Source organism: Siminovitchia fortis (genome assembly GCF_007681465.1).
Taxonomy (GTDB): Bacteria; Bacillota; Bacilli; order Bacillales; family Bacillaceae_C; genus Siminovitchia; species Siminovitchia fortis.
Window position 1 is genome coordinate 1 of record NZ_VEKZ01000016.1, and the last position, 57671, is coordinate 57671.

The following is a 57671-nucleotide window of genomic DNA, read 5'->3' on the forward strand; positions in this document are numbered from 1 at the left end:
TATGGGCGGAAAGTGTTCATTTCTATCGAGCAAAAACTGTTCAATTTAGCTTAGCAGTTACAACGCTTACGAACGAAGCTTATGCAATCTGTTTTAGCTTTCAAAATTTGAATACAGAATGGTTAGGTTTTCCCTTTCATTAATCATATATTTGTTCTTTGACAAAGAAAGCACGGAAGATTACGCCGTGCAGTATAAGCAAAAAATCAGATACGTTCTACTGATGATGAGCCACTTGATTCATACGCCATGACTTTCGTTAGAAACGAGCGATAATCTATGAATCTAATGTAATCGTGGTGGATTGCTGGCGATAACCCATCAGTTAGGATAATGATACTCCCCTATCGTCATGGTTCGAGCGTTTGAACCGTCGCAAGCTATGAGTAGGGCTGGAAGAAATACTTGCAGGGGTGAAATTCCCGTGGAGCTGCACCAGCAGCCGTCTGATTTTTGATATTCAATTTAGCAAGATAGGTTAAAGTAACCATCACTATCAAGTTATGACATTAAATCCTTTTTATTTTAGTGCAAGAGCCAAATTCACGCAACGTATTAGAATTAGTTTTATAGACGCGATATAATAATAGACAGATATCAAATAGCATATCCTAGTCTATGGAAAGGAGTTTATATGGTCACAGTCACTAAAAAAGACTTGATAGCACTAGGTTATGGTCCTTCTTATTCAGCTGATATCATTAGAGAATGCAAAAAACTAATGATTTCAAAGGGCCACACGTATTATCAATCTAAAAAGTTAGATCGTGTTCCTAAAGAAGCTGTAGAGGAAGTATTAGGGATAACTTTAGACGTGTGATTTGTACTTCTTGTACTAATTGCGTAAGGAGTGAAATCATGACTAAAGATATCATCAAAAAGGCAAAGAACGGAACTTATTATTTTAGGGCAAATTTAGGCTATCATCCCATCACTGGTAAGCAAATCCAGAAGTACCGCAGTGGTTTTAAGACTAAAAAAGAAGCAAGGGAAGAATATTCTAAGTTACTACTAACAAAGTCAGACTCCTTAGAAGAAAAACAAGAGGACATTCTATTTCGACAGTTTATTGAAGATATTTTCTTACCTTGGTATAAAACACAAGTAAAAGGAAGAACGTACGATAATCGATTACCGACTGTAAGAAAACATTTCACTTTTTTTGATAACTTAATCACATCAGAAATTACCCCAATTCATGTTCAAAAATGGCAATTAGCATTATCTAAAAAGAAGTATCGTTCTTCTTATATTAGAAATGTTCAAGGGTTGTTTTCCATGGCAATGGATCGAGCGGTTGTTTTAGGTTTAACCGAAAGTAATCCATCGAAAATTGTTGGAAATGTAAAAAAGACAAAGACAAAAATAGATTTTTGGACAAAAGAAGAATTTGAAAAAGTCATCTCCCTTTTTTATAAGGAAGACTACTATCAACATTTTTTATTTATTTCATTGTGGTTTTTGTTTATGACAGGCATGCGAATTGGAGAAGCCACTGCGATTCAATGGGAAGATATTGACTTTGACAAAGGTTTGTTATCAATCGATAAAACACTTTACTATAAGAATTTAGATAACTATTCTTTTCTAGAACCAAAAACAAAAGCTAGTGTTCGTCATATTGCATTAGATGAGGATACATTAATGTTACTCCACGAATGGAAGGAAAAGCAGCAATCTATCGTCCAAACCAATTTTGTGATGAGCTATAATGGTATCCCTACACAAAAGCATACGTTAGCAAATGCCATTACACGTTATTCAAAAAAAGCTGGGGTTCATCGAATTAGATTACATGCTTTAAGACATTCTCACGCTTCTCTGCTTATTAGTATGGGAGAAAACCCATTAATTATTAAAGATCGCCTAGGACATGAAGATATTGAAACGACACTCGGCACCTATGGACATTTGTATCCAAACAGTAATTTTGAGGTCGCTCATAAACTAAAAGGTATATTGTCTTATCAAACTGCAACTGAAAATAAAGATACTTCTCCCAAAAATCAATTCACAGTTCAATATTTGCGTAAGGACTTAGAAACAAATAATGCAATAACAATGCAATGAAAATAGAGTAAAGAGCCGAAACCCTTGTAAACAAAGGGGTTTCAGCTCTCCTTCTACTACTCCCACTCAATCGTAGCAGGCGGTTTACTTGTGATATCGTAGACCACTCTGTTGACGTGCTCCACCTCATTAACGATCCTGCTGGAAATGACCTCAAGTACTTCCCAAGGGATACGGGCCCAATCGGAAGTCATTCCGTCAATGGAAGTGACAGCCCTGATTCCAACAGTATGATCATATGTGCGGGCGTCACCCATGACACCGACGCTTCGAATATCCGGCAACACTGTGAAGTATTGCCAGATTTCTTTATCAAGACCGGCCTTTTTAATCTCTTCACGCAAAATATAATCGGATTCACGAACGATTTCGAGCTTCTCTTCCGTAATTTCTCCGAGAACCCTGATTCCAAGACCCGGTCCCGGAAATGGCTGGCGCCAAACAATTTCATCAGGGATTCCCAGCTCAGTACCAAGCGCTCTTACTTCATCTTTAAATAATGTATTTAATGGTTCAATTAATTTGAATTCCATATCTTCCGGCAATCCGCCGACATTATGGTGAGATTTAATTGTTTGTGCCGTCGCTGTCCCACTTTCAATAATATCCGTATAAAGCGTTCCTTGAGCAAGGAATTCAATGCCTTCCAGTTTTGCCGCTTCATCGTCAAACACATAAATAAATTCGTTTCCGATGATTTTTCGTTTTTTCTCCGGATCAGCCACACCTTTTAATTTAGATAAAAAGCGGTCTTTCGCATCCACTTTGATTACATTCATGTGGAAGCCTTCACGGAAAGTTTTCATGACACTTTCGGCTTCACCTTTTCTGAGCAAGCCATGATCGACAAAAATACAGGTCAACTGGTCACCGATCGCTTTGTGAATAAGGACCGCTACAACGGAGGAGTCCACACCGCCGCTGAGTGCACATAAAACTTTCTTATCTCCGACTTCCTGACGGATTTTTTCCATTTCAACATCAATGAAGCTTTCCATTGTCCACTCGCCTTTGCAGCCGCATACGTAAAAAACGAAGTTTTTCAACAGTTCATTGCCGTACTCAGAGTGACGGACTTCCGGATGGAATTGAACACCGTAAAACTTTTTCTCTTCATTGCTGATCGCTGCGATCGGGCAGGAAGGATTAACACCGTCCACGACAAAACCTTCAGGTGCTTTTTTTACTAAATCGCCATGGCTCATCCACACTTTTTGCTCCACAGGAAGGCCTTTAAAAAGGGCAGCCCCTTCTCTTACTTCAATAGAAGCTTTTCCGTATTCCCTTCCTTTCGCTCTTTCGACAATGCCTCCAAAATGCATCGTCATTAATTGCATCCCATAGCAGATTCCGAGAACAGGAATCCCCAATTCAAAAATTTTTTCATCGCATCGAAAAGCATTTTCTCCATATACACTGTTCGGTCCACCGGATAAAATAATCCCCGCCGGGTTAATGGCTTCAATCTCTTCAATTGTGATCGTATGCGGATGAAGCTCACTGTAAACGCCGAATTCGCGTATTCTTCGGGTAATCAATTGGTTATATTGACTTCCGAAGTCCAATACCATAATCATTTCCTGATCTTGCAGTTCTGTTTTTCCTGGCATCTAGGCACCCTCCATATCTCAAAACTCCACCGTGTAAACGTTCAGCGGAGGTACTTGTACACATATCATATCATGATTTCTTATCGCAGTGTTCCCACCAAGACTGGTTCATATGTTTGTCAATTTTTTTCATTTTATACTCGTTTTCACCCATGGTCAATATGTTGCCTTTATGATTAAATTTTCCATTAAATCACTTGGAGTTCATTCAAAAAAGCCTGCAGAGAAGAGGAGTCTGCTCTGCAAGCCGCATCGATATTATTTTATCCCGCATTAACGGGCAGTAAGACTCCCACCACAAAACTTTAGATGAATCGGGTAGTTTAGGTGGGAGGTCAACTGCCCGTAAAAGCCCGATTCGTTCAACTAACAATCAGTGGGAGATGAAGAAAACCCCCACTGATTGAAGTTCACTTTATAAATATGAAGTAAAGCACGAAGATCACGAAGAAGAAATACATAATCGGATGAATTTCTTTCGCTTTTCCTTTAACAATCATTGTAATCGGATAAAAGATAAAGCCTATTCCGATACCGGTAGCGATTGAGTACGTCAACGGCATGGCGACAATAGTAAAAAATGCCGGAACAGCAATTTCAAATCTCTTCCAGTCAATTCCTCCAATTCCGGACACCATCAGTACCCCGACGATGATCAGTGCCGGTGCAGTGACAGAGGAGGTGATGACACCGAGCAATGGATAGAAAAACAGGGATAATAAGAATAAAACTGCTGTAACGATGTTGGCAAACCCGGTTCTTGCACCTGCCGCCACTCCGGCAGTTGATTCGACATAAGAGGTTGTCGTTGAAGTTCCTAAAATGGCGCCTACCACGGTTGCTGCAGAGTCAGCAAATAAAGCTTTGCCGGCACGCGGCAGCGTGTCGCCTTTCATTAGCCCGGCCTGCTGGGCAACGGCTACCAATGTCCCTGCTGTATCAAAAAAATCAACAAATAGGAATGTCAATACAACAACAAGCATCTGAAGGGTAAATACTTCAGCCGGCGAATTGAAAATCGGCTCAATCGCTACCCCGAAAGTAGGGGCAATGCTTGGTACGGAACCAACGATCCCATCTGGTTTAGGAACAACCCCTGCAATCATCCCGATGATGCCGGTTATTAGTATTCCGAAGAAAATACCGCCTCTGACACCACGCGTCATTAAAATTACTGTAATGACAATTCCAACAACAGCCAAGATGACATTTCCATCTCTTAAATTGCCAAGGCCGACAAGAACGGCGTCGTCATTCACAATAATGCCTGCATTTTGAAATCCGACAAATGTGATGAAAAGTCCAATCCCCGACCCGACTGCAATCTTTAGTTCAGGAGGGATCGAATTGATCAGCATTTCCCGAATACCTGTAAGCGTTAGGCATATAAAAATAATTCCTGAAAAAAGCACCCCGGTTAAAGCCGTTTGCCATGGAATTCCCATTGTTAAAATAACCGTATAGGCAAAGAACGCATTTAGTCCCATTCCCGGAGCCAGCGCAATCGGATACCTTGCAATAAGACCCATCAGCAGCGTACCAAGAGCGGCAGCCAAAGCAGTTGCGACAAACACAGCCCCATGGTCCATTCTTAAGGCATCAGGAAGGTCTTTTACAGTTTCAAGGGAAAGTGTGATCGGATTTAAAATAAGAATATAAGCCATGGATAAAAACGTCGTTAATCCGCCGATAATCTCCCTGCGGTAGTTGGTGCCTAATTCATCAAACTTAAAGTAATTCCTCAATTGTCTTTCCTCCAAAATGAGGTCTGGATGCCAAACCTGCATGATATCATCTTTCTCTTTACCTTAGATTTTTATTACAATCCCTCGAGAGCTCAAGCAGGCTCGAAAAATTTTTTCAAATACGCGCACCTCCTCCTCAAGAAAACAGAAAAACGCCTTAAGCAACTAAGGCTTAAGGCGCTGACTGCGATTTAAACAATAATAGAGGATTACATCACAATAAAGTAATCCCCGTTTTCATCTCGTAGTCAAGCTATTTACGGCAGCCTGGTAGAAACTTGCGGGCCATATCCCCGCGATTATACGATATAAAACGACATATTTCTGTTTATTTCTACTTTATCAATATTGTTACTGCCCGTCAATATTTTATTTTGCAGCATTTATGTCTTCAGTCCAAGTCTTCCGTACAATGGCACAAACCAAAGACAAAGTTTTTGAGCAATTGGGTACCGTACTCCGTTTGTTCCGCTTCCGGATGGAACTGGATGCCATAAAATTTACTATCCGTATTGCTGATCGCAGCAACCGGTGCCTTTTCGCTTTCCGCATCAACGACAAACCCTGCAGGCATTTCCTCAATTGTATCGCCTAAGCTCATCCAAACGTTCAGCTTTTCAGGAATCCCTTTGAATAGTTCAGGGCCGCCGCCCTTAATTTGAATGGCAGCTTGTTCATATGTCCGTTCTTCTTTTCTTTGGACTCGTCCGCCGAATCTAATCGCCATCAACTGCATGCCATAGCAAATTCCCAGAACCGGGATTCCAAGGTTGAATATTTCTTTATCAACCATTAGGGCATTATCCGAATCGACATGATTGGGGCCGCCTGATAAAATAATCCCTTTCGGATTTAATTTCCTGATCTCTTCTGCGGTCACCGTGTGCGGATACAGCTTACTGGAGACCCCCAATTCCTGTATTCTTTGCTTGATGAGCGGGTTGGATCGATCGCCGAAACCGAGAACAGCAATCATTTCTTTATTGTCCAATTCAGAATTTTCCAGCATTCCGGAACCTCCGTCAAAAATTTTACAAAGCCTCTAATCTACTTTTACAGTCAATCCATTGTCCTCTTCATTAAACTTTCCCATACCTCTTTGGTATATTCCCAATTTGCGGCATCCCCATCTCCGCCATAGACAAGCTTCTCATACCGCTCCGTCAAATGGCTCATGTCTGCTGTGTCAAAATGACTGTCAACATAAGCCGCATAACTGCGAAGCGTCTGTCCGGGTTCTCTTCTTAACCCTGCCCTTTCAAGCCGTTTAAGTAATGCTGCGTATGCCGAGGCAAATATCTCATCTTCTTGTTTGTTTTTGTATTTCCATATTAGAAGGCGTGGGATCCAGCGGTTTCTGCTTAGCAGCAATCCAGCAGCGGCAATACCGATAACAATTGCCCCAAGACCAATTGTGACCCAATATTTGTTGAAAAGTTTGCCCGACTTTGTTTCTTTATCCCTCGTGTTGGCGGAAGATTCTTTTTTCTTTTCCTTCTTTTGAGGCTGACTTTCGGAAGGGTCCCCGGAATCCTGATTGGCAACTGGTGTTGCGGATGAATCATTTTTTTCATCATTCATGATGTTGACGGGGTTGTTAAACCCTTTTGTCGGTTCAAATGGAACCCATCCCAATGAGGGAAAAAATACTTCGACCCATGAGTGCGCCTCGTTGTTTGTTATTTCATAAATTCGATTATCATCGTCAGCGGTCCCTTTGTACTGGCCGGGAGCATACCCTTTCGCCCATCTTGCCGGGATATCCAATGACCGCAGCATGACAACCATTGATGTGGAAAAATTATCACAGTACCCTCTTTTTGTATCAAAAAGGAATTGATCAACATAATCCTCATCTTCTGCCGGAACCGCCACCCGGGTTTGATCGTACGAAAATTCTCCTGTCCGAAAATGCTTTTCAATTGCCAAAGCCTTATCATACCAGTTATCATGCTCGGCAGTCAGCTCAACAGCCAAATTGCGGACACGCTCCGGAAGAGTCTCCGGCAATTGGGTATACTGTTTTCGCAATGCGGAAAGGCCGGCTCCTCCCTGGATGCCTTTTGTTCCCCGCAATTCCAACAAACTATAAGATGCAGGCGTGTATTTGATTGTATACTTAGGTAAACGCACTTCTTTCAAACCTTCGGAGTAAGGGATGAGCTTATCCAAACGCGGATCATAACGAAGGAAGCCTGTGCCTTCGCCTTCCATGGATAAAAATCCATAAGGCCTGACTACATGCGGATAAACGATATCAAAATCGAATGTTGCTTCCCGCACCGGGGTGTCGCTTAATGAAATGGCATCGATCCGATGTTCCTCGCCATATTGAATTTCCATCATCCCTTCGCTTGCCTGATCCGAAGCAATCCATCCTTTTCCTGTATATACATCTTTCGTCTCAATCTTCCAATATTGCCTTGTCGGAGTCGCCACGGTAAAAACAACCCGGTCATCATTGATGAAAGGCCCGCCCAATTGGGTATCGTCCATTCCGTATCCGATTTTTGAAACCCCGGCTCCCCTCATATTTTCAGCCTTCGACTCAATGAAAGGGACGGGATCGGGCCAAACCGGTGCGGCTTTAGGCGACAGATAGCCGATCGCCACTCCAAAGCAAATCATGAAAATCAGCGGGATCATCCAACGTCCCAGCAGCAATTGCTGTCCTTCCATTTTCTCTTTTTCTAGCATTCTTTTGAAAAACAGCAAGCTCAAAAGGATGAAGCCGATAATGACAATGCGGACAATGGCCCGGTCCCCATGATATTCCGTAAAAGTATCCAGCGATGCAATATAAAATACGGTCATGAAGTAAAACGCAAATATTTTCCTTTTTACCGTCAGCCAATACCTGAGCAAATAGGTGATTTGCCAAAGAAGGAAAAAAAAGAGCAGGCTTCTAAAGGATGAAGAGAGATTGAGCCAGTCCCTTGAAAGAACAAGGGCAGTATCGGCCTTGATTGCCGCAAGCATTTCGAAAATCCACGGAAGAAATCCAAGGTCGTTGGAAAATATAGCATAAAGGGAATAAAGGATAAAAGCTCCCTTTACAGGCCATGTAATATACCAAGGGAAATGAAAGAAATTAAGGAGCAAAGAAAAGATAACAAAGATGATAAAATAATGGACTTCACTCGTCTTTGTAATTTGCTCAAGCGGCAAAAGCCATTCCCAGAGCAGCATGAAACCGAGAGCATAAAGGACGAATGAGAATAATTTGCCACTGTTCACCGTGTTTGTTCCACCCCCGCAAAAGCCATTCGGAAATTATGGCCGGCAACCGTATGGACATACATTCCTTTTCCGGCCGCCATGGCTTTCAATACCGTCTCCTCCGCAGTCGATATCTCTTCATTGCCCTTCATAAGGAAAATGAATACTCTTCTATTCTTACCGGGCAGTTTCCCTGCTCCGTCAACCATCTGTTTCGAGAGCCTGGATGTAATAATAACGAAAACAGCAGATTGTCCGGCCAATGCCTGATCTCCAAGGTCATGTTCCAGTTCATGCGAGCCATCTTCGGACACTTTTGCCAGCTGGTAAAATATCGCTGCCTCCTGGCCTGCATCGCTCCGGGGCGGAAGCAGCACCTTCTCTTTACCACCTATCAACATTCCGGCTTTCCCGCCGTTCCTGATGACAGTCCTTGAAGCCGATGCAGCAAACTTCACCAGTGTCTCGAAGTTATTTGCTGGCGCCGTATCCAGTATGATCAAAAAATCATTGGACTCCCTCGTTTCAAATTCCTTTGTCATCATTTGATTCGATTTTGCGGAAGCTTTCCAGTCTATCCAAGAAAAGCGGTCTCCCGGTTCATATTCCCGAATCCCTGCGACCAGGGAAGTATCATGGCGCGATGAGGAAAGTGATAAGACTCCTCCCTGATCAAGCATACTGCGAAATGATTTGTAGAAAATATCTTCATATGGAGGGTAGACAAGGATGGCTTGTTTGCAAAGTATCCGCTTTTCTTTTTCGAGAAGTCCGAGTGCATCACCCGTTTTAAGCCTGATGCAATGAAGGTGATGCTCGCCGCGGGAAGCATTCCTGATTGTATAGGCCATTTTCAAATTCCTTTTAAATCCCGGGAAAAACACCCGCTTCATTTTTTCATGATTCAGCGAGTCCGGCATGACATCTTCTATCAAAAGAAATAGAAGCGGAAACGGAAGCTTTCTTTTCAAAGTCAAATTCACTTCAATATCATCGCCGGCATTATACGTTTGCGGGAAAACGGTTCGTTCCGCCTGGAAGTTTACCGGATAAAAGAAGAGGAGAATGGAATACAATGCAAAAGGCAAAAAACTGTAAAATAAAAACCAGCTGACGAACCCGCCTTGAAACATCGCGTAGGAGAAAGCAAAGGCAGGCAAAATGAAAACAGCGGATACTTTCATCAGCTTGGACATTGCCGCCGGCATTTTATTTCACTGCCCTTTTCACTGGTACATGTACACTTGAAAGCAAATTCTCCATTATTTCACCTGCTGTGATTCCGTTATATTTCGCTTCCGACTTTAAAATAAGCCGGTGGCAAAAAACAAAAGGAGCCAAGTATTGTACGTCGTCCGGAAGAACGAAGTCGCGGCCTGATATGAACGCCAATGCCTGGGATGCTTTCAGCAAGGCGATGGATGCCCGCGGACTTACGCCAAGCTGCACATGCGGATGCAACCGTGTTTTATTCGCCAGCTCGACAATGTACTGCTTTATTGCCTCTTCGACGAAAACATCTTTCACGTGGTCCTGAAGGCTCCTTAAATCATCCAGGGAAATAACCGGCTGCAGTTCATCAATCGGAGATGTCTTTTGGCTCCGCGTCAACATTTCGACCTCTTCATTCTCACTTGGATAACCCATTTCAAGCTTTAACAAAAAACGGTCCAGTTGGGCTTCAGGAAGCGGATACGTCCCTTCGTACTCAATCGGGTTTTGGGTGGCCATTACAAAAAAAGGCTTCTCCATGTCCAAAGTGACTCCGTCTATCGTTACGCTGTGCTCTTCCATCGCCTCCAACAGGGCAGACTGGGTCTTTGGAGAAGTCCTGTTAATTTCATCGGCTAATATGATATTTCCCATAATAGGGCCGGGACGGAAAGTGAATTCCATTTCTTTAGGGTTATAGATGGAGACGCCGACAACATCCGATGGCAAAAGATCCGGAGTGAATTGAATCCGCTTGAATTCGGCATTTACAGACCTGGACAAGGCTTTGACCATCATCGTCTTCCCCACGCCCGGGACATCTTCAAGAAGCACATGCCCTTCCGCCAAAAAGGCGACTAGGCAAAGCCTGGACACTTCGTTCTTTCCGACCATGACCTTTTCGATATTTTGGATAATTTTTTTGATCTGCTGCTGAGTGATTTCGACCGTCACATTGTTCACCTGCCGCTCATATTTTCTCATTCAATCTCTGAAACTATCGAAATTATTTTTCAATTCAAGATAGCCAAGAGAAAGTGAACAAGAATCATCCATCCCTGTTCACTTTCAATTTCATTTCCAAAAATCGTCGAACACGTTTACCGGCAAGTGCCGCTTGTGCTCCGATTTCCGGTATAAAGCTTCGATTGTATTCTTTGCTGTTTCCGAAACCTGCTTTCCTTCCAGATAGTCGTCTATATCGTCATAAGTGACACCCAGAGCCACTTCGTCCGGGAGCATCGGGCGGTCTTCCTCCAGGTCTGCCGTCGGAACTTTTGTATATAAATGTTCCGGACATCCAAGTTCTTGAAGCAGCATTCTTCCCTGTCTCTTGTTTAGCCTGAAAATCGGCACTGCATCGGAAGCACCGTCACCGTATTTGGTGAAAAAACCGGTCAGGGCTTCAGCAGCCTGGTCCGTCCCCAATACAACGCACCCGTTCGTGGCGGCAATGCTGTACTGTGCTTTCATCCGTTCGCGGGCTTTTTCGTTTCCTTTTGTAAAATCAGAGATTTTGACTCCCGCTTTTTCAAGGGAAGCCACACTGGCATCAACAGCCGGCTTGATATTCACTTCATAAGTGACGGAAGGCTTGATGAATTCCAGTGCATCATCCACATCTTTCGCATCGCTTTGCATCCCGTACGGAAGCCTGACTGCGATGAACTTATATTTGTTCGTACCGTGTGTCTCGTTCAATTCATCGACGGCCATTTGAGCAAGCCTGCCTACAAGCGTGGAGTCCTGCCCGCCCGAGATGCCGAGCACATAACCGTTAAAAAAATCGTGCGCTTCCATATATTCCTTGAGAAAGTCCACACTTATGCGGATTTCCTCCTTCGGATCGATCACCGGCTTCACTTTCAGTGCGCCAATGATTTTCTGCTGCATATCCATGATGGGATTTCCTCCTTCATGAGCCTATATCTACTTTTTCAACTGATCGGTCTTTTCTTTGACCGCCTCTATATTTTTCATTTTATTATCCCAGCACTTCTGGCTGAGGTCGACCGGATATTCTTCCGGATTAAGCATACGTCGGTATTCGTCCCATAAAACATTGAGGCTTTCAGACGTATAAGCTTTTATTTGTTCGAGCTCGGGAAGCTTATAAACCAATTCGCCGTCCACAAATATGTCATGAAGAAGATTTTTCGCTTCGAAATTCGTAACGAACTTGCTGATGAATGTATGGACAGGGTGAAACATTTTCAGTCTTTTTTCTTCCTCCGGATTTTCATCCCATAGTGTTATATAGTCACCCTCTGATTTATGATTTAACCTATTAATGATCCTGTAAACCTTTTTACGGCCCGGTGTTGTAACTTTTTCTGCATTTCCGGAAATCTTGATCGTATCCTGCCATTCGCCGTGTTCGTCCTGAATGGCAACAATTTTATATACAGCTCCAAGGGCCGGCTGGTCATAGGCAGTAATCAGCTTTGTTCCGACACCCCAGGAGTCAATCTTTGCCCCCTGTGCCTTCAGGTGAAAAATGGTGTACTCGTCCAGATCGCTTGATGCCACGATTTTCGTGTCATGGAAACCTGCTTCATCCAGCATCTTTCTTGCCTCTTTGGATAAAAATGCCATATCCCCGCTGTCAAGCCTGATGCCTGCAAAATTGATCCGGTCACCCATTTCTTTCGCCACCTTAATGGCAGCCGGCACGCCGGACCTGAGCGTGTCGTATGTATCGACAAGAAAAACGCAATTATAATGGCTTTCCGCATATTTCTTGAATGCCGTGTAATCATCTTTATAAGCCTGCACAAGTGAATGGGCATGTGTCCCGGCAACCGGCATTCCGAACAGTTTTCCCGCCCTGACATTGCTCGTTGCATCAAAGCCCCCGATATAGGCAGCGCGCGTTCCCCATAAAGCAGCGTCCATTTCCTGCGCCCGCCTTGTACCGAATTCAAGTGCGGCCCCGTCTCCGACAACCTCCCTGATGCGGGATGCTTTCGTCGCTATCAAAGTCTGGTAATTGACTATGTTCAATAGCGCTGTTTCTATAAGCTGGGCTTCGGCAAGCGGGGCTTCTATCTGCATAATCGGTTCATTGCCGAAAACAATTTCGCCTTCACGCATCGAACGGACCGTTCCGGTAAATCGCATATTTGCCAAGTAGTCTATAAATCCGTTGTCATATTCCAGTTCCTCACGCAAATATGTAAGGTCACTGTCCGTGAACCGGAAGCCGCTTAAATAATGGATGGCCTTTTCAAGCCCTGCAAATATAGCATAGCCGTTTTTGAACGGAAGCTTCCTGAAATACAAGTCGAACACCGTTTTTCGGTCATGTATTCCGTCCTGCCAATATGTTTTGGCCATGTTGATTTGATATAAATCGGTATGAAGCATCAAGCTGTCATCCGGATGATGATATTTCATTTGTTGTCCACTCCTCCACTAAACGACCTCTGCACCAAGCGTGTCTGCAAAATGGGACAATGCCCATTCATGGCCCGCTTCATTAAAGCTTGCCACCGCATCTCTATGAATCACGATTTTAAAGCCCTTATTATAGGCATCCACCGCTGTGTGCAGCACACAGATATCTGTGCAGACGCCGCATATATGCACCTCTTCTATTCCCCGTTCACGCAATTTGATTTCCAGATCCGTCCCCGCAAAAGCGCTGTACCTCGTTTTATCCATATAATGTACATTCGCATCATCTTTATGACGCTCATATAAATCTTTCAGGGACCCATAAAAATCGCGCCCCGATGTCCCCTCTATGTTATGCGGGGGAAAGAGCTTTGTTTCCGGATGGAGCTTGTCGCCCTCAATGTGCTTGTCTACAGCAAACACAACAAAGCCGCCATCTTCCAAAAATTGTTTCGTCAATCCGACAATCGCCTGCTCAATATCCTGCCCAGGCTTCCCGCAGGTGAGCTTTCCGTCTTCCGCTACAAAATCATATGTATAATCGACATTCAGCAAGGCTTTTTTCATAAAGCTAATACCTCCCATTAATCCATAATTTTCAGTCCAATGGCACCTGCAATAATGAATGACAGAAAGAGCATGCGCTTCCAACCGGCTGATTCTTTAAAAAACAAAATGCCCATCAAAACAGCTCCCGCGGCCCCGAGCCCCGTCCAAATGGCGTATGCCGTCCCAAGCTGTATCTCTCTCATGGCCAATGATAAAAAATAAAAACCCAGCCCGAAGGTCATGATCATGGCAAGAAGCCAGAATAACGACTTTCTTTCATTGTAGATATTAATTGTCATAACGCCAAAAATTTCTCCGAAACTGGCAATCACAAGGAATAACCAAGCCATTTTATCCGCCCTCCGCCTTTTCAGCCTGACTGTCCGTTGTTAATTTGATTCCAACTACACCCACGATGATAAGCGCAATAAAAAACACTTTGGTTAAAGAAAAATCAGCCCCGAAAAATAAAAAATCTATGAGGACGATCACGGCCGCACCGGAGCCCGTAAATACGGCATACACTGTGCCTGAAGGCAATTTTTCACACGCCTTGATAATACAATAAAAACTTAATATGATTGCAACGACAGTTCCAAGCCACTCCCAGAATGTCTCGGAGTACCGCAAACCGATTACCCAGAACACTTCTACGATTGCCGCACAAAGCACATATGTCCAGGCCATTTTCTTCCCCTTTCATGATTTGCTCCTGATTATATATTATCACAGAAGACGCGGCTGTGTTATGTTACGGGAATAGTATATTGGAGATTGAATGGAGAATTGGAGGAACTTCTGATGCGGTGCAGGAACGGACGAAAGTCCATTTGTTTACCGGAAGCTTGAAACCGTGCTCGATGCCCATAAAGATACAATCGATATATTGCATGTCCTGAAACCCATCGGCGTCTGCATGGCAGGGGCGAATGAGTTTGATCCTTATAAGGATTGATTGAAGATGTGGGGCAGGAAGTAAAATGCCACGGCTGGCGCGCTGAACCGTTGACCTCTTTCCAAGAAATAACCCTAGACAGGGATCTTAAAAAGAGCGCAAGCCAAATGCGCTCTTTTTTTACTTTATAAACTCGAATTTATCCTCTTCATCCGCCCGGTTTTTCCGTAACAATTTCACCCATTCACTCACCATTTCACGGCAATGGCGCATGGCGTGTGATAAAGAGGGCTTTACAATCGGTTCGACTTTCTCAAGAAATTCCGGGTCTTCCCTTAAAATCCAGTCCTTTTCTTCCTTCACCCAGCTTTGCAAAATGGTCTCGTTGACTTCCGGATGAAACTGAAAGCCATAGATATTGTCCTTAATGCGAAAAGCTTGATTAATACAATGATTTCCCGATGCCAAGAGGGTTGCTTCATCAGGCAGCTCAAAATAATCCTCATGCCATTCCATGAATGAAAAGGTGTCCGGCAATTTATTAAACAGCGGATCAGCCTTTCCCTCAGCAGTCTTTTCCAATTCCGTCATTCCAAATTCCGACTTGGCCATTTTTCCGACCTTTTTATTGAAAGAATTTGCAATTAACTGTGCGCCAAGGCAGACACCTAAAACCGGTTTATTGCTCTTATGGAATATTTGGATAGCCTTTTTCACCTCGGTCAGAAATGGAAAATCCTCATCATCATTGGCTCCCATTGTTCCTCCTAGTATGATGAGCCCATTAAAATGAGCAAAGTCATTTGGAAACCGGTCATTTTCCTCCATTCGATAAATCTCATAGGGCTCCCCGGCTGATTCCAGTGCCGCAACAATTTCCCCAGGCGGAGCGAGATTAACCGGCTGAACGATCATAACACTCACTATACTCCCCCCTGCTCACTATATATATCTATATCATTATATGAAATTTCATCTAAAATCGATCCGAGAATACATTCAGCTCCCAATCACTGATATATTGCGAGAATTTCATGGATTCAGTCCTTTTGACTTTTATGAACTCCTCCCAAATCTCTCTCCCGATCGATTCTGCCAGAATCGTATCTTCCTCCAATGCATCCATGGCTTCGTCCAGTGAGCGGGGAATCCAGGCAACTCCCTTCTCCTGCAGTTCTATTTCATTTAGAAGGCTGACATCCAGTTCCATCGGCTCTCCAGGATTTATCTTGTTTTTAATGCCGTCCAGCCCAGCTGCCAATAAGCATGTGGTAAGCAAATATGGATTGCAGGTTCCGTCGGCACCTCTGAACTCAAATCGCCTTTCCCTTCGTTTCTCTGGAATCCGCACCAGAACCGAGCGGTTTGCCGATCCGTAACAAATATGGGCCGGCGCCCATGATCCGGGCTGCATGCGCTTATAGGAGTTGGCGCTTGGAGCTCCGACAGCGATCAGTGAGCGTGCGTGTTTTAATAATCCGCCAATGAAATAATATGCTTCTTCCGAAAGATCGAATCCTTTTTGATCCGTGATATCCTTGAACAAATTGTCGCCTTCTTCATTGTAAAGGCTGATATGAACATGCAGCCCACTTCCTGCAAGATTGGAAATTGGTTTTGGCATTAAGGTCCCTATTAAATTTTGGCTGCGTGCAATCTGTTTAAAAACATGCATGAATGTTACCTGGTCGTCCGTCGCCTTGAGTGACGGAGCATATTTCAGATTAACCTCCACTTGCCCGGGCCCATACTCACTTGAAATCTGCTCCGTCTCCACTCCCATTGCTTCCATGGAGTAAACAAAAGACTGGATAAATTCCTCTTGAATGTCAATTCCATCGGAAGAGAAGCAATGGCTGTTGTCGGCAGGCACCCTTTTTCCGTTCTCTTCTTTTAACAAGTACGCTTCTTGTTCATAAGCCATGTAGAGCTTTCCGCCCAAGGCGGCTTCAAGTTCTTTTAACAGCCTTTTCAAAGCCCCCCTTGGGCAGCCAGGCCACGGCGAACCATCCACATCAACCAGGTCACACAGCATTCTGGCTGTATTTTTCCGGTAAGGCAGAATTGCAAACGTTTCCGGGTCCGGCACTGCAAAAAAATCACCGTCATTCGCTCCATACATCGGGTTGGGAATATATTCATCGAATACGTCAAAGCTCATAATGGCTGTACTGAAATTTACTCCTCTTTCCATTGCGGACCTGAGCTTGTTTTTCCGGATTGTCCTTCCCCGTGTCACACCCGCATAATCCAAAAATTCAATTCTGATAAACTCAATATTATTTTCTTCCACTTGTCTTAATACTTCTTCCACTTTGGGATTTTTATCTGCTGTAATATTCATTTGCGGTCTCCTTTTCATCTGATAAAAACGTACTCGGTCAAAATTTTCGCCCCTATTGGAATCACCTTTTCGTTAAAATGGAACTTTGAATGATGCAAGTCGTAAGCTTCCTTGTGTTCCTCCCGAATACCCAAACGAAAATAACAGCTGGAAACTTTTTCTGCAAAAAAGCCGAAATCGTCGGCGCCCATGGAAACACTGCTCAGTTCATTGATATTTCCGGCTCCGATTATTGTCCCGGCCGCCTCTCTTACCCTTTCGACTGCAACGGTATCATTCAGGATTGGCGGAATGCCGTCATCATAATCGATATCAGCTTCTCCTCCATACCGTTTTGCGACTTCAGAAACAAAAGGGATGAATTTCTCTTTTATCCCCAGCCTTGTTTCCGGCCAAACAGACCGTATGGTGCCTTCCAGTCTGACTTTGTCCGCTATGACATTCCTGGCATTTCCTCCTTCAACTTTTCCTACATGAATGACAAGCGGGTCTGCCGGATCCTTCCATTTTGCTGTAAAATATTGAAGGGAGCTTATTATTTCAGCCCCGATTGAAATCGCATCAATTCCCTCATGCGGCCTGGCGGCATGGCCGCTCTTCCCTTTGATTGTGATATCAAAATCGTCGCATGCCGCTGTAACCGGTCCTGTTTTTATTCCGATTGATCCAAGGGGCAGCTTTGGCCAAAGATGCAGGGCCACAACCTCTTCAATTTCGGGATTCTGAAGCACACCTTGGTCAATCAGGAGCTTTGCCGCACCGTCAGCCTCTTCTCCCGGCTGGAAAATACATCTGACCATCCCCTTTAAACTGTGCCTGTATTTCCATATATGGTAGACTGCCCCCAATAAAATCGTTGTGTGGCCATCGTGTCCGCACGCATGCATGACACCTTCCCGTTTTGAGGAAAAAGCAAGCCCGCTCTCCTCATGGATAGGCAAAGCATCAATATCCGCCCTCAGTGCAATATTGGGACCGTCTCCGCCTTCCCCGAATATGTCAACAACAACGCCGGTATCAGCCATCACTTTAAAAGGTATGCCCCAGTTATCCAGGAGCGATTGGATATATTTGCTTGTTTCATATTCTTGGAACGATAATTCCGGATACTGATGAAGATGTTTTCGGATCTCAAATAGTTCCTCGTCAAATGTATGATCCCATTCCCATGATGTCATTTCTTTCACTTTTTTCATCCTTCCTGCAAATTCCCTATATCCATTAACATTTAAATATAGTCACTGTATACCCGTTCAAAGTTTTTATACATCATGTGTTCAGCGATTTCGACCGCCATATCCTTATCCATATATCCTTTATTGATCCAGTCTGCAAGCACTCTTTCAAAGCATTCCTTGAACAACAGGACACCAAGCCAGTTCATTTCCGGCACTGTAAAAGCATCAGAGCCGTACATCACCTTATCGAATGGAGCCAACTCGTACACCTGCGATATGATTCGTTCCACGCCATGTCCGACAAACGGATTCTGCAAAGAGATATCGAGATAAACATTTGGTAAAATGCTCGTGATAAACGCAGCCTCCTCCATCCATGGGTATCCCCCGTGAACTAGGTGCACTTTAGTGTCGGCATATTTTTCCGAACGGAGCAAATCAATCAAAAACGACGGGCTTGCTTTTGGAAGTACGACTTCCCCATCACCAAAACCTGTATGAATATGTAAAACTTTATCGGAATTTGTGCATTCCTCCATCGCTATATGAAAACAATAATCTCTGAATTCTTTCACTCTGGGACGGTCGTTCAATCGAAATTCTTCATATTGGTCTTTTGCCAGCTGCTCATTTTTCTCACCGATTTCCAATCCGCTCCGGTAGGCGATGATTGTTTTTAAACCTACGATATGCCTTTGTTTTAAAGCTTCTTTTAAATCTTCACGATAGGCTTCGACAAAGGCCCCGAACGTTTCATGGCTTTCCCGGAGCCTGACCATGACGGGTTCGATTCGATACACCTCCCAAATAGGCACGCCTGTCAATTCTTGATAATCATCTTTTGACAGCGGTGGAGTCGGATACCCGAAGTCAACAACCATGCCTTCCAGCTTTACATCCTTGAACAGTTTTTGGGTAAAGACCGAAAAATCTTTTGCCTCTTCATTTCTTTTGGCAACCACGTCCCGAAGGTCGGGTTTGCACCCAAAATACTTGGCGAGCCTTTGTATGGTGATTTGCATATACATGTTCATGCCTGGAAAAATTTTTTCGGTTGAACCTTCTCGGGATTTCTTGAACATATTCGGCATTACAGACAGAGAAAGCTTGCGCAAATACTCCTCCGGAGAGTATGGTTCCTCATTCGCCACATATGGATGGCAGTGTACGTCAACCGCTTTTATAGAAGCCAAATCAATTTTCCCCATGATGTTCCTCCTCCTTCTTGTATATCAGTGCTCCCCTGCCGGTCAGCTACCAGCCGGCATATTGGCGGACCTTGTCCATATCCACACGTCCCTGTTCAACATCGGTGATCGCCTGGTCAAGGATGGCAACAGCCATGTCGACTTCTTGGCGATTAATAATCAGGGGAGGTGTAATTTCAATGACATTGCTGTGTACACCTACATAGAATACAAGCAATCCAAGCTCAAAAGCACGATAGCAGACAGCGGCCGTTTTTTCAGACGCGGGCTGTTTCGTCACCCTATCCTCCACAAGCTCTATACCCAGGGCAAGGCCTTTCCCGCGTACATCACCAATGATCTCATGCTTGGTTTGCAAGTCCAGCAGCTGCCTCTTGAAATATTCCCCTTGTTCGCTCGCATTCTCCATCAATCCCTCTTCCTCAATGATTGACAGATTCGTCAAGGCCGCTTTTGTACTTATCGGATTTCCGCTGGCCGTGAAAAGATGAAGGGCATTTCCGCAGTCCAAGATTTCCTTTCTGGCGATAACGGCACTGATCGGAACTCCGCCTCCAAGCGGTTTGCCCAAAGATACGGCATCGACCTCTATTCCGCTGTGCTCAAAGGCAAACCACTTCCCGGTCCTTCCCATTCCAACCTTCACTTCGTCGACAATCAAATAAATGCCGTGACGGTCACACATCTTTCTAAGTTCAGGAAGGAAATCATCCGGAGGAACGATTACGCCGCCGTCACTTTGGATGGCTTCAATAATGAGGCCGGCGGTGCTGTCCGGCGGGCAGATCGTCGTGAACATTTCATTTTCAATATAATCAATGACTTGCTGAGTCAGATTTTCCGTTTCTCCAAAAGGCGGCCGGTAAGGATTCGGATAAGGGACCTTGACAACGTTTGCCCCACTGATAAAGCGCGCCTGGGCTGTGTGCCCGGACAAAGCCAAAGATCCCATCGTCTGCCCGTGATACGATCCCATAAACGAAATCAACCGCGGGCGTCCTGCACTTATCGGAATCAGTTTGGCTATGCAGTCATTTGCATCGGAGCCGGTCAGCCCGTACCATACCTTCTTCTCGAATTCTCCCGGAAGCAAATTGGCCAGCTTTTCCGACAGCTGAATCATTTGATGATCCGGTATTGTAATATTAGAAGAAAATGAGAGTGTTTCGTATTGCTCTTTAAGCGCCAAAGCCATTTTCTCGTTGCCATATCCAATGTTTGCTACAGCCCAGCCAGCAGAAATATCGATATATCCGTTGTCTTCGAAATCACGCAGCATCACGCCTTTCCCACTTTTTACCGCAAGAGGGTAAAAACGGATTTTCAATGCGTCACTAACGTATTGTCGATCCCTTTTCAACCACATTTCTGTAGGGCTCATCATGATCCTCCTTTATTAACGTTGAGGTGGTGATCTTTCATCAGAACCGGCGGCTTAATTCCATCCTTTCCCAATCAGTCACATAGCGTGCTGCCTTTTCCACTTCGGTCCTCTTTACCTTAATGAACTCTTCCCATATTTGCCTTCCTATGAGATCACCAAGCTTTTCATTTCCTTCAAGCTCTGTAATGGCTTCATCCAAAGTGCCCGGAATCCATTCTATCCCCCGGCGTTTCATTTCCACTTCGGACAATACCCCTGCATCCGAGCTAAGAGGTTCGCCGGGATCAATTTTCTCTCTTACACCATCCAGCCCTGCAGCAACCAAAGCAGCAGCCAGCAAATAGGGATTGCACGTGCCGTCAGCCCCGCGGAACTCAAATCGGCTTCCCCGGCGTTTTTCCGTAATCCGGATTAAAGTGGAGCGGTTTCCAATTCCATAACACACCTGGGCAGGTGCAAATGACCCTGGGTACATACGTTTATATGAATTAATGCTCGGCGCACCGATTGCCACCAATGAACGGGCATGCTTGAGCAATCCGCCGACAAAGTGGCTGGCCTGCTCTGTGAGCCCGAGCTGGTCGGAATGATCCTCAAATACATTTTTCCCTTTTCCGTTGAACATGCTGATATGGACATGCAGACCGCTCCCCGATAAATCCTGGAAGGGCTTCGGCATAAGTGTTCCAACCAATCCGTGTTGAAGGGCAATCTGTTTGAAAAGCTGCATGAAGAGAACTTGCTCATCGGCAGCCCGGACGGCGGATGCATGTTTCAAGTTGATTTCAAATTGTCCCGGCCCATACTCACTCGATATTTTCTCTACTTTTACTCCTGCTTTCTCCATTGCTTTCACAAAGTCATGTAAAAACTTTTCCTGCATTTGAATGCCTTCTATTGAAAAACAGTGGGTAGTATCAGCCGTAACAAGTGTTCCGCCAACCTCGTTCAGCAAATAGGCCTCCTGTTCAAATGCCAGGTTAATAATTCCCCCAAGTTCGGCTTCCGCTTCCTTCAGCACCCTTTTAAGGGCTTGTCTTGGACAACCTTTCCACGGCTCACCATTTTCATCAACAAGATCGCAAAACATTCTTGCGGTATTTTGCCGATGCGGCAAAATGGCGAACGTGGAAGGGTCAGGTATGGCAAAGAAGTCCCCCTCTCCTATTCCATACATCGGATTTGGAATGTACTCATCAAAAGCATTGAAACTCATCATTCCCGCAAAGAAGTTCAACCCCTGGTCAAACAAGCTGTCCAACTCCTCGACACGGACGGTCCGTATTCTTGAAAGAGCTGCATAGTCCATGTAGCCGATATCAAGAAACTCAATATGATTCTTTTCGATCATTTTCTTTACTTGTTCTTTTGTAGTAACCAAAATCGGAACCTCCAGGACTCTTAGTTTATTTGCATTGCGGCCAAACTGTCCCCTTTGAGCTTTATGCAAGTTAAAGGGGACAAGCCTTCGCCTTGACATTTTAGGCTGATGCTAAATAACCTTCTCTTGATCACTGCCTTTATTCTGCTCAGGCTTGTAGTAGATTTTATAGAATATGAACAGCGCAACTACCCCAATCAATCCCCTTACAAGTGTCATCGGGGTTCCCAAGAAAGTGCCGTAGAAAATAATACAAATTCCGACCAGCCCCAAGATTGGGAATAATGGGAACAAAGGCTGCTTCCAAGCCAGCTTTTCCACTTCATCCTTGCATTTTTTCCTATAAAGGATTGCCGCAATCACCGCAAGGGTCCAAGAGACTATCCAAGCAAAAGTCAACTGCAGAGAAAACTCCACATAGATCAGATCCGGATTTACACTGCCGATCAAAATGAAAACAGCCGAACAAATCCAGATAAATACAATTCCATGGACAGGTGTACGTGTTTTCGGGTTTAAATACCCAAAGAACTTCGGCAAGTACCCCCTTCTTGCCTGAGAAAAGAAAATCCTTGATGCTGTATAAAATGTTCCCATTAAAATACAGGTGGCTGCAGCTATCCATGCAACCAGGTTAATGATGAAAGCACCTGCATATCCGAAGACAACATTGGCTGCCTCTGTGAAAGGCGAGCTGTCCATTGTCACCTGATCCCATGGAATAATTCCTTGCAGAACGAACTGCGCAGCAGAATAGATGATGAGGAATGTCACACTGGACCATACCAAAGCCCTTGGCAAATCCCTGGGATTAACGACTTCCGAACCTGCTGTCACTATGGAAACAGCGCCCAGATAAGCATATGTCCCAAGAGGGATTGCACTTAAAAAGCCGGAAGTTCCATGAGGCATCCATTCTTTGAAGTTATTTATATCGATGTCTTTTAAACCAAACAGTGCAAACAGCATCATACCGGCTGTCAGCGCCAACACAAGATATAATTGTGTTTTTGCTGCTATCGATGTTCCATAGATGTTCAATAAAGCGAATATACTGAGAAAGATAAGAGCAAAAACAGTTGTCCATATTTTTCCGGTCAATTGGGGGAAAAACCAGGATGTGATTGTCCCAAGAGCCATACTAACACCGCCGCCAGCAAGAACCCAGCCTGCAGCGAACGCAAAACCCGATAGAAATCCCCACCACTTGCCTAAAAACCGTTCAACCCATACAGACATTCCTCCCGCAAACGGCATGCCGATTGCAATCTCTGCCAAAGCGACCATCAAGAATAATTGAAAAAGCCCTGCAATAAAATACGCTAAAATAGCACTGGGACCAGCTGTGGCAATACCTTCTCCAATCAGTAGAAAAATGCCGTCTCCTACAACCGCTCCTACACCCAATGCCCAAAGATGCCGGAACTTCAAATTCCTTATCGGTTCAATTTCCAATAATTGTACCTTTGCCATCATTACACTCCTTCCTTTTTTGAAAACGCTGACAAAAATTATCAATGTCCGGCCTGTCACATACCTTTGTCAATCATCGGCTCCTTTCCTCCTGATTGATTAAGATCATAGTGCAAAAGGCATGCCAACATTTTTTCCCGTAAAACAGTTACATTCAGTGATTTTTATGATCCAATAGGCGAAAAACATTTTTCACCGAAAAAAAACTTTCGAAAAATATTTGTCTTTCCTTTCCAATTGTTTATAATATATTAATAAGTTTAACTAATCATATTTGACAAATATGGAGTGATTTGTAACTTGAAGAAAATAGAATTGGAGAGTATATGGAATTCCTGCTTTGAGAGCATGCTGATTGTAAATGAGCAAGGCCGGCTTATAAAGGCAAACAGGACTGCTCTCCGTTTGTTTGGACTCAGTTCCAATACAGTTGGAGAAACATCCATTTTTGAGTTAATGCCATTGGAAAACAAAAAATTTTTATTGTCGCCCCGAGAAAATACGGGAATTTCCTTATCGTTCGGAACAAAAGAGTTAGTAATGAATATTGTCCCTTTGGACTTGCACTTTCTCTTAATTATTAAGGATATAACCCAGCAACAATTGTTAAAGTATGAACTTCAGCAGGCAAATGAGCAGAAATTCCTTTATGATTCCATTCTGGATATGCTGGAAGAGGGCGTATGTGCTATTAATATGGAAGGAAAGGTGATTTTCTACAATAAAAAAATGGGGGAATTGGACCTGCGGGAGCCCGATTCAGTAAAAGGCAAATTGCTCATGGAAGCATTTCCTGATATGGATGAAAACTCCAGTATCCTTTTAAAAACATTAAGGCTTTCAAAACCGTTGAATTATCGTGAAACATATTTCACTAACAGCGGGAAGGCCGTAACAACACTTTCAAAATCAAAAACTTTGAAGATTGGCGCCAGACAGGCCGGGGCAATTGAGATCGTAAAAGATATTTCCGAGCAGAAGCAACTGGAAGAGACGATCCGCAATATAAACAACGAACCTCAAACAAAAATAGGCAAAAAGCCAAAGGGAAGGGACAATAACACCCGTTTTCAATTCAAGGATATTATTTTCACAAGCAGAGTCATGCGGCAAACAGTAGACCAGGCCCGCAGGGCCGCCAGAACTTCATCGTCAACCCTGATTATCGGAGATACAGGAACTGGCAAGGAATTGTTTGCCCAGAGCATTCATAACGACAGCCCGAGAAAAAACTATCCATTTATCGCACAAAATTGCGCTGCTCTTCCCGAACACTTATTGGAAGGTCTGTTATTCGGTACTTCTGTAGGGAGCTTTACCGGAGCCATTGACAGAGAAGGGTTAATAGAGCAGGCCCATAACGGAACTTTACTCCTTGATGAAATCAATTCCATGGGCATTAACCTGCAGGCCAAACTGTTGCGTTTTTTGCAGGAGAAGAAAATTCAGCGCCTTGGTGCAAAGAAATCGATTGATGTTGACGTCAGAGTTATTGCCACCATCAATGAAGACCCTTATTCTGCTATCGAAAACGGCAGATTGAGAGAAGATCTGTTTTACCGTTTAAGCGTGGTAAATTTGATCATCCAGCCATTGAAGAACAGAAAAGAAGATATTCCGGTTTTGATCCGGCACTTTCTGGAAAAACACAGCGAAAGATTGCAGATTAAGGTAGATAACGTGGAACCGGAAGTGATGGGGATCTTCATGAATTACGAATGGCCGGGAAACATCAGGGAATTGGAACATACGATTGAGGGCTGTATAAATATGATGGATGGAGAGCGGTCGATCGCCTATCATCATTTGTCGGCAACTTTCCAAGCAAGGGCTAATGAGTCCAACCAGATTTCTGCAACTCTTAAAGTTCCAAAGCCCTCATTGCTTTCGGGCGGGAGTTTGGAAGAGCAGAAAGAAAATCTCGAACGGACTCTTATACAGCTTGCATTAAAAGAGGGAAACGGAAATGTAACGAAAGCCAGCAAGCTTTTGGGGATTTCAAGACAAAACCTGAATTATAAAATCAAGAAATATAACCTTGCCTGACCAGCAAAATCGTAAATTTTAATCGCTGCTCCATAAGAGGATCATGAGAAAAGTGCAAGCGCCTGTTTATCGACGTACGGGCAGGAGTGGCTTCGACGAAATAAAGGAAACACGGCGACGAAGGAGCCGATGTTGACTTATCGGAGGAGGCGCGAAGTCTGCTAGTCGATAGGCGCTGGAGCTGGACAATGAAAGGCTTAATTTGGAGCAAACATTCGTAACAATTTATACTTCTTTAATTTTTTAAAAAACCGCACCCGTTGCCGGGTGCGAAAAAATGAAGGTAGAGGTTATTAACAATTGAGTAACAAATGACTTAGTTAAAATTATTCAACGAAGCGTCCGCGTTGGCGCATCAATTCACGGTTCAAGTCAGGGTTCACTTCGAACGCTGCACGTCCGTGCATCCAGAACAGGTTGTTGAGTACGACAAGGTCGCCGACTGGAAGTTCCAGTTCAATGACACTTTCGTCAGATTCCAATGACGCAGATAGGTCTTCCAAATATTTTGCCTGTTCGATTGACTCAGGATATACAAACTGGTCGATAAAGCAGATGCATGGCTTATCGTTCACGTTAAAGAATGTAGCACGATCTACTGTTTGCTGTACGTTTTTGCTTGGTGGTGCAATGTATGTGAATTTATGCTTTCCAAGCGGGTTGTTGGCAAATTTGTCAAGTTCTTTCCAGTCATCCAAGTGAAGGAGCCTTGACTCACCGCCAACAGCATTTTCTTCGACCATTTTCATCATTAGCAGCCAGTCTGTTGGCTCGTCAACGAATGTTCCGTCTGTGTGCAATGTGAATAAACGGTATGCCTGGCGAAGGAAAGAGTCACTGTTGTCTGTGTGTTTTACTGTAAAACGTGCATAGTATTTTCCTGTCATCGCATCAAAGTTTGGCATACCTACCAAATGAGAGATAGCAGTTCCGAAGATCACAAACTCATCAGTATCTTCTGTTACACCTTCCAAACCTAATGTGAAACCGCCGGACTCACGGTCATGAATAATGCCTCTTAGTATTTCACCAAGATCTTCACCGACAAAATCTTGAAGAAGTGAAGCAACGATTTGACGTTGGTATGGTGTATATTCAAGGACTTGAACGCTGATATTTTTTTCTTCGACAGCTGCCAGGAATTTGGCAATGGCTTCTTTGTCGATTTCAATGTGATATAAACGGTCGGATTGCGGATGAGACTTCACTTCATATGCTTTTCCTGTTTTCAGAAACTTTTTTTCCTTTGTAACGCCCATTACAGATTCCTCCTGTTTAATGAAAAGTATAATTTTAATCGTGGAGAAACAGAAAACATAAAAAGCCAGCTGTCGATATACCCATCCCGTTTAGAAAAGGTTTCATATCGGCAACTGGCTTATATTCACTTCACCGCTCTATGGCTGTAGAGTCACAGTGAATATTGCAGTCTGCATATTTTATTTTCCGGTCTCCAAAAAATCTATACTATTCACGGATTTTGAAAAGGCAGTTTTCAAAAGGTGAATATGTTATAATGATTGCTTGATTCAAGATTACCACCCAGTATAAAAAATGTCAACAAAATTGTCATAAATTTTCTTCTTGAATTTTCAACAGGTGGTTTTTCCTGATCGCTCCTAACTTCTCATATTGGATTATAAAGCAGCCGGCCCCCGAAGCAGGCTCTCCCTTTCATTGATGAGCTTCTCTGCGTTCCTTTTGGCATCCTGGATTTTTCTTTCAATCTGTTCTTCCTCCGGCAAAGACATAATTGACCTCTCGAAATCAAAATCCGCCATCCGTTTTCCTAGAATATTCCTGTTGTCCTGCATCCCTTTGATGAAATTCCAGCTTTCAGACGGCAGCTTTCCCCTCATCTCCTTCGCTTTCCTGAAAAATTCGGGCATGATCTCATCGTATGTTTCCAGTAAGACTCCCTGCCTGAATTGAAGCAGATCCAATTTTGCCAAAGTGATTAATGTATGTTCGATATCCTTATCCGCGATTGTCTTTTTCGCCATGATTTCCTGGTTATAAAAATCATCATACTCGCGGTAAAGTTGGTTGAACGGCAACTGAAGTTCCAACAGTTTACTGAATAATTCACTGGTTTTAGCGAGGTTAGGGTCAGCTGAGGTCTGTATCTCTTGAATGATGCCTTGATAATAAGTCGGTAATATCCGGCTCCTCGGCCCGCCGAAATCAAAAATATTTGCATTGGCTGCGGAAAAAATGGTCAATGGGAAGAGGGCATGCCGATACTCTTCACTCGGTCCGCCATCGACCAAGATAACAGCATATCCTTTAAATTGCTGCGGATTTTTGCCATATATTGTCAGATAATAGGCACGACCATTGATGGGATAGGAATAAGGGTTGATTGAATAAGCTTCCAGCCACTTCTTATATTTGCCTGCTTCTTTAACTAGTTGTTTGCTGAACAATGCGTTTCGCCTCCAATAGCTGGCACTCCGCCCAATTTTTTGTATATCGCAGGGTGCCATATTTTCCGGTAATAACTGAAAAAGCAATGATACCGGCCTATCCACGATAAAACTCCTTACTTTTCAAATTGACTCATAGAGCGGCTGGCCCCCGCAGCAATTTCTCCCTATCTTTAATCAGCTTTTCTGCGCTTCTTCTCGTATATTCTTTTTTTGCTTCAATCTGCTGTTCTTCCGGAAGGTGAATAATCTCCCTGTCCATTTTGAATTCAGCCATTCTCTTGCCCAAAACTTTTCTGTTATCTCTCATACCTTTGATGAAGTTCCAGCTGTCACCGGGAAACTTATTTTTTAATTCGCCAAGCCTTTTGAAAAACTCGGGCATGATCGGATCATACTCGGTCAGCAATAACCCTTGCTTGAATTGAAGGATATCCAGCTTGCCAAGGACAGTTAATGTGTGATCAATGTCCTTTTCGTCAATAACCTTTTTCACTAAAATGGTGTTGTCATAATAATGTTCATATTCCTTATAAAGGTCAATGAATGGTATCTGTAATTCAATCATCTTTTCAAATAGAGTTTTTCCTTTTTGCAGTATCCCATCTGATATACTTCCGGAATCATCGATCGCTTGAATGACTGTTTTAAAATAATCGGGTTTAATCTTACTCCTGGCCCCCATGATATTAAAAATATTGGTACTTGCACCTGAAAAAAGTGTCAGCGGATACAAGGCCTCTCGATATTCCTTGTTAGGGCCTCCATCCAGCGAAATGATAGCATAACCTTTTAGCTTGTTCGGATCTTTGCCATGATAAATAGCAAAGTAATAGCTTCGCCCGTTGATTTTACATTCGAAAGGATTTAGCGTAATATTCTCCAGCCATTTCTTGTATTTGGCGGCTTCTTTAAACAATTGTTTGTTTTCCATTGAATCCCAACTTTCTAAAAGACCTGGCACCTCAAAGATAAAAAACCCTTCCAGTTTTTAAACATCGGAAGGGTCTCTTTACGATTTATCAATCAAATATTATTTCTCAGCCGCCGTGATTTGTTTGTAGTGAAGATCAAGGTCCTTCATTGCAGCGATGAGAGCATTCGTCGCTTTCCCGCGGTAGTACGTTTGAATGGCTTCGATCTGCTCATCGATTCCGTCTTTCAAGCTTGTCCCCCTTAATAGACGCCCAATGAAATCACTGCCGTGTTCCGTTGCAAGTGTGGCAGAAGCTTTAAGAATTACTCCGTATTTTACATCTACTTCAGCTGTAATCGTTAAGGTTTCATACACACTCTTTGCAGCCATTCCCTGCGGGAGGCGTGCATGACCGGCAATAAACATTGTCTTGGCATTGAACTCCATGGATTTAATCTCCTCTTTCAAAAATTATAATGTTACAGCTGCTTCTTTCAGATGTGTTTGTTCAGGAATTCGTCTAACCACTTCTTTTCCTATTTCAATGGATGCAGTGGCAGCTGGTGATGGCGCGTTACATACATGAATCGTTCTGTCCCCCATGATGATATTGAAGTCATCCACCATGGATCCGTCGTCTTTGAGCGCTTGAGCACGAACACCGGCTGGTGCTGGAATCAAATCATCCTCCTGGATTTCAGGAATCAAGGCTTGGAGGCTTTTAGTAAATTGTGCTTTGCTAAAGGAACGGACATACTCTCCTACTGCTTCTTTCGCGAAATTTCCGGCAAGTTTCCATAAGCCCTTGTATGCAAGACTTTCCGCTAGATCCTTTGCACTGAAATCAAGCTTTTTGTAACCTTCACGCTTAAATGCTAACACAGCGTTAGGACCTGCATCCACTTCCCCGTTGATCATACGCGTAAAGTGAACGCCAAGGAATGGAAACTTCGGATTAGGAACAGGGTAAATCAAGTTTTTTACAAGATGGCGTTTTTCTGGTTTCAATTTAAAGTACTCTCCGCGGAACGGCAGAATTTTCATATCTGTTTTATAACCTGCTGCTGCGGCTACGCGGTCACTGTGGAGTCCTGCACAGTTGATGACCAAGGCGGCCTTAACTGTTCCGTTAGTAGTTTCGATAACAACTGAGTCGGAACTTTCATTGATTTTCTCCACTTTTGTATTTAAGAGAATATCGCCGCCGTTTTCCTGGATGATTTCTGCGAATTTTTCACTTACCTGCTTATAGTTAATGATTCCAGCCATGGGAACACGGATTGCGGCAAGACCGGCAACATGCGGTTCAATTTCAAGCAATTCCTCTTTACTGATTTTTGTGATGGCAAGCCCGTTTTGCAAGCCTCTTTCATACAAGTTATCAAGCAGAGGAAGCTCCTCCTGATTTGTCGCAACAATGACTTTACCGCAAATATCATGAGCAATGTCATGCTTTTCCGCGAACTCTCTCATTGACTGGCTGCCCTGTTTCGCAAATCGGGCTTTGAAACTGCCAGGTTTATAGTAAATTCCGGAGTGGATAACACCACTGTTATGCCCAGTTTGATGTTCTGCCACAGATGCCTCTTTTTCAATGACGACAACTTTTGCGTTAGGAAATCTGTTATAAAGGGCCATTCCTGTTGACAAACCAACAATACCGCCGCCTACAATCGCGAAATCATACATAATTTTATGCCTCCATTTGTTTTATGAGTTTTTTTTCATGCTTTCCATGCAATCTATTAAATTATTTTTTGTACGCAAAATATGATACTCCACCGCAGCACGCAATTCAGCCGGGTCTCCCCTTAATGCAGCCTCATAAATGCGTCTGTGTTCCCGCTGTGTCTCCTGATAATAATCAATCAGCAGATTCGGCGCGATAGGTGAAATACCAAGAGTTTCAACCATTTTACGAAGCCTTGGCCACGGACATCCGCTCATGAGGATCCGGTGAAAAGCTGCATTCAGACGGATATACTCCCCATTTGTCTCATCCTTCAAATCCAGCGTTTCCATCTGGACCACGATATCGTGCAAATTCCGCTTGTCCTCATCCGTCAGAAATGGGAGCGACTTTTCTGCCGCCAAGCCTTCCAGCATGGACCGGATACAGTAGATTTCCTCTATATTCTCCTTTGTAATTGGGGTGACAACTGCACCCTTATGGGGGACGATTTCCACAAGTCCTTCCATTTGCAGTTGTGTAAGTGCTTCTCGTATCGGCATTCTGCTGACCTTCAGCTTTTCTGCCCATTCTTCCTGAATCAACCGGTCACCCTTTTTCAAAGTACCGTCCAAAATGGCCTCTCTCAGGCGTTTCGTGACATTGTTCACAACTGTCGACTTTTGCTGAGCCAATTCTTTTGACAAAATATCCACCCCAAATCATTTTGGATACAATTTAGAGTCTATCACACAAAAATATAGCTTACAAGTGCAAAAAACAAAAAAATTGAATCCAATCCTTGTTGGATTGGATTCAATTTAATTAACCTTGATTACTCTTTATCAATGTATTTCAATTTTTCTTTAGGGAAGTTTTTCCACATTGCAACCATGAGAAGAATACCCAAAATAGCCCATCCAGCGAAAATTGCCCATTCGTATGGCCAAACAAGCGCTGCAGGCATGCCAGGCATATAAAGGATGACAAAGAAGATACTCAAGACGATCGCAATCCATCCTATCGCGCTGGATTTTCCGGCCTTGAAAGGACGAACCATGTTCGGCTCGTTTTTACGAAGCTGTACAAAAGCGACTGCTGCAAGTAAATAACCGATGACAATGGCAAGTCCGCCCGCATCCACAAGCCAGACAAGCATAGGTCGTCCAAGCAATGGAGCTACAGTAGCCAAAACACCAATAAACAGAACTGCATTTGTAGGTGTTCCGTGTTTCTTATCGATTTTACCGAACCATGCAGGAATCATCTTTTTGTCTGCCATAGCATACAAAATCCGGCTTCCACCGATGATGAATGCGTTCCAGCTTGTGATGATCCCGGCAATACCCCCAAGAATCAAGACAATACCGAAGATGTCGCTTCCAAATAATTTGGCCATGGCATCCGCTGTTGGCAATGTTGAAGCTGCCAGCGAATCTTTATCCAGGCCAAGTCCAACAGCCAGGATAATGGCAATATACCATATAATCGCTAAAACAACGGACAGAATGAGGATTTTACCAATGGCTTTGGCAGGTACGTTCATTTCTTCCGCTGTTTGCGGAATTACGTCAAAGCCGACAAACATGAAAGGCGTCATGATCGCGACTACCATGATGCCGCCAATTCCGCCGACAAACAACGGTTCGGTATTTGCCACTTCTCCATTGAATACGCCGCCAAAAATAAGTAATAAACCGATAATACCAATCACAATGGTTAAAACCATTTGCAGGAAGGCAGCAGATTTCACACCGAGATAGTTGACAATCGTTACGAAAATGGAAGCCCCGACACCGACCAATACCCATGAAGCATACACATCATAATCATTGATTGTATACATAAATCCCACTTTATAATTCGGGAATATGTACTCGATAACTGTCGGAAGCGCTACGGCTTCAAATGCCACTACCGAAATGTATCCAAGCGCCAGCATCCATGATGCCGTAAAAGCTGTTTTAGGGCCGACACCCCTGAATACATATATAAGTGCTCCGCCTGTTGTAGGCATAGATGATGCAAGTTCGGCATATGTCAAACCGACAAAAATAACGAGAATTCCACCGGCTACAAATGCGATCATCGCACCGATTGTCCCGGCTCCCAGGATCCACTCTCCCGACATAACAACCCAGCCCCATCCGATCATGGCGCCGAACGCTAAAAACAGGACGTCCCAGCGTGATAAAACCTTTTTAACATCTTGTTCGTTTTGCATTCTTTTACTCCTTTAATTTAATCTTCCTTCTGATGAAAAGCGCTATCTCGCTAAAGCAGCCATGATGCCAGACAAGCTCTATTAAAATAGCTTTTAGCAGCGGATTGCAAACCTGCACTTTTCTTGAAGGTTCCTGCCGAAAGACTGTCTCTTTCGGCAGGCAGGTTTTTTTACTTAGCAAATGGATTGATCGTTACCGTTTTATTTGTAGTAAAGAATTCGGCTGCCGATTGGCCTTGCTCCTTCGGGCCTTGGCCTGAGGCTTTTACTCCCCCGAACGGAGCCTGCGGTTCGGCACCGCCTGTTTCACCATTGATCTGAACCATTCCCACTTCGCTGTTTTCTATGAAGTGGAACGCTTTTTCAAGGCTGTTTGTGAATACGGCGGCACTTAATCCGTAAATTGTATCATTGGCTTTTTCAAGGGCTTCGTCGTAATCAGCCACTTTCATCAGCGCCACAACCGGGCCGAAAATTTCTTCCTTCACAATCGTCATCTCGTGAGTAGCATTTCCAAAAATCGTCGGTTCAATGTAGTATCCCCCGTCGATATCCAATGTGCTGCCTCCATATAGAAGTTCAGCCCCTTCGTCCTTCCCTTTCTGGATATAGCCTGTAACTGTGTCAAATTGCTTTTTGGATGCAACAGGGCCCATGGTGATGCCGTCCTGAAGGCCGTTTCCGATTGTGATTTGCTTTGCATTGTCAATCACTTTTTCAACAAATTCATCGTAAATGCTTGCTTCGACATAAGCACGGCTTGTTGCAGTACAACGCTGGCCCGTCTGCTTCATTGCTCCTTCTACCACAAGACGTGCAGCAAGGTCAAGGTTTGCATCCGCAAGAACAACAGCAGGGTTTTTGCCCCCAAGCTCAAGCTGGAATTTCTTGCCGCCAGCAGTCGCCAGTTTTGCAATATTTTGGCCGACTGCGTTTGAACCGGTGAAAGTGACTGCAGATACATCTTTATGAGTGGTAAGAACATCGCCGATTACGGAACCTCTGCCCAATACGAGGTTAAGGACACCGGCAGGCAGTCCCGCATCTTCGAATACTTTTGCCACTTTTGCCGCTGTAATGCCTGTTTCCTGTCCCGGCTTCCACACGACCGGATTTCCGAACACAAGGGCAGGAGCTATTTTCCAGATCGGAATGGCGATCGGGAAGTTCCAAGGTGTAATGGCTGCAACAACTCCGACAGGTACACGGACCGCAAGCAAAGTGGTTCCGTCAGCCGCAGAAGGAAGTACTTCGCCTTTTTTGCGGTGGCCTTCCTGTGCGAAATATCTTAAGATAGCGGCTCCTCTGAGTGCTTCCCCTTTTGTTTCGACAAAACGTTTCCCCATTTCCTGAGTAGCCGTTTTGGCAATATCGTCTGCACGCTCTTCCAATATATCCGCTGCTTTTCGAAGTATTTCACCCCGGTTGACTGAAGACATTGCTTTCCAGCCTGATGCTGCATTCTTTGCAGCCTCAATCGCTTTTTCAACATCTTCTACGGCTGACACTTCAGTGAATCCAATGCTTTCAGACGGCTTTGCAGGATTAAAATGTTCATGCTTTTCGCCAGAAGAAGCACTGACCCATTCTCCGTTGATAAAGTTCAGGTAATTTGCCATAACTTTCACTCTCCCTGGATATCCATTAGTTGTTTTGATTCATCTTCTATGACTCGTTCTAAGATGGCTAATCCTTTGTCAATTGTTTTTTCGTCCATCGTCAGAGGAGGAAGGAAGCGCAAGACATTGGAATAAAGACCGGAACTTAATATGATCAGGCCTTCCCGCCACGATCGCTTCACGATATTGGCAGTAAGCTCCTTTGCGGGCTCCTTTGTCTTTTTGTCCGCGACAAGTTCGATGGCGCACATCGGCCCGAGGCCGCGTACGTCACCGATTGTTTCACATTCGTCCTTTAATCGGCTAAAGGCTGATTGGATTTTTTCACCCATCCATACGCTTCTGTCCAACAGGTTTTCCTCTTCAATCACATCCAAGACGGCAAGCCCCGCAGCGCATCCCAGCGGGCTTCCACCCAGCGTTCCGCCGAGCTGCCCCGGTTCCGGCGCATCAACGATTTCTGCCTTTCCTGTTACGGCACTGAGCGGCAGGCCGCCAGCGATTGATTTGGACATGGTCGTAAGATCGGGTTCCACTCCAAAATGCTCCATGGCAAACATTTTTCCTGTGCGGCCAAATCCGGTCTGAATTTCGTCTGCGATAAAAACAATCTGATTGTCTTCACAGAATTTTTTCAATCCCTGCATGAATGTTTCCGAAGGGACAACAAATCCCCCTTCGCCCTGGACAGGCTCAATCAGGACTGCTGCAATACTGTCTTTGTCTGCTTCATATTGAAAGAAGTTGTGCAGGTTGTTTAACATCAGCTTATCTGTTTCATCCCGGGTAAGCCCCTCATCGCTTCTATAGTAATAAGGATAGGGGAGTCTATAGATCTCACCCGGAAAGGGACCGAACCCTTTTTTATACGGCATGACTTTGCTCGTCAAGGACATCGTCAGAAGCGTCCGCCCGTGGAAGGCGCGGTCAAACACTACGATACCGGATTTGCCCGTGTACTTCCGGGCCATTTTTATTGCGTTTTCATTTGCTTCCGCGCCGCTGTTTGCAAGCATTGTCTTTTTTGAAAAATTTCCAGGCGTAAGTTCATTAAGCCGTTCGGCCAGCCGGATATATATCTCATACGGCGTTACATGAAAACACGGATGAATGAATTTTGAGAGCTGATCCTGAATGGCTTTGACCACCCGCGGATGATTATGGCCGGTATTTTGGATCCCGATGCCTCCCGCAAAATCAATATACTCATTCCCTTCTGCATCCTTCAAAGTTGAACCGCTTGCAGAATTGACATAAATTCCTGTTACATTGTTCAATCCTCTGGCCACAGCTGTTTCGCGCCGCTTTTTCAAGTCATTTGCCCTATTCCCTGATGAATAAACGTCGACCACACAAACCTCCTCCTTTTTCGATCGGAAAAATCAAAGCATAAAAAAGCCAGTTTTACCCTAAATGTCCTCTTTTTTCGCAGGCGGTCATTTATACAGTAAACTGGCTCTAAATCTACGTTATGCTTTGCTTCCCCAACAAAGTCCGGATAGATTTGACAGTCTTGCTTAAATTGTATGATTCATTCATGAATGATCTATGACGATATAAATATAGCAACTGTGTAAAGAAACTGTCAATCTAATTTTTTCATGAATTCGACAAACTTTTTACCTGGCTGTTAAAAAGTGATAGCCATTGCCACTTCATCACATGCCGGAAACTTTGGGCAATGGATGCAATCTGTCCAGACTTTTTGCGGCATCGCTTCCTTTTGTATAATTTCAAACCCGCATTTCTTAAAAAACGTAACTTGATAGGTTAACGAAATCAACTTGGAGATCCCCAATTTTTTTGTTTCTTCAATAATTTTCAACACTAAAATCTTTCCAATCCCACGGCCCTGCGCCTTCCCGTCAACAGCGAGAGACCGAATTTCCGCCATGTCCTGCCCAAGGACAGCCAGACAGGCAACCCCGAGAACTTCATCTCCTTCTTCCGCTACGAAAATGGACTGTATATTAATGATTAGGGATTCTCGTGTTCTCGGAAGCAGCAGCTCCTCGTCGGCATACTGGTTGACAAGCTCGTATACCTTATCGATATCCTTGAGAACCGCCTTGCGGACTTCGATCATTTTCATCACCTTTTGAATCAATCTATAATGTCAATCTTACCGATTGCAGGTGGAAAGTCAATATATTTTTAAATAATTATTCATTTATTTTTATAATTATTCAATTATCCCTTTCTTTTTACGAAGACCACAGTATAATATTGATAAATGAAAATTATTTAAGATGGGAGAATTTTCAATGGAACATACACAGCTTCCGAAAGGTTTTTACTCATGCGCCAAAAGACTTGGCATAAAAGACGATACACCTGATTTTACCGTCATTTACTCCGAGACCCGCGCAGCAGCCGCTGCCATGTTTACAAAAAACCAGTTTTGCGGTGCACCTGTAACAGTCGGAAAAGAACATATAAAAGATGGTTTTCTCCAAGCTTTTGTCATCAACAGCAAAAATGCAAATGTAGCGACCGGAAACCAGGGGATCCAGGATGTTCATACAATCATAGCGGCAGTTGCCGAAGAATTAACGATCAGCCCTGAAGATATCCTGCCCTCCTCGACAGGGGTGATCGGGGTTCCGCTGCCGGTCCAAAAAATCATTGACGGCATTCCAGGATTAAGAGGCGAGTTGAAAAAAGACGGCTTGAAAGACTCTGCCGAAGCGATTATGACGACAGACACTTTCGCAAAATATCGTTCGGAAGAAATTGATGGCGTCACTTTATGCGCCATCGCCAAAGGGTCCGGGATGATTGAGCCGAACATGGCGACAATGCTCAGCTATATTATGACCGACGCACAAATTGAACCGGAAACACTGAAAGCCGTGTTAAAGCGGGCGGTGGATGTTTCCTTTAACATGGTATCCGTAGACGGCGACACGAGTACAAGCGATACGGTAGCTGCAATGGCAAACGGGCTTGCAGGCCCCGTTGACCTTGAAAAGTTTGAGCAGGTACTGACGGATATGTTGGTCAGCCTGGCCAAAGATCTGGCCAGAGACGGCGAAGGAGCAACAAAGCTTGTTGAGGTTCAGGTGGACGGAGCCAAAAATGATAATGAAGCCAAAGCGATGATGAAGTCGATCATCAACTCGCCATTGGTGAAAACGGCCATATTTGGGGCCGATCCCAATTGGGGAAGGATCATTTCAACCATAGGGAACGCGGAGTACCCGATTGAACCGAAAAAAGTCTCCGTGGCGTTTGGCAACATTCCGGTGTTTAGCGGCGGGGAACCAGCGGAATCGAATCTTGAGGATCTTGAAAGTTATTTGGAGGGCGATGAGATTGTCATATCCATTTCGCTTGGAGATGGTCCGGGAAAAGCAACCGGCTGGGGATGCGATCTGTCGTATGATTATGTGAGAATTAACGGGGAGTATACGACCTAAAGGCTTCTGTGACGGAACAACTGATTGGCCGCCGGCTCCGTGACCGTAACGGCATCGGGCGGGTCTTCGGGAAGGATGCCACGGGATTCTTGACTGTTTTTCCAGATTGGACGTTCCTTTGGGAAGGTATTATACGGATTCGTTACCGTTTGAACGACTTGGATGCTCCTTCGGGAAGGTATAGCTCGGATTCGTTACCGTTTGAGCGACTTGGACGCTCCTTCGGGAAGGTATCACACGGATTCGTTACCGTTTGAACGACTCGGATGCTCCTTCGGGAAGGTATAGCTCGGATTCGTTACCGTTTGAACGACTTGGGCGCTACTTCGGGAAGGTATCACACAGATTCGTTACCGTTTGAACGACTTGGATGCTTCTTCGGGAAGGATTGGACGTTCCTTTGGGTAGGATTGACGGGAATCTGCAACTTTTTTAAATGGAGAATACTAAAACACAATGCAAGCGGAAAAACAAATCATTTTTCCGCTTGCTTCATTTCTATGAACTTTTCCAGTGGTTTTTCACATTACGCCGCATTTCCTTCGACCCGCTCTTCATAACGCCTCATTTTCTTTTCGGCAGCCGCAAACAACACTTCAAATAACCAGGAGATGACCCAATAGATCAGTGACGCAACCAGATACATTTCCAGGAACCTGTAGCCGTCGTTGGCAATAATTCTGGCTATCGCCAAAATCTCGACCACTTTTACAGCAAATGCCAGTGAAGTGGCTTTAATGAGTCCGATAAATGTATTACCCAAGTTGGGAAGGGCCACAACAAAAGCCTGCGGCAATATAATTCTCCAAAGCCCCTGCGCTGTCGTCATTCCGACTGAATGCGCCGCTTCCATCTGCCCGGCGCTGACGGCATTGATCGACGAACGGAAAATCTCCGCCTGATACGCCGAAGTGTTCAATGTATAGGCAATAAAGGCATAGATCAATGGAGATATGTTCGAAGCATCGAAATTTGTACCCAGTTGCTCATTCAAAAAATCGAGAAGGACAGGCACACCATAAAAAAACACATAAAGCTGGACAAGTAGCGGTGTTCCTCTGATAAAGGAAATATAGACGATAAAAAACCGGTTCAGCACCGGGACTCTATATATTCTGCACAGGGCAATCAAAAGTCCGAAAGCCAGCCCGAAAATCATGGCAACAACCGCAATGGCCAGTGTGGCCGGCACCCCTTTTAAAACCTCCGGAAATTGTTCAAGCGCAAATTCCAGATTGATGATAGACAAAAGCAACGTCGCCCCTCCCCTCTATTGCCTTGATAAACTGACCCGGCCTTTTTTAAATATTTTTTCCAAATAACCGATGACACTTTCTATCAGAATACAAGTTCCCCAATATACCAACGAAATCACAACATAGATTTGGAACATTCCCATCCCATGGTTGTTACCGAGGATTATTCTAACCTGGCCCATAATATCGATGATGCCGATCGTAAAGGCCAAGGACGTATCTTTTAACAGTTCAATAATGTTGTTCCCCAGATTTGGCAGGGAGATCACAAATGCCTGCGGCAATATGATTCTGAACAGCGCCTGCGGGTAACTCATCCCGACACTGTATGCAGCCTCCAGCTGGTCCCTGCCAACGGCAAGGTACGCAGATCTGAACACCTCAGATAAATAAGCCGCCGTATGAAACGAAAACGCGATGACAAGGAATACAAGCCGGTCCCAGCTGTTGATGTCAAGATTAAAAGCCAACAGCAGCTGCGGAAGTCCGAAATAAACAAGAAACAACTGGACAAGCAACGGTGTACATCTTGTAAAAGACAGATAAAAGGTCGCCAATTGATAGAGGACAAGCTGTTTTTGAATCCGGATAATGGCAACAAACACACCGAGAATAATAGAAAAGAATAAAGACAGCCCCAGCATAAGAAGAGTGAGCGGGAGCTTTTCAAGCACCTTTATAAATAAATCAATCCAGCCGGCTATCCCGGAAGTCATTTACATTCACCACCTAATGAAAATCCGTATTGAGCCGCTGAGCAACCCAATACGGAAAGTCGGATTATTTCTCAAAGTCAAAGCCTTCTTCATTGATATATTCAAGATCCTGGAAGAAGTCTACTCCAAACCATTTTTCGGCGAGCTTTGATAAGGTGCTGTCTTCTGTCAGCTCTACAGTGGCCTGATCAATCTCTTTCGCAAGGTCTGCGTTTTCTTTGCTGTAAACCGTATAAATCGGTTCTTTTGAAATGATGCCGGCTATTTTCAGATCAAGATTTAGTTCTTTTTGTATTTCATTGAATGTCGTTACATTGATAAACATGGCGTCCGCTTTCCCTTTGTCCACCATTTTCAAGTTCTCTGCATTTGATGGAGAATCCATACTTTCCAATGTCAGCGGATTGTCCGGATGCTGGTCATTATAGGAATTCAAGATGGCCCTCAGCCCGCCGCTCGGCGAAACCGGCGGAAACTTTTTCCCTACCATGTCATCCAATGCTTTAATGTCATCTCTGTCTTTTTTCGTTACCAAAGCTGTCAAAGAGTAGCCGAACTCATGCTCCGGATATAAAAACTTTTCTTGTCTTTCCGGATTTTTGAAGAACCAGTTGATGGCGAAATCATATTTTCCCGTGTCTACGCCGACAAGGTTGGATTCTTCCTCGCCCCAAATATATTCAAACTTATAATCCGGAAGCTTTTTTTCTATTTCCTTCATATAATCCATGTCATAACCGATTGGTTCATTTTTTTCATCGGCATATAAAAATGGCGGATTGACTTCGTCGCTGATCGCCACTTTGACCACTTTTTTTCCATCCGATTCTTTTGCCGTGCTTTGGGAGCAGCCCGAAATAAGTAATATCAGTCCAAATAATGCCACCGCTCCTGCCCAAAATTTCTTCATCCCCATTTTCCTCCCCTAAATTGCATAATCCGGTTCTTTGACCAGTCTCTTTAAAAATCTTTTCGTCCGCTCATGCTTCGGATGAATTAATACTTCTTCCGGCGAGCCTTGCTCGACGATATGTCCCCCGTCCATAAACACGACGCGGTTTGCCACTTCCCGGGCAAAATCAATCTCGTGAGTAACGACAACCATCGTGATCCCTTCATTGGCAATCTGTTTAATAATTGCCAGCACCTCGCCAACCATCTCGGGATCAAGCGCTGAAGTGGGTTCGTCAAATAATATGACGGACGGGTTCAAAGCCAACGCCCGGGCAATGCCTACACGCTGCTGTTGCCCTCCCGAAAGCTTCGAAGGATACTCATTGATTTTTTCTCCCAAACCGACCTTTTCCAATAAGGAGGCACTGATTTCCTTTGCCTTCTTTTTGGGAATTTTTTTTGCAACAACAAGGCCTTCCATCACGTTTTCCAATACCGTTTTATTTTTAAAAAGGTTGTAATGCTGGAAAACCATCGCCGTCTTTCTTCTCAATTCGAGCACATCACGTTTTGAAGCATGCTTCCCTCGGACAGTGAAGCCGTCGATTGTGATGGAACCTTCATCAGGCCTCTCCAAATAGTTGATACACCTGAGCAAGGTAGTCTTTCCGGAGCCGCTCGGGCCGACAATGACCAAGACATCCCCCTTTTCCACCTCGAGATCAATTCCTTTTAACACATGATTTTTTTGAAATTGTTTGTTAATATTTTTTAATTCAATCATATTGATCCCTGCTTTTTATTCTTAAATTTATCCCAAAGATTAACATAACTATTCTTAGTTGTAAAGTGTGGATTAAACCTTTTTTCCCACTGAAAGAGTAATGCTTGACGCTTAAAATCAATTCCGATAAGATTAAAACCAATAAAACTAATAGGATTTGTTAATTTTAAGCATCTTATGCATATACAATATTAGAGGTGAAGAGATGAAAGACTTATTTATAAAAAACGGCATCCAAAAGCAATGGCTGGATTATTTATATAAAAAGGAAGCGGAATTTAAAAGCAGGTCTGCCGAGACAGATGAGCAGGCAAAATTTCCTAAAGAGAACATTCAAGAGCTTGTCAAGATGGGATATACCAGTTTGACTTTGGCGAAGGAATACGGCGGAGAAGGATTAAGAGTATATGACATGGTGCTTTTTCAGGAGACGATCGCCAGCTTTGATGCGGCTACCGGACTTTCCATCGGGTGGCACCTCGGAACAGTCGGCGAGCTTTACGAGAAAAAGCTATGGTCGGATGACCGATTGAATTTTTTCGCTAAAGAAGTGCTGGACGGAGCACTTGTGAACCGCGCTGTAAGTGAAGCCCAGACCGGCAGCCCGACAAGGGGCGGGCGCCCGGGGACAACAGCAGTCAAGGAGGATGGCCGCTGGGTCATTAATGGAAGGAAAAATTTTACGACGATGTCTCCGGCATTGACCTATTTCCTCACCTCCGCCTGGATTGAGGAAAAAGAGGCAATCGGATTTTTCCTATTGCATAAGGATACAGAAGGACTTTCGATTGAAGAAACTTGGGACGTCATCTCCATGAGAGGCACGGAAAGCCATGACCTGATCTTGGAAAACGTCAAAGTGGATGATTCCATGCTTGTCGAAATCAATGACGGACCGCGCGGAAATAAAATCAACGGATGGGTCATGCACATTCCGGCCTGCTATCTTGGCATCGCCCAAGCCGCAAGGGATTACGCCATCCAATTTGCCAATGAGCATTCTCCAAACAGCATCAAAGGAACGATCAGCGAACTGCCTAATGTCCAGCGTTTATTGGGTGAAATTGAACTTGAACTGATGAGAGCAAGACATTTCCTTTATCATGTTGCAGAAGCGTACGATGATGAGAAGCGGCGGCCGCTGATTGCCAACGAACTCGGAGCGGTGAAACATACCGTAACCAACTCGGCGATTTCCATCGTTGATAAAGCGATGCGCGTGGCCGGAGCCAAGAGCCTGCAGCGCTCCAATCCGCTTCAAAGGTATTACCGTGATGTAAGGGCCGGCCTGCATAATCCGCCGATGGACGATATGACGATTCAAAAGCTGGCAGCGGCTGCCATTGAACAAGGAAAGAAAAAAGCAGAAAGTATAAATTGAAGTAGATGAGCCCTCGGATATGAATGCCGAGGGTTTTTTCCGATGGAGCGTGCTACTTCCCGGATGAGGACTATCCTGGCAGTGATCGGGTTAGGGATATGAGACTTGTGGAGGAATGGGCAACGGGAGACAATTTGAGCGGCGTCACTTTTATCTCTTATGCAGGCTCTGGCGGTAGGAGCCATAGACCATCCTTTCTAGCTTGCGCGGCATTGGCGACGCGAGCCAACGACCGCGCGAACACTTTTCTCGCCTGCCCGGGCATCGGCGGCGCGAGCCAACGACCACGCAACGGCTTTTCTCCCCTGCACGGGCATTGGCGACGCGAGCCAACGACCACGCAACGGCTTTTCTCCCCTGCACGGGCATTGGCGACGCGAGCCAACGACCGCGCGAACACTTTTCTCGCCTGCACGGGCATTGGCGACGCGAGCCAACGACCACCCAACGGCTTTTCTCCCCTGCACGGGCATCGGCGGCGCGAGCCAACGACCACGCAACGGCTTTTCTCCCCTGCGCAGGCATTGGCTGCCAGAGCCAACGACCACGCAACGGCTTTTCTCGTCTACACAGGCATCGGCGGCGCGAGCCAACGACCACCCAACGGCTTTTCTCGCCTGCACGGGCATTGGCGACGCGAGCCAACGACCAGCCAACGACCACGCAACGGCTTTTCTCCCCTGCGCGGGCATCGGCAAGAAGCCCAACGCCTGCAAACAACACCAACAGACCCAAGAAATCATACTTTGCTCCTCTTCCCTTCTATACAAAGACAAAGAGGGCGGGGATCATCTCCCCTGCCCTCTTTGTCTTTGGCTCCTTACTTTTTCTTATCGTTTTTTGCCGCTTTGGAGCCTTTGCAGTTGCCGCATAGTTTACAACCTGATTTAGCGAGACACATGTTCCTTTTCCTCCCAAGAATCATTTGTCCGTTGAATCAGAAAACCGGCGTAAAAAAACCAGCCGCCATCGGCCCATCGAAAAAGAAGGGGCAGATGTACGACTGGTTTGTTCTGCGTTCGTCCCGCGGTTAGAGCCGCTGGCTGACAGATTCGGCAGTCTTCTTATTTAACGATGTGATAAGGTTGCGCACTATTTTACCTGAACCGAAAAAAGGTAATTAATCCGGAAAGTAAATTTTGTACGTCTTGCTTTCAAGATTACCTTTATATTAAACAGCTGTCAATATAAATTTGCAAACCGATTCCTTTTGTTAAAATATGCATTGGAAATATATAAAATAAAATTCATAGTCTGGAATCATTTTCTCAGCTTATTATCGTCCGTTCCAATCAATGTAATGATTTATATTTTTAAAAATTACGCATGGAAACACCTTGTTATGCAAATTTGAATATTTTTATGCAAAAACGATTCGAATATGAATTTAAATACTCGAGTAATTCAGCAGTCAATTTCTTTATTACGCATCGAGAAGAACTTTTGAAAGTTTTTTATAGATGGCACAAAAATTGCATTCATTAACGCATATCCGTTTTTAGGCGGATGAAAAATGAAAGCGGATAATATGGACAGGGCCCTGTAGGGGACTCCTCCCTATTAAACAAGCCAGCAATCATTCAAAGTTCTAAAACAGGAGGATTTACATGCAACAAGAAAAAATGAAGCGCTCACTCACCCTGCTCCCGGTTGTCCTTTTCGGGTTTTCCTTTATGGCCCTTGCAACCGTGTTCAGCACGTATGGTGTTGCTGCCGAAATATCACACGGAATGGTTTCAGGTTCTTATTTATTGGCATTGATTGTTATGCTTTTTACGGCCTACAGCTATGGACAAATGGCCAAAGTGGTCCCGTCAGCCGGTTCTGCTTACGCCTATACGCAAAAATCGATCAGCCCATCCGTCGGTTTCATGGTTGGCTGGGCCATACTAATGGATTATCTTTTTATTCCAATGGTCAATTACCTGCTGTTTGGAATCTTTTTCTCTGCAGCCTTCCCATCCGTTCCAACCTATATTTGGATTTTAGGCATGCTTTTATTGGTTACTTTTGTCAACGTGAGAGGAATCAGACTGGCTACAATGGCCAACGCTTTTATCAGTATTTCTTCAATATTGTTCATACTCATTTTTATTGGGTTATCTGCCAAAGATATATTGGGAGGAACAGGTACAGGTACTATTTTTAATTTCGAACCTTTTTACAACCCTGAACAGTCTTTTTCTTATATTGTTGCTGGAGCGGCTTTACTGTGCTTCTCTTTTCTTGGTTTTGATTCCGCAACTGCTTTTGCGGAGGAAACGATCAATCCGAAAAAAACGATTCCAAAAGCCGTCATTATCATCACCCTTGTAGGCGGGGTCATATTCATGTCCGTCTCGTACTTTGCCCATAATGTTTGGCCGGATTACACTGCTTTTACTGACCCGGATTCCGCTTCCCATGAAATTATCACGTTTGTCGGCGGAAAAACATTGGCATCCATTTTCCTGGCAGTTTATTTTTGCACTTGTTTTGGATCTGCGATGTCATCCCAGGCAAGTGCATCCCGTGTGTTGTTTGCGATGGGCCGCGATGGCCAGCTTCCGAAATTCTTCGGAAAGCTTCATCACAAATACCAAACACCGATAAACAATATTCTTTTAATCAGTACGGCGTCTCTTCTTTCGCTCGTTTTGAGCCTGACACTTGTTGCTTCTTTTATTAATTTCGGGGCATTTATTGCCTTTATAAGCGTTAACGTGGGAGTCATTGTCTATTATTTCTTCCGTAAAAAAGAGCGTTCTTTCAAAGGGACCATACTTTATTTGATCCTGCCCGGCATTGGGGCTGTACTTGACTTTTGGCTGCTCCTTAATTTGGACATCCATTCAAAGGTATTGGGAAGCATTTGGTTTGCCCTTGGTGTCGTCTATCTGTTCTTCTTGACGAAAGGATTCAAGCAGCGTCCTCCGGAGCTTCAGCTTGGTTCTGCAGAATCATCCGAAGAAATCGCGTAAAGCTTGAAAGTTGAAATTTTACGAAAAGAGCAGTTTTCGGACACAATCGGGATTAATTTGCCTTTTTGGTTGCCAAAACAACGCATTTTAAGAAATTTTTGGGGAATTTACAGGATTTCTACAAAAAAAGAGTGTACTCCCCTTTCTTTTACAAAAACAAAGGGATATAATATATAATTGTGCAGAGCAATTTCATAGTAACAACATTGAAAAGGAGCGATTCTAATGAGCAATGAAGCATTAAGACAAGAATTGGTTGAATTGGACAAGAAGTATTTCATCCATCCATCATCTTCTTTGAAAGACCAGCAAGAAAACGGTCCAGCTATCATATTTGACAGAGCCGAAGGCGTCCACGTTTGGGATGTAAACGGTAAAAAATACATTGAAGGTATGTCTTCCCTTTGGAACGTAAACATCGGATACGGAAGAAAAGAAATTGCAGAAGTTGCAAAAGAACAAATTGAGAAATGTGCTTACGTTTCCAGCTTTACAGGATTTTCAAACGAACCTGCAATTCGTCTTGCAGCGAAAGTTGCCGAATTGGCACCTGGCGATCTAAACGCATCTTTCTTAACTTCCGGCGGTTCCGAATCAAACGATTCAGCGTATAAATTGGTACGTCACTACTGGAAAGTAAAAGGCAAGCCTGAAAAAACAAACATCGTTGCTCGTAAAAAGGCTTATCACGGAGTCGCTTCCGGATCTACAAGCGCTACTGGAATCGAAGCATTCCATGAATTTACAACTTCTTTGGCACCAGGATTCATTCACATCGATCCGGATGATCCAGATGCATTCAGAAAAGTCATTGAAGAACAAGGCGCAGATTCAATTGCTGCATTTTTGACTGAACCAATTCAAGGTGCCGGCGGGGTAAACTTCCCTAAAGAAGGATACCTCCAGGAAATCCGTAAAATCTGTGATGAAAATGACATCCTGTTCATTGCCGACGAAGTCATCAACGGCTTTGGACGTACAGGAAAAATGTTCGCTTGCGAACACTATGACATCGTTCCTGATGTTATGATTTTGGCTAAAGGTATCTCCAGTGGATACGTTCAATTGGGTGCAGTCGTATTCCGTGACTTCCTCCACAAAGAATTGATCGAACTTTCCCCAGGAGTATTGTCTCACGGATTCACTTACAGCGGACATCCAACAGCTTGCGCAGTAGGTTTGAAAAACCTCGAAATCATGGAAAACGAAAACATGGTTGAAAACTCCAAAGTAATGGGTGACTTGCTCGCAGATAAATTAAAAGAACTTCAAAAAGAATCGAACATCGTCGGTGAAGTTCGTCACCTGGGTCTGCTTGGGGCGCTTGAAATTGTTAAAGACCAAGAAACTGGCGAGCGTTTCCCAGAAAAAGTTGCTCCAAAAATAGTTGCAGAAGCTAGAGAGCGCGGACTCATCCTCCGTAACGTTGTTTTCTGGGATAAAGATACAATCGTTTTTGCTCCTCCACTTTGCATCAATGAAGAGGAAGTAAACGAATTTGCAAGGATCTTGAAAGAAGCTGTATTGGAAGTTCAAAAATCACTTTAATATCACTTGAAAAAGAGCGACCAGCGGTCGCTCTTTTTTATATCCTCTTATTAGTGCGCGGTATAACCGCCATCCACAAGAAGCGTCGTCCCATTCACAAAGCTGGCATCATCACTTGCCAAGAATAGGACAGCTTTTGCTATTTCTTCCGGTTTTCCAAGTCTGCCTTGCGGATGAAGAGAAACTAAATACTCCTTCGTTTGGGGATCAACATTTTTAAGCAAAGGTGTATCAATATAACCAGGACAAACTGCATTAATACGAATACCATCTTTTGCATAAGCTGTGCATAAATTTTGAGTTAACAGCTTTACGCCGCCTTTTGCAGAAGAATAGGCTGTAGGATTGGGCAATGAAGCGAAGCTGTGAATAGAGCCGGCGTTGACAATGACACCGCCTGTCCCTTGTTTAAGAAACTGCTCAATCGAATATTTATCGGAAAGAAATACTCCTGACAGGTTAATATCTATGGTTCTTTTCCATTTTTCATATGACAATTCATGTGCCGGCGCATCATCAGCAACACCTGCATTTGCATACATAATATCCAGCTTTCCGTATGTATTCACGGTTTCATTGATCATCTGTTTAACATCTTCCTCTTTTGTAACATCTGTCTTAACAAAAAGCGTTTCATATCCGCTGTTATTCAATTCCTCTGAAAGGTCTCTTCCCCGCTCTGAATAATCAGCGATGACCACTTTTGCGCCTTCTTCAGCAAAAAGTCGAACAGTCGCTTCACCAATTCCACTTGCTCCTCCTGTTACAATTGCCACCTTATCTATTAATTTCATATAAATTCAACCGCCTTCCATATACTTGAAAATCAATACCCTTTCTAAATACTGCCCTATAAAATGCTCTCGTAAACACAAAATAAGAGCTGCCCCAGAGGACAGCTCCTTCACTTATTTTATTTCCAATACGCCAACGAACGTTTTTTCATCGCTTCCCTGTTTTGCGCTGTTGTTTTTGGCAGGTATTCTCCTGTTTGCTGGTCGATGATGATTCCGTAGCGGCGAATCAAGTCCAAAAGGTCGACTTCCCCATTGCGGAATTTTTCCATGACTGCTTCAGGGTCCTCCTCCAGCCATTTTTCACGATTCAACCGAATCCATTCACGTGTATTGGCTGTTGCTTCCTCGTCTATTTCAAAAAGATCGATTTCACGGTCGATTTCCTTGATGACGACTCCGTAGTCTTTTTCGGCACGTTCAATGGAGACATATTCATCAATGACATCTTCGAGGACTGCAACAGGATCCCTTTCAAGCGGATCACCCAGTCCCCCTCCACCGGCAGATGGACGTGTAAAGTAGTCGCCTTTTCCGACTTTCACATTGGAGAAGATTGTTCCAAGGAACTCCGTCCCCTCTCCATTTCTTTGAAGTTTAACCCCGTGAGGTGTCGACGGAAGTCCACCGAAAATTCCCCATGTGACGGAGCGGGATCTATCACAGCAGTAGGACATGACAGCATCGTGCGCTTCTGTCAATATTCCGCCTTTTTCTACGCCGCAGCCGCCGCGGAATTGGCCTGGACCCCCGGAATCGGTGACAATTTCATGTTTCGTTGTAACAACCGGGGAGAGCCGCTCCTGCCCTTCACAAGGCTGGATACTGAGCCCAACCCCGAATACCGGAGAAGTTGCGTTGGCCCCGTCTTTCGTGCTGCGACCCCCATGTCCTCCCGCCATCCAGTCGTACCACATAAAGTAATTATTATAGCCTTCACGCTTATCATCTCCGCCAATCAACAGGTACTCCAAGTTGAAGGAGCATGCCAATGCCCGTTCCGGAATGATGCTGGACCATAACTCAAAACATGCGTTCATGATTTTCTCATATGCGCCAGAACAGAAACCAGTTACTGCTACTGGCCAGCTTGCGTTGACAACCGTGTTTTCAGGAAGATCAACATGCACAACGCGGTAAAAACCTGAGTTCAATGGGATATCCGGGAAGAACGTCTTTGTTCCTGCATATGCAGCTGACAAGGATGAACCGAATGCCGAATTTAGGAAGCAGGCAATATGCTCATGTGAGCCGGATAAATCGTAAAAGATTTCATCGTCTTTAATCGTCATTTTCACTTTGATTGGGATCAGTCCGTCGCCCACTTCCGGATCCATATCGATGTAGTCGGTCGTTTCCCATACACCGTCCGGGAGCTCTTTTACCCTCGCGCGGGTAAGGCGTTCAACATAGTTTTGCACTTCCTCAAAAGCGGTCAGCACCGTATCAAGCCCATATTTTTCAATGAACGTGATCAGTTGCCGCTCACCAGTTTTTGTTGCCTCTGCCTGTGAACGGAGGTCCCCTAGCCGCTCTTCAGGAACACGCATGTTAGAAACAAGGAGGGTGGCCACATCTTCCAGATATTCCCCTTTGCTCCAAATGCGGAGCGGAGGAATCCTTACTCCTTCCCCATAGTGAGTCTTGGCGTTTACATCAAACGAACCCGGAGTGGAGCCTCCCATATCCGCCCAGTGCCCGTTCACCTGCATAAAGGATATCAATTTTCCATCGTAAAATACAGGCCGGATGATCCGCGTATCATTAAAGTGAGTTCCTCCGCGGTACGGGTCGTTAACGATAAAGACGTCTCCAGGATGGATATCGTCGCCAAAATCTTCAATGACCGCCTTCGCCGTCAAATGAAGCGTCCCGACATGAACGGAAATATCTTGAGTTCCTTGCATGATCGTGTTCCCTTCAGCATCACATAGCGCCGAACTGAAGTCACGGTTATAAATAACGAATGAATAACATGTACGCAATACTTGCTCCGACATTTGGTCAACCAGATTCACAAATCCGTTCTTCAATACTTCAAATGTAACCGGATCGAGTTTCGTATCGACATTAAACATCATATCTCCCCTTTTCGCAGCTTTGTTAAAACTATTCGTTTGCTTTCTTATTTGCGGCTCATGATGATATTGCGGTATTCATCAATTTTGACTGAATAGTCAGGCGGTACAACGATGGTTGAATCAAGCTGTTCGATAACAGCCGGACCGCTGAATTCTGACAGCACAGGGATTTTCGTACGGTCGTAAATCCTCGACTCGACCATTCCGCCGGCTTCTTCAAAATACACATCACGAGTTTCTTTGACCGCATCTTCAAGATTCCCTTTCGGTTCTTCTTTGGCAAAGACCGGCTTATTGACAGCACCGATCGCTTCTACACGCATTCCGTAAATTTCAATTCCTTTTTCCCTGTCGGCAAAGGCATATTCACGCTCGTGCTCAAGGTGGAACCTTTCAATCGCTTCATCCAATGACATGATCGGGCGGTCGATTGTGACGGAAAGTGTTCTCCATTGCCCGACATAACGCATATCAATGTAACGGATGAGGTGCATCCGCTTCTCTTCAATACCTTCTTCAGCCAATAGTTCTGTCGCTTCTTTTTCCATTTCTATAAATTCAGCTTCCAGCTCTTCTTTTGTCACTTCCGCGGCATTCGCAAAATAGGTCTTGGAAATATCGTGCCTCACGTCAACAAGCAGGCAGCCCATTGCAGCCGCAACGCCAGGATGTGCCGGAACGATGACTGTCGGGATTTCCATTTCCCTCGCAAGATCTGCTCCATGAAGTGCTCCTGCCCCGCCGAACGCAACCAGGGCAAAGTCACGCGGGTCATAACCGCGGCGGACGGAAATCAGGTTAAGCGCATCGCACATGTTTGCGTTTGCCACTTGTATCATCGCGTTCGCAGCACCATGGATATCGTATCCCAATGGTTTGCCCACACGTTCTTCAATCGCTTTTACTGACAGGTCCTTGTCCAATTCCATTTGGCCGTCAATCAGCTTAGTATTCAAGCGTCCAAGCACAAGGTTGGCGTCCGTGTTTGTCGGTTCCACTCCGCCTTGTCCATAACAGGCCGGTCCGGGATCCGCCCCTGCACTGTGAGGGCCGTTGCGCAAAGATCCTCCATCGTCGATCCAGGAAATACTTCCTCCTCCGGCGCCAATCGTTAAAATTTCGATGCTTGGGAATCCAATCGGATAACCGTATTCGATATACCAGTCTTTCGTTATCCGCAGTTCATTGTCATACATTAACGAAATATCCGTACTTGTACCGCCCATATCAAGTCCAATCGCGTTTTTAAATCCACAAAGGTTGGCGATATGCTTACTTGCAATCGCTCCGGCAGCAATTCCCGAACTTGCAAGTCTTGCAGCATATTTAGGAACGGTCTGCGACGTCATGACTCCGCCACCCGAATGAAGAACGATAATATCACCATCATATCCGAGATCTTTCATATTTCCTTCAAGTGTATTGATATACTTGCTTACTGTTGGTCCAAGTACAGCGTTTACAATTGTCGTACTCATACGCTCGTGTTCAAAGATTTCAGGAAGGGTATCTGAAGAAGTACAAATATAAGCCTCAGGCAGCTCTTCCTGTAAAATTTCCTTTGTGATTCTTTCATTTTCGGCGTTTACATAGGCATTCATGAAACAGATGGCAATTGCTTCCACTTCACGGCGTTTTAAAATTCTCGCAAGCTCGCGGATTTCATCTTCACTGACCTCTTTCAACATGGTTCCGTCAAACCCTACACGTTCATCAAGTTCAAAGCGGTCTCTCCGTTTGATATACGGCTCTGCCACATCATTGTATGCATCCCATAAATCAAGCTTTGTTCCGCGGCGGATTTCCGGTACATCACGGAAACCTTTTGTAGTCACAAGGGCTGCTTTTGGAAGTTTGCGTTCAATCAATGCGTTCGTTCCCACGGTTGTTCCATGTGAGAACATTTTGATTTTATCGCCTGTCAATTCAGCTTTTAGAATACCGTTCAAAATCCCTTTTTCAGGATTAGACGGTGTGGAAGAGGTTTTCGTTACCAACATCTTTCCTGTATTTTCGTCATAAACAAACACATCGGTAAAAGTTCCGCCAACGTCAACTGCAACATGGTAACCTGTTTTCGTCATCTTGCTCATATTTTCGCCTCCGTTTTAATCAGTTTAAATTATTTCATTTTCCAATGGCTGCTTTATCCCTTGTGAGTGCATCACCGCCTTTAAGTCATGAAGTTTCATATACTCGCTGCCACTTTTTCTATCAATCTCTCTTTCTGACGTCTGATCAAAATTGCCTGGTCCACTGTAATCGCCTGAAATCTGACCTTTGACAGCGGCCTCATTTGCGAAAGCTTGCTGATATCTGACCATATGATGGTTCCTATTGTTACGAAACCTCCGCCTCCTGTGCCATCGTTCAGCAAAGTGATCACTTCTTCCTCATTTGGAACAACGACGGCACCGATAGGGTACGGAATATCAACGATATTTCCGGGGGTTCCTCCCGATCCGAATGTCGGTTCAATATCTGCATAACCGATATGGCCGCCTTTCATCCTGCACGCCGTCCGATTCGATTGGGGCTGGATGATCCAATGGCTGTTCAAGAAAGACACAAGCCCTTCATCCCTGATCAAATCACAGGTGATTCCCAGTACAACATGTGCTGTTTCAGTTTTTCCAAATTCAGGGATTGCTTCCCGGATCAGTTCCTTTCCAATGTACTGAGCGGCTCCGGGAAGCGGCTCAGAAAGAGGAATTCTATCGCCCGCCAGCAGAATTCTTCCGGTTATTCCAGGGAAGACACTGGCAAGGCATGTCGATTTGCTTCCCAACACTTCCGGAACATCGAGTCCGCCGGACACACACAAGTAGCTGAACAGCCCCTTTTTAATGTAATCGATTTCCAACAGGTCGCCTTTTTGAACTTCAAACACCGTCCACATCGGCTGCTGCTTGCCGTTTAAAAAAACCTGTACAGGTGCTCCAGTGATGACTGCAGTCGTTTTTTTATGAAATTCAATTTTCGCACCCTTTACCATCATTTCAAGTGCAGCTGCATGACGCGGATTCCCGAGAAGGAGATTCCCGAATATGAAAGAAAATTTATCCGCTGCCCCAGCCGGCGGAACTCCCTGATGGTAGTAGCCCGTCCTTCCCATATCCTGAATCGTTGTGCGAATGCCTGGTTCTATAAGCTCAATCATCGGTCGAACTCCTCTTTCAGTTTCTTTATATACTCTGCTCCCATTTCGTCATATTCCGCGGCCGAAAAGGATACAGGCTTCACTTTGTATTCGTACGTTCCGTTGATGACCTGTTCGCGGATGTTTTGATATTCCGCTTTTGAAACGGGCTTATATTTCCAGAGATCTCCCGGCTTGGCAAGGACATAGCTCTCTTTGAATGGAGCGAACCTTTGATAGACATCATACACAGGAACCGCAGACATCCCTATCAGCTGGTAGCTTCCGGGAGAGTCAGACGGATATACGACCGTAAAGACGCCTCCGAGACTGACCGCCCTTTCAGGTGTGAACGGCCTGGGACTCTTATATTTTGGCACTTCAATCATGTCGGCCTCCAAACCAGTCAACGGAAAACACCAGGCTGTCCCCGGCTTAAATCCAATAGCTGTCACCAAATACAGAGGATCGGAATGGCGCCGGATGACTTCTTCCCTGCTTTTAAACCCGCCAAGCTTCATGACGTAGTCAAAATTGGATTCCTTGCTTCCCCCATGATGTTTGGAGTATTGCAAAGAAATTTTCCTTGTTTCCTCATCATCGTAAAGGACAGGGATTTCGATAATTTTCGCGTCCACATTCAAGCTTTCTTCCTCGTTTTTCATCCTGTCGACATTACGTAAATAATCCAATAAATGATGGGGCGATATTACGTTCGGGTCATATCTCACTAGATAAGATGTATTGTTCGGATAAATCTCGATGATACCCGGAATGTTTCTTCTGCTTAATTCTTTTGTGATCGATAAGGCTTTTAACGTGCTTTCAATCTTCATTTCCCGGGAAATTTCGCCAAAAATATACTCATCTCCACAAAAATCGAACTTTGTCTCAGAAAAGAAGATCATGAGCAGCACCTCCCGAACCAAGGCCATCATTGAATCTTTTCATCCGTCTGCTGACGGTTGAAATACTGACTTCGAGCGCTTTTGCAGCCTCCGTTGCAGTGCCGTATTTTTCCACGGCCAGCTCGATCAGCTGCTTTTCCGTCTCTTCGACCGCCTTCTTCAATGGAATGATCCCTTTGATCGTCAAAAAGCCCTGTTCCATTGAATCGGTCTCCCATAACACCCGGTAGACATCCTTTTCCGAAATTTCCTCTCCCCTGGAAACGACTATCAATCTTTCAATGACATTTTTCAATTCTCTTATATTGCCCGGCCACTGATAGCTTTCAAGCAGATTCAGCGCATTGGTCGAAATTTTTTTCTCATAACCGTTACGCTCATTCAGTTCTTCCAGGAAGTTTACTGCTAATGGTGAAATGTCATCTTTTCTGTTGCGCAGAGCCGGAATTTGGATCGGCACGACATGAAGGCGGTAATACAAATCTTCACGGAATTCTTTTCGCTGAACCATTTGCCGCAAGTTTTTATTTGTTGCCGCAATGACTCTTACATTGATTTTTACCGGCACGGTGGACCCGACGCGGATGACTTCTCTCTCCTGAAGGACGCGGAGAAGCTTTACCTGCAGTGCATAGGGAAGTTCGGACACTTCATCCAGAAAGACTGTTCCATCATGCCCCTGCTCAAAAAGCCCGACCCTTTTCGAATCTGCCCCTGTAAATGCTCCTTTTTCATGTCCGAACAATTCGCTTTCAATCAAATGTTCCGGAATGGCTCCACAATTGATGGCTACAAATGAGCCGGAAGCACGATTGCTCAATTGATGGATCCTGCGGGCAATCACTTCTTTTCCCACACCAGATTCGCCTGTGATTAAAACGGTTGAATCAAGCGGTGCAACCGATTCCACCTCTTCCATGAGGGCGGCCATTTCGGAAGACCTGTAAATGACCGCTTCATTATGAACTTCAGCGGCTTCAGATGTGATGAAAGATTTTTTTTCTGTTGACACATCCTTGGACAATACGATGATTCTTTTAATCTTTCCTTCTTCCATGACAGGGGTTGCCGTGGAAAGCACTGTTCCATTTCTACCCTCTTGGGACAGCATGACCCTGCCGTTCTTCTCTATGCAGGCTGAAATGATGTTTGGAGTGAAAATGCCGCTTCTTTCCAGTTCGGCTGCATTTCTCCCAATCAGCTCCTCGCGTTCGATACCGCCCCAAAAATTGCTGAAGAATGCCCCTGCAATCCTGGTGATCGTCCCATTTGAATCCGCAACTAAAATCTGCTCATTGGACAATGAATAAATCGCTTGGAGATCCTCATTCATCTCCCGTACGAAATCTATTTCATGCACAGCCTCTTCCAGTTGATCCTTCAAATAAAAGTTATGGATGATACCGGTTATTTTGCCGTTTTCATAAATGGGGGAAAATTGTCCGGATATGACTTTGAAATTGAAAGTGTTTTCTATCCCGAACCATTTTTGGCCCCTGAGCACTTCATCGAGCGACGCCTCGATCCGGATCAACTTCCGATAATCCCGCCCCTGGATGATCGACTTTTTCATCCCTAAAATCTGCTCCGCCTTTTCATTCATGAAGATGACATGAAAGGACGGGTCCATCGCGACGATGCCCATTTCAGCATTGTTAAGAGCGTCATTAAAGCTTTTTAATTGAACCTCGCTCAAATACCGGTTCAACCTCTCCATAAACATGTAGCCTGTCGGCCTGTTTGATGAATCCGCTCCGATAACCACTGCACAGTTATGAATATACTTGGCAACATCTTCCTCGTGGACGAACAAAAAGTCCCTTTCCACAACAATCTCGCTGTTTGGAGCGCCTCCTTCACCCATTAATTGATCCAAAAGGGATGAAGCGGTAACATAGCCGACAATCCCTTCGTCTTCCTGAACAAAACCTATTTCTGCCTCCTTTTCTTTCAGAAGTGCAAAAACCTCTTTCACCGTCATATCAGAATTAACGAAAAGCCTGATAGGTTGCAGTACACCTTTCCAATCCCAGTGCATGTGTGTTCCTCCGATTCTCGCATTCTTTCAATTCTGACGGCATGCTTTATATCTTTTCAATATTGCAAGATGCATGCCAATCCCATAAATCATCATTTCCCCACAAAAAGACAACGTTTTCATATTTTCAAATATAATTTGTGTCCTTTCTATTTTGCATGATTGCAAATAACTTTTCAAATGTGCAAAAATAAGAATCCGCATATTGGCAACTAACATAAAGTTAATGCGATAAGGAATACTTCAGGAAATCACTTTGCTCATCATTCGTTTTTGCGGGAATTTGTTTTGTTTTGTTTTGTTTTAATACAACGATGCAATAAAGGTGGATACGAAAATTAAGACATAAAAATAAATAGGGAGCAGGATTTAAAAGGTGAGTGTCATGTCAGGTGAACAAAAAAGAACATCCCTGGAAAATGCGCTGTACATATTGAAGCTCTTTTCCATGGATGAGCCGGCATTGAGTGTCACGGACATGTCGTAAGCTATAAAAAAGGCCCGAGATTGAAAAAGTGATCCCATATGATAGAAAGTCATGGAAAACTATATCTCCATTGCAAAAAACTCTAACCCTATTAAAATTGGATGGCTTTATGTTATTGATTACTGAAATCAAAAAAACATTGCAAATATCCAATCGCCCATGCTATAGTAATGCTGATGATGAAAATCGAATAATCAATTTGCTATTGGAGGAGTCTGTCACCAAGGGACAAGTGTGTCCTGAGGTAACAGGCTCCTTTTTCGTTTGCACTGGGCTGGGCATTTGTGGGAATGAAGCTTGTTCGCATTTTCATCTCACGGAAAATTGGCAATTGAAAAAATGAAAATAAGGAGGAAATGTCTATGATTATAGGTTTAACGATCATTTTACTGCTTGTTTTATTTTTACCGTTTACTAAACCGGTGGAAAAGAACCTGGAAATATTTCTGTTCATCATGGGACTGCTGGCAGTGTTTGTCAGCCAGGTATGGAGTGCGGATTTATTAAAAGAAGCACTGGTGCATCCGATAAACATTACATTGGCTGTCTTGTTTGCAGGTTTATTATTCCGCTGGCTTCAAGCTCCGTTGGAAAAAGTAATCCTCGGTATCAGCAAAGCTATGCCATATCAGTTGTTCATTGCATTATTTGTCATCATTCTTGGTCTCGTTTCCAGTGTGATTACGGCTATCATCGCTGCCA

Annotated in this window: 47 protein-coding genes, 1 pseudogene and 1 riboswitch (1 of these 49 running past the window's edge); of the genes and pseudogenes, 10 read left to right on the top strand and 38 right to left on the bottom strand. The window is 44.3% G+C overall.

What is annotated here, in order from left to right; genetic code table 11:
* The first annotated feature begins 634 nt into the window (after positions 1–634).
* Both FS666_RS07530 and FS666_RS07535 read left to right on the top strand, forming a co-directional pair.
* Positions 635–820, top strand: a complete 186-nt coding sequence (locus tag FS666_RS07530) for a DUF3173 domain-containing protein (RefSeq protein WP_010097541.1) — start codon at positions 635–637, stop codon at positions 818–820.
* A gap of 38 nt (positions 821–858) precedes the next feature.
* A complete protein-coding gene (locus FS666_RS07535; RefSeq protein ID WP_144461275.1) occupies positions 859–2070 on the top strand; it encodes a site-specific integrase in 1212 nt (403 codons plus the stop codon).
* 56 nt (positions 2071–2126) lie between these two features.
* Here the strand turns inward: FS666_RS07535 and guaA (FS666_RS07540) are convergent, their stop codons facing one another.
* The 11 genes from guaA (FS666_RS07540) to FS666_RS07590 all read right to left on the bottom strand — a co-directional run bounded on the left by guaA (FS666_RS07540) (position 2127) and on the right by FS666_RS07590 (position 14488).
* Positions 2127–3680 carry a glutamine-hydrolyzing GMP synthase gene (gene guaA / locus FS666_RS07540; protein WP_144461274.1) on the bottom strand — a complete coding sequence of 518 codons (1554 nt, stop codon included), beginning with the start codon at positions 3678–3680 and terminating at the stop codon, positions 2127–2129.
* A gap of 410 nt (positions 3681–4090) precedes the next feature.
* Entirely contained in the window at positions 4091–5425 is a 1335-nt protein-coding gene (locus FS666_RS07545) for an NCS2 family permease (RefSeq protein ID WP_186306495.1), read from the bottom strand.
* Between the two features lie 225 nt (positions 5426–5650).
* Positions 5651–5752, bottom strand: a riboswitch (purine riboswitch).
* A 64-nt stretch (positions 5753–5816) separates the two neighbouring features.
* A complete protein-coding gene (guaA, locus tag FS666_RS07550) occupies positions 5817–6434 on the bottom strand; it encodes a glutamine-hydrolyzing GMP synthase (protein ID WP_144461272.1) in 618 nt (205 codons plus the stop codon).
* Between the two features lie 50 nt (positions 6435–6484).
* On the bottom strand, positions 6485–8662 hold the full coding sequence (locus FS666_RS07555) for a DUF4129 domain-containing transglutaminase family protein (protein WP_144461271.1): 2178 nt from the start codon (positions 8660–8662) through the stop codon (positions 6485–6487).
* Positions 8659–9852 (bottom strand): DUF58 domain-containing protein, encoded by a 1194-nt coding sequence (locus FS666_RS07560; protein WP_144461270.1) that lies wholly within the window; start codon positions 9850–9852, stop codon positions 8659–8661. The genes FS666_RS07555 and FS666_RS07560 overlap by 4 nt, the downstream gene beginning before the upstream one ends.
* 1 nt (position 9853) lies before the next feature.
* Positions 9854–10840, bottom strand: coding sequence for an AAA family ATPase (locus FS666_RS07565; RefSeq protein ID WP_144461269.1), 987 nt, complete (start codon positions 10838–10840; stop codon positions 9854–9856).
* A 90-nt stretch (positions 10841–10930) separates the two neighbouring features.
* Positions 10931–11755, bottom strand: a complete 825-nt coding sequence (gene nadE / locus FS666_RS07570) for an NAD(+) synthase (protein WP_144461268.1) — start codon at positions 11753–11755, stop codon at positions 10931–10933.
* A gap of 30 nt (positions 11756–11785) precedes the next feature.
* Positions 11786–13252 carry a nicotinate phosphoribosyltransferase gene (locus FS666_RS07575; RefSeq protein ID WP_144461267.1) on the bottom strand — a complete coding sequence of 489 codons (1467 nt, stop codon included), beginning with the start codon at positions 13250–13252 and terminating at the stop codon, positions 11786–11788.
* An 18-nt stretch (positions 13253–13270) separates the two neighbouring features.
* Positions 13271–13819, bottom strand: a complete 549-nt coding sequence (locus tag FS666_RS07580) for a cysteine hydrolase family protein (protein ID WP_144461266.1) — start codon at positions 13817–13819, stop codon at positions 13271–13273.
* A gap of 17 nt (positions 13820–13836) precedes the next feature.
* Positions 13837–14151 carry a DMT family transporter gene (locus tag FS666_RS07585; protein ID WP_144461265.1) on the bottom strand — a complete coding sequence of 105 codons (315 nt, stop codon included), beginning with the start codon at positions 14149–14151 and terminating at the stop codon, positions 13837–13839.
* A gap of 1 nt (position 14152) precedes the next feature.
* Entirely contained in the window at positions 14153–14488 is a 336-nt protein-coding gene (locus tag FS666_RS07590; protein WP_144461264.1) for a DMT family transporter, read from the bottom strand.
* A 118-nt stretch (positions 14489–14606) separates the two neighbouring features.
* Between FS666_RS07590 and FS666_RS20245 the strand changes: the two are divergent.
* Positions 14607–14756 (top strand): annotated as a pseudogene (locus FS666_RS20245) (RtcB family protein); the annotation flags it as partial.
* Positions 14757–14876: 120 nt separating this feature from the next.
* Here the strand turns inward: FS666_RS20245 and FS666_RS07600 are convergent.
* The 7 genes from FS666_RS07600 to FS666_RS07630 all read right to left on the bottom strand — a co-directional run bounded on the left by FS666_RS07600 (position 14877) and on the right by FS666_RS07630 (position 23664).
* Positions 14877–15611 (bottom strand): type 1 glutamine amidotransferase, encoded by a 735-nt coding sequence (locus tag FS666_RS07600; protein ID WP_244943872.1) that lies wholly within the window; start codon positions 15609–15611, stop codon positions 14877–14879.
* A gap of 61 nt (positions 15612–15672) precedes the next feature.
* The gene (locus FS666_RS07605) at positions 15673–17040 is read right to left on the bottom strand and encodes a glutamine synthetase family protein (protein WP_144461262.1); all 1368 of its coding nucleotides are present in this window, start codon (positions 17038–17040) and stop codon (positions 15673–15675) included.
* 14 nt (positions 17041–17054) lie between these two features.
* Positions 17055–18218, bottom strand: coding sequence for a M20 metallopeptidase family protein (locus FS666_RS07610; RefSeq protein WP_244943873.1), 1164 nt, complete (start codon positions 18216–18218; stop codon positions 17055–17057).
* Positions 18219–18268: 50 nt separating this feature from the next.
* On the bottom strand, positions 18269–19426 hold the full coding sequence (locus tag FS666_RS07615) for an amidohydrolase family protein (protein ID WP_144461260.1): 1158 nt from the start codon (positions 19424–19426) through the stop codon (positions 18269–18271).
* Between the two features lie 46 nt (positions 19427–19472).
* Positions 19473–20807 carry an aspartate aminotransferase family protein gene (locus FS666_RS07620; protein WP_144461280.1) on the bottom strand — a complete coding sequence of 445 codons (1335 nt, stop codon included), beginning with the start codon at positions 20805–20807 and terminating at the stop codon, positions 19473–19475.
* A 40-nt stretch (positions 20808–20847) separates the two neighbouring features.
* Entirely contained in the window at positions 20848–22191 is a 1344-nt protein-coding gene (locus tag FS666_RS07625) for a glutamine synthetase family protein (protein ID WP_244943870.1), read from the bottom strand.
* Between the two features lie 111 nt (positions 22192–22302).
* On the bottom strand, positions 22303–23664 hold the full coding sequence (locus FS666_RS07630) for an APC family permease (RefSeq protein WP_144461278.1): 1362 nt from the start codon (positions 23662–23664) through the stop codon (positions 22303–22305).
* A gap of 300 nt (positions 23665–23964) precedes the next feature.
* On the opposite strand from FS666_RS07630, the gene FS666_RS07635 reads away from it, so the two are divergent.
* Positions 23965–25710, top strand: a complete 1746-nt coding sequence (locus tag FS666_RS07635) for a sigma 54-interacting transcriptional regulator (protein ID WP_144461259.1) — start codon at positions 23965–23967, stop codon at positions 25708–25710.
* 326 nt (positions 25711–26036) lie between these two features.
* Here the strand turns inward: FS666_RS07635 and glaH are convergent, their stop codons facing one another.
* The 10 genes from glaH to FS666_RS07685 all read right to left on the bottom strand — a co-directional run bounded on the left by glaH (position 26037) and on the right by FS666_RS07685 (position 36650).
* A complete protein-coding gene (gene glaH, locus FS666_RS07640; protein WP_144461258.1) occupies positions 26037–26969 on the bottom strand; it encodes a glutarate dioxygenase GlaH in 933 nt (310 codons plus the stop codon).
* Positions 26970–27347: 378 nt separating this feature from the next.
* Entirely contained in the window at positions 27348–28136 is a 789-nt protein-coding gene (locus tag FS666_RS07645; RefSeq protein ID WP_144461257.1) for a hypothetical protein, read from the bottom strand.
* Between the two features lie 133 nt (positions 28137–28269).
* Complete coding sequence (locus tag FS666_RS07650) at positions 28270–29070, bottom strand: hypothetical protein (RefSeq protein WP_144461256.1); 801 nt, start codon at positions 29068–29070, stop codon at positions 28270–28272.
* A gap of 99 nt (positions 29071–29169) precedes the next feature.
* Positions 29170–29499, bottom strand: coding sequence for a DUF3870 domain-containing protein (locus FS666_RS07655; RefSeq protein ID WP_144461255.1), 330 nt, complete (start codon positions 29497–29499; stop codon positions 29170–29172).
* Positions 29500–29523: 24 nt separating this feature from the next.
* Entirely contained in the window at positions 29524–30741 is a 1218-nt protein-coding gene (gene lhgO / locus FS666_RS07660; protein ID WP_144461254.1) for an L-2-hydroxyglutarate dehydrogenase, read from the bottom strand.
* A gap of 21 nt (positions 30742–30762) precedes the next feature.
* Positions 30763–31428 (bottom strand): GntR family transcriptional regulator, encoded by a 666-nt coding sequence (locus FS666_RS07665; RefSeq protein ID WP_144461253.1) that lies wholly within the window; start codon positions 31426–31428, stop codon positions 30763–30765.
* Between the two features lie 128 nt (positions 31429–31556).
* Positions 31557–32945 carry an APC family permease gene (locus tag FS666_RS07670; RefSeq protein ID WP_144461252.1) on the bottom strand — a complete coding sequence of 463 codons (1389 nt, stop codon included), beginning with the start codon at positions 32943–32945 and terminating at the stop codon, positions 31557–31559.
* 170 nt (positions 32946–33115) lie between these two features.
* Positions 33116–34564, bottom strand: a complete 1449-nt coding sequence (locus tag FS666_RS07675) for an aldehyde dehydrogenase family protein (RefSeq protein WP_144461251.1) — start codon at positions 34562–34564, stop codon at positions 33116–33118.
* A 5-nt stretch (positions 34565–34569) separates the two neighbouring features.
* Positions 34570–35916 (bottom strand): 4-aminobutyrate--2-oxoglutarate transaminase, encoded by a 1347-nt coding sequence (gabT, locus tag FS666_RS07680; protein WP_144461250.1) that lies wholly within the window; start codon positions 35914–35916, stop codon positions 34570–34572.
* A gap of 278 nt (positions 35917–36194) precedes the next feature.
* Positions 36195–36650 (bottom strand): N-acetyltransferase, encoded by a 456-nt coding sequence (locus tag FS666_RS07685; RefSeq protein WP_144461249.1) that lies wholly within the window; start codon positions 36648–36650, stop codon positions 36195–36197.
* Positions 36651–36828: 178 nt separating this feature from the next.
* On the opposite strand from FS666_RS07685, the gene argJ reads away from it, so the two are divergent.
* On the top strand, positions 36829–37983 hold the full coding sequence (gene argJ / locus FS666_RS07690; protein ID WP_144461248.1) for a bifunctional glutamate N-acetyltransferase/amino-acid acetyltransferase ArgJ: 1155 nt from the start codon (positions 36829–36831) through the stop codon (positions 37981–37983).
* Between the two features lie 526 nt (positions 37984–38509).
* On the opposite strand, the gene FS666_RS07695 is transcribed toward argJ, so the two are convergent.
* From FS666_RS07695 to FS666_RS07710, 4 genes are all read right to left on the bottom strand, one after another.
* The gene (locus FS666_RS07695) at positions 38510–39238 is read right to left on the bottom strand and encodes an amino acid ABC transporter permease (protein WP_244943871.1); all 729 of its coding nucleotides are present in this window, start codon (positions 39236–39238) and stop codon (positions 38510–38512) included.
* Positions 39239–39253: 15 nt separating this feature from the next.
* The gene (locus FS666_RS07700) at positions 39254–39955 is read right to left on the bottom strand and encodes an amino acid ABC transporter permease (RefSeq protein WP_144461247.1); all 702 of its coding nucleotides are present in this window, start codon (positions 39953–39955) and stop codon (positions 39254–39256) included.
* A 64-nt stretch (positions 39956–40019) separates the two neighbouring features.
* On the bottom strand, positions 40020–40865 hold the full coding sequence (locus FS666_RS07705) for a transporter substrate-binding domain-containing protein (RefSeq protein WP_144461246.1): 846 nt from the start codon (positions 40863–40865) through the stop codon (positions 40020–40022).
* Between the two features lie 15 nt (positions 40866–40880).
* Complete coding sequence (locus FS666_RS07710) at positions 40881–41633, bottom strand: amino acid ABC transporter ATP-binding protein (protein WP_144461245.1); 753 nt, start codon at positions 41631–41633, stop codon at positions 40881–40883.
* A 205-nt stretch (positions 41634–41838) separates the two neighbouring features.
* Here FS666_RS07710 and FS666_RS07715 point away from each other — a divergent pair, with 205 nt between their 5' ends.
* The 4 genes from FS666_RS07715 to FS666_RS07730 all read left to right on the top strand — a co-directional run bounded on the left by FS666_RS07715 (position 41839) and on the right by FS666_RS07730 (position 47522).
* Positions 41839–43014, top strand: coding sequence for an acyl-CoA dehydrogenase family protein (locus tag FS666_RS07715; RefSeq protein WP_144461244.1), 1176 nt, complete (start codon positions 41839–41841; stop codon positions 43012–43014).
* A 107-nt stretch (positions 43015–43121) separates the two neighbouring features.
* On the top strand, positions 43122–44048 hold the full coding sequence (locus FS666_RS07720) for a hypothetical protein (protein ID WP_144461243.1): 927 nt from the start codon (positions 43122–43124) through the stop codon (positions 44046–44048).
* 573 nt (positions 44049–44621) lie between these two features.
* Positions 44622–45974, top strand: a complete 1353-nt coding sequence (locus tag FS666_RS07725; protein ID WP_144461242.1) for an APC family permease — start codon at positions 44622–44624, stop codon at positions 45972–45974.
* 225 nt (positions 45975–46199) lie between these two features.
* Positions 46200–47522, top strand: a complete 1323-nt coding sequence (locus tag FS666_RS07730; protein ID WP_144461241.1) for an aminotransferase family protein — start codon at positions 46200–46202, stop codon at positions 47520–47522.
* 50 nt (positions 47523–47572) lie between these two features.
* Here the strand turns inward: FS666_RS07730 and FS666_RS07735 are convergent, their stop codons facing one another.
* The 6 genes from FS666_RS07735 to FS666_RS07760 all read right to left on the bottom strand — a co-directional run bounded on the left by FS666_RS07735 (position 47573) and on the right by FS666_RS07760 (position 56482).
* Positions 47573–48316, bottom strand: a complete 744-nt coding sequence (locus tag FS666_RS07735) for an SDR family NAD(P)-dependent oxidoreductase (RefSeq protein WP_144461240.1) — start codon at positions 48314–48316, stop codon at positions 47573–47575.
* A 119-nt stretch (positions 48317–48435) separates the two neighbouring features.
* Positions 48436–50394 (bottom strand): hydantoinase B/oxoprolinase family protein, encoded by a 1959-nt coding sequence (locus tag FS666_RS07740; protein WP_144461276.1) that lies wholly within the window; start codon positions 50392–50394, stop codon positions 48436–48438.
* A gap of 47 nt (positions 50395–50441) precedes the next feature.
* Positions 50442–52490, bottom strand: coding sequence for a hydantoinase/oxoprolinase family protein (locus tag FS666_RS07745; RefSeq protein ID WP_144461239.1), 2049 nt, complete (start codon positions 52488–52490; stop codon positions 50442–50444).
* A gap of 95 nt (positions 52491–52585) precedes the next feature.
* The gene (locus FS666_RS07750) at positions 52586–53557 is read right to left on the bottom strand and encodes a 5-oxoprolinase subunit C family protein (RefSeq protein ID WP_144461238.1); all 972 of its coding nucleotides are present in this window, start codon (positions 53555–53557) and stop codon (positions 52586–52588) included.
* Complete coding sequence (locus tag FS666_RS07755) at positions 53554–54444, bottom strand: 5-oxoprolinase subunit B family protein (RefSeq protein ID WP_144461237.1); 891 nt, start codon at positions 54442–54444, stop codon at positions 53554–53556. The genes FS666_RS07750 and FS666_RS07755 overlap by 4 nt, the downstream gene beginning before the upstream one ends.
* Positions 54428–56482 (bottom strand): sigma 54-interacting transcriptional regulator, encoded by a 2055-nt coding sequence (locus FS666_RS07760; RefSeq protein WP_120073108.1) that lies wholly within the window; start codon positions 56480–56482, stop codon positions 54428–54430. Before FS666_RS07760 ends, FS666_RS07755 begins: the two co-directional genes overlap by 17 nt.
* An 849-nt stretch (positions 56483–57331) precedes the next feature.
* On the opposite strand from FS666_RS07760, the gene FS666_RS07765 reads away from it, so the two are divergent.
* A protein-coding gene (locus FS666_RS07765; RefSeq protein WP_120073104.1) for a DUF1646 family protein crosses the window boundary here: on the top strand, positions 57332–57671 show its 5' end (the start). It continues 716 nt past the right edge of the window; only the first 340 of its 1056 coding nucleotides appear in the window; it begins with the start codon at positions 57332–57334; its stop codon lies beyond the right edge, outside the window.

Excerpts from the sequence above, each read along its gene's own strand:
- FS666_RS07610 (WP_244943873.1), bottom strand. The coding sequence starts at position 18,218 with ATGACATCATGGGAATGGGATCATACATTTGACGAGGAACTATTTGAG.
- FS666_RS07730 (WP_144461241.1), top strand. The coding sequence starts at position 46,200 with ATGAGCAATGAAGCATTAAGACAAGAATTGGTTGAATTGGACAAGAAG.
- FS666_RS07700 (WP_144461247.1), bottom strand. The coding sequence starts at position 39,955 with ATGACTTCCGGGATAGCCGGCTGGATTGATTTATTTATAAAGGTGCTT.
- lhgO (WP_144461254.1), bottom strand. The coding sequence starts at position 30,741 with ATGTATGATTTCGCGATTGTAGGCGGCGGTATTGTTGGTTTGTCAACA.
- FS666_RS07705 (WP_144461246.1), bottom strand. The coding sequence starts at position 40,865 with ATGAAGAAATTTTGGGCAGGAGCGGTGGCATTATTTGGACTGATATTA.
- FS666_RS07575 (WP_144461267.1), bottom strand. The coding sequence starts at position 13,252 with ATGAAATATCATCATCCGGATGACAGCTTGATGCTTCATACCGATTTA.
- FS666_RS07715 (WP_144461244.1), top strand. The coding sequence starts at position 41,839 with ATGAAAGACTTATTTATAAAAAACGGCATCCAAAAGCAATGGCTGGAT.
- FS666_RS07605 (WP_144461262.1), bottom strand. The coding sequence starts at position 17,040 with ATGAATATTACAGCAGATAAAAATCCCAAAGTGGAAGAAGTATTAAGA.
- FS666_RS07675 (WP_144461251.1), bottom strand. The coding sequence starts at position 34,564 with ATGGCAAATTACCTGAACTTTATCAACGGAGAATGGGTCAGTGCTTCT.
- FS666_RS07760 (WP_120073108.1), bottom strand. The coding sequence starts at position 56,482 with ATGCACTGGGATTGGAAAGGTGTACTGCAACCTATCAGGCTTTTCGTT.
- FS666_RS07650 (WP_144461256.1), bottom strand. The coding sequence starts at position 29,070 with ATGGAAAACAAACAATTGTTTAAAGAAGCCGCCAAATACAAGAAATGG.
- FS666_RS07600 (WP_244943872.1), bottom strand. The coding sequence starts at position 15,611 with ATGATCGTTCAGCCGGTTAATCTCGCTCCGCCTGGGGAAATTGTTGCG.
- FS666_RS07670 (WP_144461252.1), bottom strand. The coding sequence starts at position 32,945 with ATGCAAAACGAACAAGATGTTAAAAAGGTTTTATCACGCTGGGACGTC.
- FS666_RS07615 (WP_144461260.1), bottom strand. The coding sequence starts at position 19,426 with ATGGGGAAAATTGATTTGGCTTCTATAAAAGCGGTTGACGTACACTGC.
- FS666_RS07590 (WP_144461264.1), bottom strand. The coding sequence starts at position 14,488 with ATGGCCTGGACATATGTGCTTTGTGCGGCAATCGTAGAAGTGTTCTGG.
- guaA (WP_144461272.1), bottom strand. The coding sequence starts at position 6,434 with ATGCTGGAAAATTCTGAATTGGACAATAAAGAAATGATTGCTGTTCTC.
- FS666_RS07565 (WP_144461269.1), bottom strand. The coding sequence starts at position 10,840 with ATGAGAAAATATGAGCGGCAGGTGAACAATGTGACGGTCGAAATCACT.
- FS666_RS07735 (WP_144461240.1), bottom strand. The coding sequence starts at position 48,316 with ATGAAATTAATAGATAAGGTGGCAATTGTAACAGGAGGAGCAAGTGGA.
- FS666_RS07725 (WP_144461242.1), top strand. The coding sequence starts at position 44,622 with ATGCAACAAGAAAAAATGAAGCGCTCACTCACCCTGCTCCCGGTTGTC.
- argJ (WP_144461248.1), top strand. The coding sequence starts at position 36,829 with ATGGAACATACACAGCTTCCGAAAGGTTTTTACTCATGCGCCAAAAGA.
- FS666_RS07710 (WP_144461245.1), bottom strand. The coding sequence starts at position 41,633 with ATGATTGAATTAAAAAATATTAACAAACAATTTCAAAAAAATCATGTG.
- FS666_RS07740 (WP_144461276.1), bottom strand. The coding sequence starts at position 50,394 with ATGTTTAATGTCGATACGAAACTCGATCCGGTTACATTTGAAGTATTG.
- nadE (WP_144461268.1), bottom strand. The coding sequence starts at position 11,755 with ATGGATATGCAGCAGAAAATCATTGGCGCACTGAAAGTGAAGCCGGTG.
- FS666_RS07655 (WP_144461255.1), bottom strand. The coding sequence starts at position 29,499 with ATGGAGTTCAATGCCAAGACAATGTTTATTGCCGGTCATGCACGCCTC.
- glaH (WP_144461258.1), bottom strand. The coding sequence starts at position 26,969 with ATGGGCGTTACAAAGGAAAAAAAGTTTCTGAAAACAGGAAAAGCATAT.
- FS666_RS07685 (WP_144461249.1), bottom strand. The coding sequence starts at position 36,650 with ATGATCGAAGTCCGCAAGGCGGTTCTCAAGGATATCGATAAGGTATAC.
- FS666_RS07620 (WP_144461280.1), bottom strand. The coding sequence starts at position 20,807 with ATGAGCCCTACAGAAATGTGGTTGAAAAGGGATCGACAATACGTTAGT.
- FS666_RS07530 (WP_010097541.1), top strand. The coding sequence starts at position 635 with ATGGTCACAGTCACTAAAAAAGACTTGATAGCACTAGGTTATGGTCCT.
- FS666_RS07750 (WP_144461238.1), bottom strand. The coding sequence starts at position 53,557 with ATGATTGAGCTTATAGAACCAGGCATTCGCACAACGATTCAGGATATG.
- FS666_RS07745 (WP_144461239.1), bottom strand. The coding sequence starts at position 52,490 with ATGAGCAAGATGACGAAAACAGGTTACCATGTTGCAGTTGACGTTGGC.
- FS666_RS07630 (WP_144461278.1), bottom strand. The coding sequence starts at position 23,664 with ATGGCAAAGGTACAATTATTGGAAATTGAACCGATAAGGAATTTGAAG.
- guaA (WP_144461274.1), bottom strand. The coding sequence starts at position 3,680 with ATGCCAGGAAAAACAGAACTGCAAGATCAGGAAATGATTATGGTATTG.
- FS666_RS07535 (WP_144461275.1), top strand. The coding sequence starts at position 859 with ATGACTAAAGATATCATCAAAAAGGCAAAGAACGGAACTTATTATTTT.
- FS666_RS07755 (WP_144461237.1), bottom strand. The coding sequence starts at position 54,444 with ATGATCTTCTTTTCTGAGACAAAGTTCGATTTTTGTGGAGATGAGTAT.
- FS666_RS07585 (WP_144461265.1), bottom strand. The coding sequence starts at position 14,151 with ATGGCTTGGTTATTCCTTGTGATTGCCAGTTTCGGAGAAATTTTTGGC.
- FS666_RS07560 (WP_144461270.1), bottom strand. The coding sequence starts at position 9,852 with ATGCCGGCGGCAATGTCCAAGCTGATGAAAGTATCCGCTGTTTTCATT.
- FS666_RS07580 (WP_144461266.1), bottom strand. The coding sequence starts at position 13,819 with ATGAAAAAAGCCTTGCTGAATGTCGATTATACATATGATTTTGTAGCG.